General features: G+C 57.2%; 33 protein-coding genes, 5 pseudogenes and 1 other annotated feature. Of the genes and pseudogenes, 13 read left to right on the top strand and 25 right to left on the bottom strand.

Annotation, left to right across the window (positions count from 1 at the left end):
- A partial coding sequence (locus KP701_RS13820) for a transposase (protein ID WP_215747541.1) occupies nucleotides 1-343 on the top strand: 343 nt, incomplete at its 5' end.
- Nucleotides 344-798: 455 nt separating this feature from the next.
- On the opposite strand, the gene KP701_RS13815 is transcribed toward KP701_RS13820, so the two are convergent.
- Nucleotides 799-1,692, bottom strand: a complete 894-nt coding sequence (locus KP701_RS13815) for a LysR family transcriptional regulator (RefSeq protein WP_215747540.1) — start codon at nucleotides 1,690-1,692, stop codon at nucleotides 799-801.
- A gap of 129 nt (nucleotides 1,693-1,821) precedes the next feature.
- Here KP701_RS13815 and metF point away from each other — a divergent pair, with 129 nt between their 5' ends.
- Entirely contained in the window at nucleotides 1,822-2,751 is a 930-nt protein-coding gene (gene metF, locus KP701_RS13810) for a methylenetetrahydrofolate reductase [NAD(P)H] (RefSeq protein ID WP_215747539.1), read from the top strand.
- Between the two features lie 236 nt (nucleotides 2,752-2,987).
- On the opposite strand, the gene KP701_RS13805 is transcribed toward metF, so the two are convergent.
- From KP701_RS13805 to KP701_RS16585, 3 genes and pseudogenes are all read right to left on the bottom strand, one after another.
- A complete protein-coding gene (locus tag KP701_RS13805; RefSeq protein WP_215747538.1) occupies nucleotides 2,988-4,016 on the bottom strand; it encodes a methionine synthase in 1,029 nt (342 codons plus the stop codon).
- Nucleotides 4,017-4,043: 27 nt separating this feature from the next.
- A complete protein-coding gene (locus KP701_RS13800) occupies nucleotides 4,044-5,027 on the bottom strand; it encodes a DUF1852 domain-containing protein (protein ID WP_215747537.1) in 984 nt (327 codons plus the stop codon).
- A 275-nt stretch (nucleotides 5,028-5,302) separates the two neighbouring features.
- Nucleotides 5,303-5,437, bottom strand: a pseudogene (locus KP701_RS16585) (TonB-dependent receptor); the annotation flags it as partial.
- Nucleotides 5,438-5,502: 65 nt separating this feature from the next.
- Between KP701_RS16585 and KP701_RS13795 the strand changes: the two are divergent.
- Nucleotides 5,503-6,260 (top strand): annotated as a pseudogene (locus KP701_RS13795) (IS5 family transposase).
- Between the two features lie 39 nt (nucleotides 6,261-6,299).
- Here KP701_RS13795 and KP701_RS13790 read toward each other — a convergent pair.
- The 7 genes from KP701_RS13790 to KP701_RS13760 all read right to left on the bottom strand — a co-directional run bounded on the left by KP701_RS13790 (nucleotide 6,300) and on the right by KP701_RS13760 (nucleotide 12,192).
- Nucleotides 6,300-6,533: an SDR family NAD(P)-dependent oxidoreductase gene (locus tag KP701_RS13790; RefSeq protein WP_215747536.1), complete on the bottom strand. Its 234-nt coding sequence runs from the start codon at nucleotides 6,531-6,533 to the stop codon at nucleotides 6,300-6,302.
- A 50-nt stretch (nucleotides 6,534-6,583) separates the two neighbouring features.
- A complete protein-coding gene (locus KP701_RS13785; RefSeq protein ID WP_215747535.1) occupies nucleotides 6,584-6,814 on the bottom strand; it encodes a hypothetical protein in 231 nt (76 codons plus the stop codon).
- Between the two features lie 261 nt (nucleotides 6,815-7,075).
- Nucleotides 7,076-8,764: a tannase/feruloyl esterase family alpha/beta hydrolase gene (locus KP701_RS13780; RefSeq protein ID WP_371818987.1), complete on the bottom strand. Its 1,689-nt coding sequence runs from the start codon at nucleotides 8,762-8,764 to the stop codon at nucleotides 7,076-7,078.
- Between the two features lie 241 nt (nucleotides 8,765-9,005).
- Entirely contained in the window at nucleotides 9,006-9,434 is a 429-nt protein-coding gene (locus KP701_RS13775) for a pyridoxamine 5'-phosphate oxidase family protein (RefSeq protein WP_215747533.1), read from the bottom strand.
- Nucleotides 9,431-10,045: a DUF554 domain-containing protein gene (locus tag KP701_RS13770; RefSeq protein ID WP_252345632.1), complete on the bottom strand. Its 615-nt coding sequence runs from the start codon at nucleotides 10,043-10,045 to the stop codon at nucleotides 9,431-9,433. The genes KP701_RS13775 and KP701_RS13770 overlap by 4 nt, the downstream gene beginning before the upstream one ends.
- Before the next feature lie 14 nt (nucleotides 10,046-10,059).
- Nucleotides 10,060-10,584, bottom strand: a complete 525-nt coding sequence (locus tag KP701_RS13765) for a UbiX family flavin prenyltransferase (RefSeq protein ID WP_215747532.1) — start codon at nucleotides 10,582-10,584, stop codon at nucleotides 10,060-10,062.
- A 99-nt stretch (nucleotides 10,585-10,683) separates the two neighbouring features.
- Nucleotides 10,684-12,192: a UbiD family decarboxylase gene (locus tag KP701_RS13760; RefSeq protein ID WP_215747531.1), complete on the bottom strand. Its 1,509-nt coding sequence runs from the start codon at nucleotides 12,190-12,192 to the stop codon at nucleotides 10,684-10,686.
- Between the two features lie 92 nt (nucleotides 12,193-12,284).
- Between KP701_RS13760 and KP701_RS13755 the strand changes: the two genes are divergently transcribed.
- Nucleotides 12,285-13,178, top strand: coding sequence for a LysR substrate-binding domain-containing protein (locus tag KP701_RS13755; RefSeq protein WP_215747530.1), 894 nt, complete (start codon nucleotides 12,285-12,287; stop codon nucleotides 13,176-13,178).
- 9 nt (nucleotides 13,179-13,187) lie between these two features.
- On the opposite strand, the pseudogene KP701_RS13750 reads toward KP701_RS13755, so the two are convergent.
- Nucleotides 13,188-13,946: pseudogene (locus KP701_RS13750) on the bottom strand (IS5 family transposase).
- 251 nt (nucleotides 13,947-14,197) lie between these two features.
- On the opposite strand from KP701_RS13750, the gene KP701_RS13745 reads away from it, so the two are divergent.
- Complete coding sequence (locus KP701_RS13745) at nucleotides 14,198-15,199, top strand: LysR family transcriptional regulator (RefSeq protein ID WP_215747529.1); 1,002 nt, start codon at nucleotides 14,198-14,200, stop codon at nucleotides 15,197-15,199.
- A gap of 34 nt (nucleotides 15,200-15,233) precedes the next feature.
- Here KP701_RS13745 and KP701_RS13740 read toward each other — a convergent pair whose 3' ends face one another.
- Entirely contained in the window at nucleotides 15,234-15,656 is a 423-nt protein-coding gene (locus tag KP701_RS13740) for a Rid family hydrolase (protein ID WP_215747528.1), read from the bottom strand.
- Between the two features lie 156 nt (nucleotides 15,657-15,812).
- Between KP701_RS13740 and KP701_RS13735 the strand changes: the two genes are divergently transcribed.
- Nucleotides 15,813-16,631, top strand: a complete 819-nt coding sequence (locus tag KP701_RS13735) for an aldo/keto reductase (RefSeq protein WP_215747527.1) — start codon at nucleotides 15,813-15,815, stop codon at nucleotides 16,629-16,631.
- Between the two features lie 65 nt (nucleotides 16,632-16,696).
- Here KP701_RS13735 and KP701_RS13730 read toward each other — a convergent pair whose 3' ends face one another.
- Nucleotides 16,697-18,757: a hydantoinase/oxoprolinase family protein gene (locus tag KP701_RS13730; protein WP_215747526.1), complete on the bottom strand. Its 2,061-nt coding sequence runs from the start codon at nucleotides 18,755-18,757 to the stop codon at nucleotides 16,697-16,699.
- A gap of 173 nt (nucleotides 18,758-18,930) precedes the next feature.
- Here KP701_RS13730 and KP701_RS13725 point away from each other — a divergent pair, with 173 nt between their 5' ends.
- The 3 genes from KP701_RS13725 to KP701_RS13715 are packed head-to-tail and all read left to right on the top strand — an operon-like array spanning nucleotide 18,931 to nucleotide 22,566.
- A complete protein-coding gene (locus KP701_RS13725) occupies nucleotides 18,931-20,226 on the top strand; it encodes an FAD-binding oxidoreductase (RefSeq protein WP_215747525.1) in 1,296 nt (431 codons plus the stop codon).
- A gap of 51 nt (nucleotides 20,227-20,277) precedes the next feature.
- Nucleotides 20,278-21,831 carry a hydantoinase B/oxoprolinase family protein gene (locus KP701_RS13720; RefSeq protein ID WP_215747524.1) on the top strand — a complete coding sequence of 518 codons (1,554 nt, stop codon included), beginning with the start codon at nucleotides 20,278-20,280 and terminating at the stop codon, nucleotides 21,829-21,831.
- Between the two features lie 21 nt (nucleotides 21,832-21,852).
- On the top strand, nucleotides 21,853-22,566 hold the full coding sequence (locus KP701_RS13715) for an SDR family NAD(P)-dependent oxidoreductase (protein ID WP_215747523.1): 714 nt from the start codon (nucleotides 21,853-21,855) through the stop codon (nucleotides 22,564-22,566).
- Between the two features lie 31 nt (nucleotides 22,567-22,597).
- Here KP701_RS13715 and KP701_RS13710 read toward each other — a convergent pair whose 3' ends face one another.
- Both KP701_RS13710 and KP701_RS13705 read right to left on the bottom strand, forming a co-directional pair.
- Nucleotides 22,598-23,419: an IclR family transcriptional regulator C-terminal domain-containing protein gene (locus KP701_RS13710; protein WP_215747522.1), complete on the bottom strand. Its 822-nt coding sequence runs from the start codon at nucleotides 23,417-23,419 to the stop codon at nucleotides 22,598-22,600.
- Between the two features lies 1 nt (nucleotide 23,420).
- Nucleotides 23,421-24,698, bottom strand: coding sequence for an MFS transporter (locus tag KP701_RS13705; protein ID WP_215747521.1), 1,278 nt, complete (start codon nucleotides 24,696-24,698; stop codon nucleotides 23,421-23,423).
- A 266-nt stretch (nucleotides 24,699-24,964) separates the two neighbouring features.
- Between KP701_RS13705 and KP701_RS13700 the strand changes: the two genes are divergently transcribed.
- Nucleotides 24,965-27,385, top strand: a complete 2,421-nt coding sequence (locus KP701_RS13700) for a TonB-dependent receptor (protein ID WP_371818986.1) — start codon at nucleotides 24,965-24,967, stop codon at nucleotides 27,383-27,385.
- A gap of 227 nt (nucleotides 27,386-27,612) precedes the next feature.
- Here the strand turns inward: KP701_RS13700 and KP701_RS13695 are convergent, their stop codons facing one another.
- From KP701_RS13695 to KP701_RS13660, 8 genes are all read right to left on the bottom strand, one after another.
- Nucleotides 27,613-28,884: an MFS transporter gene (locus KP701_RS13695; protein WP_215747520.1), complete on the bottom strand. Its 1,272-nt coding sequence runs from the start codon at nucleotides 28,882-28,884 to the stop codon at nucleotides 27,613-27,615.
- A gap of 40 nt (nucleotides 28,885-28,924) precedes the next feature.
- Entirely contained in the window at nucleotides 28,925-31,279 is a 2,355-nt protein-coding gene (locus tag KP701_RS13690; RefSeq protein WP_215747519.1) for a TonB-dependent receptor, read from the bottom strand.
- A 182-nt stretch (nucleotides 31,280-31,461) separates the two neighbouring features.
- Nucleotides 31,462-33,177: a hydantoinase B/oxoprolinase family protein gene (locus KP701_RS13685; RefSeq protein ID WP_215747518.1), complete on the bottom strand. Its 1,716-nt coding sequence runs from the start codon at nucleotides 33,175-33,177 to the stop codon at nucleotides 31,462-31,464.
- A gap of 23 nt (nucleotides 33,178-33,200) precedes the next feature.
- Nucleotides 33,201-35,243, bottom strand: coding sequence for a hydantoinase/oxoprolinase family protein (locus KP701_RS13680; RefSeq protein WP_215747517.1), 2,043 nt, complete (start codon nucleotides 35,241-35,243; stop codon nucleotides 33,201-33,203).
- 61 nt (nucleotides 35,244-35,304) lie between these two features.
- Nucleotides 35,305-36,420, bottom strand: coding sequence for an FAD-binding oxidoreductase (locus tag KP701_RS13675; protein WP_215747516.1), 1,116 nt, complete (start codon nucleotides 36,418-36,420; stop codon nucleotides 35,305-35,307).
- Nucleotides 36,417-37,811, bottom strand: coding sequence for an NAD(P)/FAD-dependent oxidoreductase (locus KP701_RS13670; protein ID WP_215747515.1), 1,395 nt, complete (start codon nucleotides 37,809-37,811; stop codon nucleotides 36,417-36,419). Before KP701_RS13670 ends, KP701_RS13675 begins: the two co-directional genes overlap by 4 nt.
- Nucleotides 37,805-38,116 carry a (2Fe-2S)-binding protein gene (locus tag KP701_RS13665; protein WP_215747514.1) on the bottom strand — a complete coding sequence of 104 codons (312 nt, stop codon included), beginning with the start codon at nucleotides 38,114-38,116 and terminating at the stop codon, nucleotides 37,805-37,807. Before KP701_RS13665 ends, KP701_RS13670 begins: the two co-directional genes overlap by 7 nt.
- The gene (locus tag KP701_RS13660) at nucleotides 38,100-39,206 is read right to left on the bottom strand and encodes an FAD-binding oxidoreductase (RefSeq protein ID WP_215747513.1); all 1,107 of its coding nucleotides are present in this window, start codon (nucleotides 39,204-39,206) and stop codon (nucleotides 38,100-38,102) included. The genes KP701_RS13665 and KP701_RS13660 overlap by 17 nt, the downstream gene beginning before the upstream one ends.
- Before the next feature lie 97 nt (nucleotides 39,207-39,303).
- On the opposite strand from KP701_RS13660, the gene KP701_RS13655 reads away from it, so the two are divergent.
- Nucleotides 39,304-40,185, top strand: coding sequence for a LysR family transcriptional regulator (locus KP701_RS13655; RefSeq protein WP_215747512.1), 882 nt, complete (start codon nucleotides 39,304-39,306; stop codon nucleotides 40,183-40,185).
- An 11-nt stretch (nucleotides 40,186-40,196) separates the two neighbouring features.
- Nucleotides 40,197-41,324, top strand: a pseudogene (locus KP701_RS13650) (IS3 family transposase).
- Nucleotides 40,418-40,480 (top strand) — a sequence feature (AL1L pseudoknot). Its footprint overlaps the pseudogene before it by 63 nt.
- A gap of 117 nt (nucleotides 41,325-41,441) precedes the next feature.
- On the opposite strand, the pseudogene KP701_RS13645 reads toward KP701_RS13650, so the two are convergent.
- A pseudogene (locus KP701_RS13645) lies at nucleotides 41,442-41,837 on the bottom strand (LysR substrate-binding domain-containing protein); the annotation flags it as partial.
- A 94-nt stretch (nucleotides 41,838-41,931) separates the two neighbouring features.
- Here KP701_RS13645 and KP701_RS13640 point away from each other — a divergent pair.
- Nucleotides 41,932-42,103: transposase (locus tag KP701_RS13640; RefSeq protein WP_215747542.1), on the top strand; the 172-nt coding region annotated here is incomplete at its 3' end.

Raw genomic sequence — 42,103 nt, 5'->3', positions numbered from 1 at the left:
ACAGGTCTCGGACTACAAGGCCACAGACGCCCTGATGAGCTTGTCCGTTCCAAATCCCAGGGCGATGCTGGCTGATCGGGGCTATGACAGCGACAGTTTCCGCCAGGACCTACTGCTCTACGGGATCCTGCCGATTATTCCATCACGCAAAGGCCGAAGTGCGCCGCAGAAAACAGACTGGCGGCGCTACCAGGACCGTAACCGCATCGAGCGGATGTTCAGCCACCTCAAGCAGATGCGCCGCATCGCSACCCGCTACGACAAGACCGTCCTGTCTTTCATGAGCTTTCTCAACCTCGCCGCCGCGAGGCTCTGGATTGGATCTTTTGTCAACACGGCCTAGCTCTGGCCTGATGGCAGGATGGGATTCAGAGAGACTCAATCGCGTGTAGCGAAAAATCGAATCTGCGGACCCATCCTTAAATACGGAGGAGAGATATAAATGATGTCGGGCCGCCTAAGTCCCAAGATAGAATACACAATATCAATATGTCTTTCGGCGCTCGTTTTCATCATTGCGCGCAACGCGAACTCCGTTTTTTCAATAAAAATATAGAATCGTATTTATCTCTATGAGTTCTGATTTCCATTGGCTTTTTTTTATTATGGTGCTTGCAGCACTATTCGCAGCCTCTCTCCCCGGAATGGCCTTGGATGGGTTTTCTCCACCCGGATTTTGGCGTCGCTATGAAATAATTCTAGCAACAACCTGGCAGGCCTCAATAGCGGCCAGTATAGCTGGAGCAGGGGTATATGAGCTGTTAAAAAGGCTGCCTCCCTCTCCAGAAGAAATACTTTCTAATCTTTCGGATCAGCTGCAAAAGCGATGAAATCGGTGAGATACTGAACATCTGCATCAGTTTCCCGACGCCCCAGAAAGATCTGCTTGGCAATTCCGTTTTCACCCAGTCTGACGGAATGAAGGTCAAAGCGTGAGGCATATTCATCCACCAGCCATCGGGGAAGTGCCGCAACTCCCCGCCCATGCGCCACCATGACCAGCATGATATCCGTCGTCTCGATCTGTTTCTGTTGACGGGGGGCAATACCGGCGGGTTGAAGAAACTGGGTATAGATGTCCAGCCGTTCCGACGGCACGGGATAGGTGATGAGAGTTTCGTCGGCAAGCTGCTCAGGCGTGACGCGATCAACGCCATATAGCCTGTGACCGCTTCCCACGACGAGGACCAGTTCATAATCAAAGACCGGCGTGAAGTTCAGGCCTGGCTTGTAAAGCGGGTCAGGCGTTACGAGAATATCGATCTCATTGCTCAGGATCGCCCCGATGCCGCCGAACTGAAATTTCTGCCGGACATCGACATCCACTTTCGGCCAGCGTTCGAGATAGGGAGAGACAACGTTGAGAAGCCACTGGTAGCAGGGATGACATTCCATCCCGATCCTCAATGTGCCACGCTCACCATTCGCAAACTGCTCCAACCGCTCTTCAGCCAGTGAAAATTGCGGTAACAGCCGGTTTGCGAGAGACAACAGCCATTGACCAGCCTGTGTCAGGATCAGGGACCGGCCTTCGCGTCGCCAGATCTTGACCCCGAGTTGCATCTCGATCTTGCGGACGGCATGGCTGAGAGCAGGCTGGGTCAGATTCAGCCGCGCGCTGGCGGCTGTCAGTGAGCCTTCCCGGGCAACTTCCTGAATAATCATCAGATGATTGCGTTGCAGAACACTCATCTCTTACCGCCTATATGCATTAAATTAATACATTCATGAAAACATATCATTTATATTCATCATTCTAAAGCTCTAGTTGAAATCATCTGAACGTCGGTCATCCCGCCCCATCGATCTGATGCAGTTGATATGAATACGAATTTGCAGCGCCTTCTTTCCGGGAAATTGGCGGACCATCCGTCGCTCTGTCATTCTGACATGCCCGTTCCCGCCCTCTCTTTCGAAGTCCTTCCCCCGCGGACAAACGCGATGGAGCGGCGTTTGTGGCAGTGCATCCGCCGTCTGGCGCCTCTCTCCCCCCGCTTTATCTCGGTAACGTATGGGGCGGGTGGCACGATGCAGGCGCAGACACAGGAGACGGTCCTGCACCTGAAGCAGGAGACGACGCTCATCCCGGCCGCCCATCTGACGTGTGTTGGCGCCACCCGCGAAGAAATCGACGACATCGCCCGCACCTACTGGCAGGCCGGTGTCAGGCATCTCGTGGCTCTGCGCGGCGATGCGCCCGCGGGGACCAACTATACGCCGTATCCAGGTGGTTACGCTTATGCCAGCGATCTGGTCGCAGGCCTGCGTCACATTGCTGACTTTGAAATTTCGGTTGCAGCCTACCCCGAGACGCATCCTACAGCCCTCAGCCCCCAGGCCGACCTCGACAATCTCAAACGCAAGCTCGACGCTGGTGCGACCCGGGTCATCACTCAATACTTCTTTGATGCTTCGACCTATCTGCGCTTTCTTGACCGCTGCCTGGCGGCCGGTATTACGGCCCCGATCGTTCCCGGCATCATGCCCGTGTCGAATTATGATCAGATTGCACGTTTTTCGGCACTCTGTGAGATTACGGTACCATCCTGGCTGACGCACCTGTTTGAAGGAACGGCAAAGAACCCGGAGCTCTGCCGTATCGCGGCGTGTATCGTAGCTGCAGAGCAGGTTCGTACTCTGCAGTCCCACGGAATCAACGAGTTCCATTTCTCTACGCTGAACCGTCCAGATCTGACCTGCGCGATTGCACATCTTCTGGGTGTGCGTCCAGCCAATGAGGCGGATTCATGAAGAAGCAAAATCGGAAATCACGGAAGGGCAATGATGTTTGATGAAACGCAGGACGGATGGTCCCCTGCCAGTACCGGGGCAGATGCCCTGTCCTCGACAGACAAAGCCAGGAATGAACAGGGAATGTCATCCCTGACATGCTCTGCCCCGGAGAGCACTGATCCTGACGTGAAGAGCGAACCTGAATGCCCATGCTGCGTGATCCCCTGGTTCCGCTGAACCAGGGGATCGGCCGATCAGGCTGAGAGTTCTTTGCGCACGATTTCTGCGCCTGCACCCAGAGCATTCAGCTTTCCACGTGCGACACGACGCGACAGAGGCGCCATACCGCAGTTGGTCGATGGATAAAGCTTGTCAGCATCCACGAACTTCAGGGCCTTTCGGAGCGTGCTGGCAACGTCTTCCGGCGTTTCAATAGTATTGGTCGCCACATCGATGGCACCCACCATCACTTTTTTGCCGCGCACAAGCTCAATGAGATCCATCGGAACACGGGAATTCTGGCATTCCAGTGAGATCAGATCGATACTGGATTTCTGCAGCTTCGGGAAGATTTCCTCATACTGCCGCCACTCTGCTCCGAGCGCGTTTTTCCAGTCGATATTGGCTTTGATGCCGTACCCGTAGCAGATATGGACAGCCGTTTCGCATTTCAGACCTTCAACGGCCTTCTCCAGGGTGGCAATGCCCCAGTCATTGACCTCATCAAAAAAGACGTTAAAGGCAGGCTCATCAAACTGGATGATATCGACGCCGGCCGCCTCCAGTTCCCTGGCCTCCTGATTGAGGATCTTCGCAAATTCCCAGGCCAGTTTTTCGCGGCTTTTGTAATGACCGTCGTAAAGCGTATCGATCATCGTCATGGGGCCCGGAAGCGCCCATTTAATCGGTTTTTTCGTCAGCGCCCGCAGATACTTCGCATCTTCGACAAAGACGGGCTTTTCACGGGTTACGGCGCCCACGACTGAGGGCACACTCGCATCGTAACGATTGCGGATCTTGACCGTCTGACGCTTCTCGAAGTCAACGCCACCAAGATGTTCAATGAATGTCGTGACGAAATGCTGACGTGTCTGTTCGCCATCGCTGACGATATCAATGCCAGCACGATCCTGATCGTCCAGCGTCAGACGCAGCGCATCCTGTTTGCCTTCGACCAGTTCCTCCCCCTGCAATTTCCAGGGAGACCAGAGTGTTTCGGGCTTTGCCAGCCAGGACGGTTTGGGCAGGCTGCCGGCCGTTGAGGTGGGGAGCAGTGTTTTCATGGCGGATGACCTTGTGTTCTGGTGTGTTCAGACGGAGTAATGGGCAGACCACTGCTCAAGAACGTCCTGATACGGCTTGATGAAGCTCTCTTCCGTAAACCTGCCCTGCGCGATCGCAAGCTGGCTGCGCTCCTCGCGATCGTAGACAATCCGGGTTACCGAATGATCCTGATGCTTCAGGCTCGGCTGATAGCAGTCAGCCGCAGGAGAATTCGAATTGTAGATTTCGGGACGGTAAATCTTCTGAAAAGATTCCATCGTGCTGATGGTGCTGATGAGCTCCATATTGGAATAATCGGAGAGCAGATCGCCAAAGAAATAAAAGGCCAGAGGCGCGGACGCATTCTCAGGCATGAAATACCTGACCTTCATGCCCATTTTTCCGAAGTACTGATCTGTCAGCGAAAATTCCCGCTGCTCGTACTCAACGCCCAGCACCGGGTGATGATTCCTAGTCCTGTAATAAGTCCTGTTGCTTGAAACGCTCAGGCATATGACAGGCATTTTCCTGAAATGGCTCTTGTAGCACTCTGAATTGATAAAGCACTTGAACAGGTTACCATGAAGATCACCAAAACGATCAGGCGTTCTGAATTCTGACTGATCTTTATTGTGCTTCAACAGCAGGACACTGAAATCATAGTCGCGGACGTAGGATGAAAAATTATTCCCGACAATTCCCGGGATGCGTTTATCGTCTTTCTTGTCAAAGATAGAAGTGTTCAGCACTTCTATCAGGGGAAAAGACTCATTTTTACCTTCGGACCTGATAGTCATTTCAGCAGAAATGATATCAACACCCACAGAATAGCGGTCTCCGTTGGGATTGTCCCAATGCGCCAGGGAATTGAAACGGTTATCAATCATGCACAGAACATTCCGCAGGTTTTCCTGCCGGTGTTCCCCGCGCGCCAGATTGGCAAAATTGGTTGTCAGACGTGTGCTGTCTGAGGGCGTGTAATCTTCATTAAATGGGATTTTCTTGATATTGAATGTAAATTCAACCGACATGATAGATACTGCCTAGATTACTGAAGATCCAAAATTATTCCCTTTTTTTTATTCAGGAATGTTTCTTCAGTTTGCGTTTCAGAGCGATGCAGAATCTTATGCCCGAGAGGTTCGTTGAATAAAAATGATTTTATTTCATTTAAGTATGAATCTCATTCATGTATGACGCGACGCTTTGCCAGCAGACAAGGATATGACCGTGCGCCTCACACATGAACCGCACGGCCTGTTCCAGCAGACAGTCATGGATATTACCAACTGTATCATATGCTGGCCTAAGCATTGCGACGCTCTCCATAGTAACACTGTCCGTCGGCTCCATAGGCGAAGCAGTTTGCAATATAATTTTTGTCAAACAGGTTCCTGACACTGGCAGCGACCTTCCAGCCATGCAGAGAATGGGACATGTTCTTAGGTTCAGGACCCATTGATTTGATTGTGAAAAACTGATTCAGGCTCTGTGAGGAGACTGAAGATGAGCGACCTGTTTTGGCTGACGGATGAACAGATGGAGCGTCTGCGGCCGTTCTTTCCCAAAAGCCACGGCAAACCACGCGTTGATGACCGCCGTGTGCTGAGCGGCATCATTTTTGTGAACCGCAATGGTCTGCGCTGGCGTGATGCGCCCCGGGAATACGGTCCACATAAGACGCTCTACAACTGCTGGAAGCGTTGGGGTGACATGGGCATTTTCATACGAATGATGGATGGCCTGTCTGCTGCGAAAACTGAGCCTCAGACGATTATGATTGATGCGACGTATCTCAAGGCGCACCGCACGGCTTCGAGCCTGCGGCTAAAAAAGGGGATCCAGGCCGCCTGATCGGTCGCACGAAAGGCGGGATGAACACCAGGCTGCATGAGGTCACCGATCAGAACGGACGACCGCTGAGCTTTTTCATGACTGCGGGGGAGATCAGCGATTATACCGGTGCCTCTGCCTTGCTGGACAATCTTCCTGCAGCACAATGGATGCTGGGAGATCGCGGGTATGACGCTGACTGGTTCTAGGACGCCCTGGAGGAGAAAGGGATCAAACCCTGCATTCCGGGACGGAAATCCCGCGGAAAACCGGTCAAATACGATAAGAGAAAATATAAACGCCGCAACCGCATCGAGATCATGTTCGGAAGGCTCAAGGACTGGCGGCGGGTCGCAACACGCTACGACAGATGCCCGACCGTCTTCTTCTCAGTCATCTGCAGCGCCGCAACCGGCATCTTCTGGCTATGAGTCCTGAGCCTGGCGTAGCCCGCGTTATTCACAACGATATCAACCGCCCGAAATGCGTGAGGCAGCGTCGATCGCCTCGCGCGCAGCAGCGGCATCCGTTATATCGAGGGCGACCGGAAGCACGCAGGCGCCATATTTTTCGACCAGTTCCGCCAGCTGTTCGGGGCGGCGGCCCGTCGCAACGATGGAATCACCTGCCTCAAGCGCAGCCGTAGCCAACGAACGGCCAAAGCCGCGTGAAGACCCTGTTATCAACCAGACATGTCGAATCATGATGTATTTTCCTTTTGAAGTTTGAGAAATTCGTTGGCCCCCCTGCTGGATCAGCGAACTGAACGGATGGGCACGATCAGCAAGGCCGAGCCAATGCAGAGGAAGGCTGCAAGCGCGAACATTGAGGGATAACCACCGAGCCTGACGGCCATTGCGGTAAGCATTGGTGCAAAGATTCCGCCCAGCGTATTGGCGACTGTGAAGCCGAGGTCCTTACCGCGTGTCTTGGGGTTCGGCAGAACTTCCGTCGCCAGGGCGCCATGAACGGCGAGATTGACCAAGGCCCAGCTCAGCCCAGCAGCAGAAGGATTGAGGCTCCGATCAGGAAGGAAGACAGGCAGGTAAGTGGCTTGCGACGACGGCTACTGCCGGGACCGGTAGAAGTCATGACGCGCGGGCGTGACCGCTGGACCCTGTTCTATTAGCCCACAGGTGATGACCTGCTGATCGAGGTCAGTGCGCAGGAACGGGTGTGACTATCGTGCCTGTCGCCTGCCTCACGCCGCCCGGTATCAGATGCCGGGCGGCACAGGCCGTTCCGGTTACTTCGCATTTTCCACGACAAGCTTTCCGTCCCGGACGCCATACTGCTTCTGATTATCCGGTCCGATCAGCGACGAGGCATCGCTTGCAAACGTTACGGGCAGGGAGACGGGTAACTTTACGGGACGGTAATTCCCTGCATCATTCACATCCCCTACCCCGACATACTGCGCAATGTAGGGGTAGGGATAAACCGGCCGACTGGCGATCGCTGCCGCATCCGGCCGGGCGTAAGGCTGGCTGGGCATGGGGGCCATGTGGATCTGGCCACCAGCCGGCGGCTTGCCGTGCCCTTCGGGCGGCGGTCCCATCGGTCCATCACCGTGGGCTGTCTTTTCCGTACGAATAGCGTTGGGCGCAATGCCAGATTCCGTCCAGGCCATGAGCGGGGACAGAAAATCGACCTGTGGGAAGCCCTCACCGTTTCCACAATGTCCCACACCGGGCAGCAGATAGAATTTCAGGAAACTGTCAGTCTGCTCCACACCCATTTCCCGCTGCACGCCCTGATAATACGCGATGGTGTTCAGGGGCGAGATCGACTGGTCCGCCAACCCGTGCCACAGGATCAAGCGGCCACCGTGCTTGTGGAACGTACGGAGGTTTGTGTTATCGGCATTATACAGTGGTGCCAGCTTGGTCATGGTGGCGAAGGACGCGTCATCAAAATGAAAGCGGGTCAGGTCAGCCGCTTTTTCATCCACCTGCAGCGGAATGACATAGGCAATGGCGGAAGCGGCAATACCCTGGCTCATGGACTCTCCGCGCGCTGTGGCAGGCAGCGCCCATTGCAGTTCTGAACCCGGCAGTGGACCACCGATGATGTATGGGCGCCCCGCCGCATCTGTGGCCCCCTTGTAAAGCCGTAGCGCCGCCTGCGTTTCTTCCGCTGTCAGGCAGTGCGATGTGTCACTCTGGCCTGCCGCGCACTGTACCCACACGGGATCGAAATGGCAGGCGCGAGGTTCTTCCAGAATGCCGTCCTTTACACCCGAAAGCGTATCGCAGTGACGGATAACGGCGTCATGCAGCACCCCCACACGGTTTTGCAGCAGGATATTGGTGCCATCGGCACGCTGGTTCCCGCGCACGTTCCACGCATGGTAAAAGGAGTTCTGCACGGTAAACAGTGCGGCCGGAGCCCCTGCGGAAATCCCGTCAAAATCCTCGGGGTAGCGCTGCGCCTCCATCAGGGCTTCACGCCCGCCATCGGAACATCCTACAAAGTACGAATATTTCGGGGCCTGGCCGTAGAAGGCCGCCGTCAGGGCCTTAGCCGCCAGAGCGGTAACATGGTTGGCGCGATAGGCGAAATCGATGCGTTTTTGCGGGTCTTTACCGAATTCGCCCTGCGCCAGCCCCATCATGGAGCCAGTATGGCCCATATCATCTCCCGCCATGACGAATTCGCCATTTAGGGCCGGAACACATGCTCCCGCGTTGCTGACGCCCACTTGCGTCATTCCGCACAGGCCACCGCAACCGCCGAGCAGAAAGCGCTGGGTCCAGTGCTCCATGGGCAGATCGACTTCAAAGGAAATCGTTGGCGCAATCTGCCCCGTGACTTTGCAGAATTTACCCTTTGGGGTCTGGAGCAGGGCCGCCTTCTGACCGTGAACTTCGGCCCCGAGGGCATGTGTCAGATCGACATTGTCCAGCGCTTCACATGACAGGATAGGTCTTACCACCGGCAGACTGACAATATCTGCGGCTCGTGCCAGGTTCGAGAGCACAGAGAGGAGGCAGATGCCCGGTCCCACAATCCACAAAAAGGCGGTCAGCTTTAGAAGTATTCTTTTCATCGCAGGTAAAATGCCCCGTTCAGTCAATCGTTCGATGCGGTTCATTAGCCAAATTTACGCGATGGCGCGTCAAGCAGAATGTATGGATTTGTAATAAAGGCAACTATTCAGAGCACCCGGCAACCCGTTACTCAACCTTCCATGCTTCCTTGTAGCCAAACCCGTTCCTGTTATCGGTCGCCTTGATGTAAAGCGGCGTAAACGCCCAGTAGACAGGCTGAAGATGGGCTGGAATAGAAAACCGGGACATATAAAGATTTGCCGCCAGTTCCCGGTCCTCAATGCCCAACCTCCGCACAGACCCCTCCATCTGCAATCCCCGCAGGAGAGGAATGGAGTTGTCCTGACCACTGACTGTTGCTACCCCTCGCCCTGCCTGCCCCAGCAGAATGCCGTGGCGGGTCGAAGGGTCTGTCACAAACAGCAGGCGTGCACGTAGTGGGTCAAAAACATAGAATATAGGCGCTGCCCAGTGCTGATGCCCGGCGCAAACCGCCAGGGACATGACATGGAATTCTTCTACCAGGGCATCAATCCGGGGGGTAAATATGGTCATGGTCCGACAAACCTTAGCCATATGGTGGTCATGGGCATGGCCAGCACCAGTGCGGGCAGCATATTACCAACCGGGAATTTGACAATGCCGCATATCCGGAAGCCGGTTGCCAGCATCAGCACACCCCCTACGGCTGCAAAATTGTCGTTCATAAGCGGGGTTGTCAGCGGGGCAAGGTAAGTCGCACCTGTCGCAAGGGCCAGCAGAACTGCCAGTTGAGGAATGCATATGGCTGCAACGGCAAAGCCGAGCGTTGTTGCAAAAATGGCGGCGGTCAGGAAGTCCAGAACAGATTTGGCCAGCAGGATGGAGGGATCTCCCGTCATACCTTCATGAATGGCACCGAATATGCCAGTTCCGCTTGCGCAGAAGAGAATGGTAAGGGCAACGAAGCGTTCGAGAAATACTTCTGGCATCAGATCTGCAGGCATAGGCACAAAGCGTCCCAGTAACCGGTTTCCCCATGTGGAAACCGCGCCCAGATGAGTCTCCAAAGCGCAACTTTCCCCTATGATGACACCAAGCAGCAGGGATAAGACCATCACGGCAACGGCATGGCCGTGGACAATCAGCGAAACACCCATTCCCATGGATGCCAGACCGAACATCATAGGCAGACCATCTTTCAGGCGTTGTGGAATATGGGGGCACTATGGCGGATGATATCGGCACTTGTGCGCGGCGCCGCGTAAATGGSGGRAACAGGGGGRAAAATGATACCGCCATATTCGGTCACGGCCAGCATGTTACGCAGATGACCCAGATGAAGTGGCGCCTCCCGCGTCATCATCACCAGACGCCGCCTTTCCTTGAGCGCGACATCGGCCGCGCGCGTGACAAGATTATCCGTCACTCCCGATGCAATTGCACCAAGCGTATGCATGGAGCACGGGGCGATAATCATGCCTTCGGTACGAAATGACCCACTTGAAATGGGTGCGCCTAGCGCACCTGGTGAGTGGATATGGGTGGCAAGGGCATACACGTCCTCAGCAGACAGACCTGTTTCATGCTCCCGCGTCAGTTGCGCACCACGGGACATGACGAGATGCGTCTCGATCTCCGCTTCCCGTAATAGACGCAAGACATCAACTCCATACTGGAAGCCCGATGCTCCCGTAATACCGACGACAATCCGTTTTCGGGTCATTGAAAGCTCCCGTTCTGAAGGTGTTTCCTGATGACGGCAGAAGTACAGAACCTGTCTGCCTGCGCGGGATGACGGACCGGCAAACAGGTTCCTGCAACATTACATGCCCGCTTTGGGAAAGATCGAAGGTGCGAACGGATGCGGATCGACTTCGCGGAACTGCGCACGCACAAAATGCTCTTTCAGTTTCCACGGATAGGTGCAGTCAAAGATCGTCTTACACGACACGCCTTTTCCAGGGATTGAGGGATCGTACTCCGGCACCTGCGAGGGATCGAGCACATGACCCGTTACCCCAGGCAGAAACATGGTATCCACATTGCCCTGATACCGGGTCTGCATGGCCCAGAGCACATCGTTACTGTCGAACAGATCGACATCATCATCCACGATGATGACGTTCTTGAGTTCGCGATAAACTGCTAGCGCAATCAGCGCGGCCTGACGCGCCTTACCCGCATCGCCCGCACTACGCTGGCAGACCTGAAGGATCGCCAGCAGCTTTCCTCCACCCGCGCTATGCGCATAAACATTTTTCACAAACCCCGGCAGCGCCTTGTCACAGGCGTTGAAAATACTGGCTTCTGTTGGAATGCCTGCCAGATTCACATGCTCTTCACCCGGCCCGACCAATGTCTGCAAAATAGCGTTCTTCCGCATGGTCACGGCCTTGACCTTGATCACCGGCAGGGCTGGATTGGCAGGACCGTTATAACCGGGGAATTCGGGCATCGCATGGCCAGTATTGGTGTTGACATCCTCCCGTATCCGCCGTCCTGGCAGGATCTCGCCTTCAATCACGATTTCGGCCCTGGCGATGGAGCGCTCTTTCACCGTCACAGCATCTACGAGTTCAACCGCTCTACCACGCAGCCCGCCAGCTACGGTCAGTTCATCAAAGCCCAGAGGTGTGGTGGGGGCCTCGAAACACGCCCCGATCGGGATGGCAGGATCCAGACCCATATTGATGGTAATGGGCAATGCCTCGCCCCGCTCTTCCGCCTTGGCACGGAAAGCATCGATATGGCGGCCAGGCGCGAAAAAGACCGAGAGTTCATCGCGCCCCTGCACGCACAGACGATGAATAGTCACGTCTGTATGGCCGTTATCCGGATCGCTACCCAGTAGCAGGCCGAGGCAGAAATACGGACCAGCATCCTCTTCCGTATTAGTTGGGGCCGGGAGAAGATTACGCAGGTCAAAGTGCGGGTCATCAGCCCGAAAGACCTGTTCCTGACACGGAGCGGACTGCCCCTTGAGGACGACCGGAGCAATCCCGTTAAGGACCGCCTCGCCCATCCGCCGCCCAAGCTCTTCGGGTCTGCTGTCAAGCAGTAAGGCCACGCGCTCACGTTTTGCCATAAGGCCAACCAGTACGCGTGCACCGGGGTAGCCTTTCACATTCTCGAACATCATCGCCGGACCGGTTCTGGTCGGACGCATGACGGTACCCCCAGCCCCGACACGTTTATAAACACCCGCCAGTTCGGAGCGGGGGTCGATCTCATGGTCTGTTGAAATCAGTTCATCTGGAGACTGCTCAAGCCTAACCAAAGCGGAGCGTAGATCGATGACCGGTGAGTTGGCTGCGTGATCTGTTCTGTTCATGACATTGTCCTTCCTGTCGCAAAAGGAAGGCTATCCGGCCACCATAATATGTTCCATATTCACTATGTGGTATTATTGATAAGTCAAATGTTATGGATGAACATCTAACGTCTGTTTCTCTACGCCGGCTGGCTGTCTTTCTCACTGTGTGCGAAACCCTCCATGTCGCTCGTGCGGCTGAAAAGCTCGACATCGCACAGCCCGCGCTCAGCCAGCAGATCAAGGCTCTGGAAGAGGCTCTTGGTGCCCAGCTGTTCCATCGTCGCAAGCGAGGCATTGATCTGACCAGTGCTGGTCATGCCTGCCGGGAGGCGGCACAGCACCTCCTAAAGAGCCATCACAACCTGATCGACGGGGTGCGAAGCATTGCCCGTGGTGAGATGGGCCAGCTTGTTCTGGGGCATGTCGGATCGGCCTTGGCGGGGCGGATTTTCCCCAACCATCTACAGAGAATGAAACAGCACTTCCCTGAAGTGCAGATCACGTTGGCTGAAAAATCCATCTCGGATCTTGTCAGTGCTGTCACAAAAAAGGACATCGATGTTGCTCTGGTACGAGATCTTGAAGCTGTTCCTTCCATCTGCAGCACACGACGATACATAACGGAAAAGTTATTTGTTCTACTTCCGGAAAACCATCCCCTTGCATCCCGAACCGACCTTTCCATACGGGCAATCCATGCCACTCCGCTGATTGGTTTTCAGGATCCGGACGAAGTCGGCATCGCACGTATTGCGCAACAAATAGCCGAAAAAAACGGCCTCTCTCTTGAGCCATCATGGAAAGTGACCAATATCGGCAGCATTTTCGGAATGGTTCACGCAGGTTTTGGCCTGTCCATCGTTGCCGAGAGTGTGACAGCACTTCTGCCTGCCGGTCTGAGCGCCCTCCCCCTGACTGAACCTGATGCAGAATCAACCCTGTTTCTATTGTGGAACAGAGAGCATATCTCGCCAGCATTACAGAAATTCATTGAGCTTTCCTAGATTCAGGACTCATAGCCATAACATGACAGTGGCGGCGAGGCAGATGGCCGAGAAGAAGACGGTGGGGCCCCTGTCGTAGCGCGTGGCGACGCGCCGCCAGTCCTTGAACCTGTCGAACATGATTTCGATACGATTGCGGCGCCGGTATTTGCGCTTGTCGCAACGGACTGGCGCCGTGCGGGATTTTCGGCCTGGAATGCAGGGTCTGATCCCTTTTTCTTCCAGTCCCTCCCTGAACCAGTCGGCGTCATAGCCGCGATCGGCCAGGAGACACTTTTGCCGCGGGAAAACTGTCCAGAAGGGCCGCAGCGCCCGTATAATCGCTGATCTGACCAGCCGTCATGAAAAAGCTGAGCAGCCGCCCATTCCTGTCTGTCACTGCATACAGTTTCGTGTTCATGCCACCCTTGGTGCGCCTGATCAGGCGGCCTGTATCCCCTTTTTTACCCGCAGGCTCGATGCCGTACGGTGCGCCTTGAGATACGTTGCATCAATCATGATGGTCTGGTGATCCGACCTGCCAGCCGCCAAGCCGTCCAGCATGCGGATGAAGATCCCCATGGCGCTCCAACGTTTCCAGCGGTTGTAGAGCGTCTTGTGCGGCCCATACTCCTGCGGAGCATCCCGCCAACGTAGCCCGTTGCGGTTCACGAAGATGATCCCGCTTAACACGCGCCGCTCATCGATACGTGACCTGCCATGCCTCTTTGGAAAGAACGGCTCCAGCCGGGTCATCTCTTCGCCCGTCAGCCAATACAGGTCGCTCATCTTCAGTCTCCTTGCAGAGCCTGAATCAGATCTCCTCATTCAAATCAATGAGGCCTGACCCTAAGCACTTAAATTGCTATAATTGGAATATATTTTTTTTCTGTTGTGGAAAACAGAATATAATTTGACATTGATATCATATATTTGCCTCAATGTCGGCGCGGGGCTTCGGGCTCACCGCTTCCGATTGCGGTCGGTTCAGCATTTCCAAGTCGTCATCCGGCGTAAGGCCGTACGAGAAAGGTTGAGCGATGAATGTCAGGGATCTGGAATATTTCATTTCTGTAGCGGAATGTGGTTCATTCTCCCGCGCCTCTGTCCAGCTGGGTCGCCCTCAACCCGTGCTCAGCCGCCATATCCGTGAACTTGAGACAGAACTGCGGGTTCCGCTCCTTTATCGAAATGGTCGCGGCGTCGTCATGACACAGGCAGGTGAACGCCTGAAGCAGCTTGGTGCTACGATCATCCGCCAGATCCAGGAAGCACAGAACCAGATTCGCCTCCTTTCCCCGGACCATCTGGACTCTGCGGCCATCGGAATGCCTGCCAGCGTCAGCGCCATTCTGCTGCCACCGCTCGCCCGTGCCCTGCGCGACGCCCATGCAAATGCCGAACTCCGTTTCCTCGATGGCTGCAACGGCGATCTGCTGAACAGCCTGAATGCCGGTTCGCTGAATGTTGCACTGCTTTATGATGCACCCGGTATTGCTCATCCCAATCTGGAAGCCGTACTCTCGCAGCCCCTCTATCTCATCGAAGCCTGTATGGGCGGGCTGGAAACACCAGAGACTGAGGCGACAATTGAAGCTGCAGAACTTACCAGCATCCCGCTGGTTCTTCCTGGGAAACGCCATGGCCTGCGGCAGATCGTCGCCGCATGGGCCAACCGGAACGCGCTTGATCTGACGGTGCAGTGCGAATGTGATTCCTATTCTTCCATGCTTCAGGTGGTCTCTTCCGGCATGGCAGCGACCCTTCTGCCGGCAGCATCCCTGAAACGCGAAATTCTCTCCGGCTATTTTCGCTGCCGACTGATCACGAAACCCGCACTCTACCGCACCATCGCACTCGCAGCATCCCAAAGCCGTCCGGTTAACGCCGGACTTGTCACCCAGATCAAGAAAATGATCGAAACTGTTCAGGACGATTTTCTCTGGCCCCAACTTCCGGGAAACACACAGCCAGACATACGGGCAATCCAGACATCTTCTCTGAGTGGCGCCTTACAGGCAGCGGAAGAGATTATTCTCTGAGGCCATTCAGGACGAATGGCCTCCCGCGCTGCTGTCAGACCGAAATCCTGAGATATTCCTGCGACTGTTTCGAGACACCACGGATTGCCGTGACCTCAAATTCCACCTTCAGATCATCGCGCGCCAGAGGTGTGCAGGCCATTGTCGCTGCCGGATCAATTCCTTTGAAAACTTCCCCCAGCACCAGAGCCACGGGAGCCATATTCGCTCGATCCGGAACATGCGTGATGATTCGCACCACATGGGCAAGAGACGATCCCACCGCATTGAGCGCCCCCTCGATCGTCTGAAGCGCGCGTCGGGCCTGGATCGCAACGTCAGGCGAGATTTCCCGCGTTCTGTAATCGATACCTGCCGTATTGGCGACAAAAAGCATGTCACCCACTGCCACCAGTCGCGAATAGCTGTTGCGCTCTTCGTACATGCTTCCTGCTTTGACCTTGATGATATCCGGCATCTGTCTTTCTCCGAAAAAAGAAAGGGTCTCATCAAAAAGTATTGCTCACCGCAGCATTTTTTTCTTTCCATAACAGCTATACATAAAACTGCCTTGGTCCCCTTCCGGCGTCATGGAAAAACACGGACCGGACCTTGCAGCACAGGAATCCGCATCATGACTGAACAACCCATTATTTCCCTGTACCGGGACATCGCTATGCCTCAGTTGGGGCTGGGTGTCTGGCAAACTCCCGTCGATCAGACGGCAGATGTCGTCAAATGTGCAATTGCTGCCGGCTATCGCGCTGTCGATACCGCCGCGATCTACGGCAATGAGGAAGGGGTTGGAACGGGACTTGAAGGACACCCCGAAATTTTCCTCACAACCAAGCTCTGGAATACGGATCAGGGCTTCGACAAGACCCTGCGCGCTTTCGACGTAAGCAGCCGCAGGCTTGGCCGGACGTCAATCGATCTCTACCTTATCCACTGGCCGGCACCCCGCCTCGATCTCTATGTCGAAAGCTGGAAGGCCATGATCCACCTGCGGGACGAAGGCCGTGTTCGCGCGATTGGCGTCTCGAATTTCACGCAAACCCATCTTGAACGGATTATCGGGGAAACAGGTGTCACCCCGGCGCTCAACCAGATCGAGCTCCATCCCGAATTCCAGCAGCACAGCCTGCGGGACTTTCACGCATCAAACGGCATCCATACACAATCCTGGAGCCCGCTTGGACAGGGGCGCACGCTGAACAGTCCGATCATCGGCAAAATCGCGGAGAAGCATGGTAAATCTCCAGCGCAGATCATCATCCGCTGGCATCTTCAGAGCGGCCTGATCGTGATCCCGAAATCGGTCACGCCCTCCAGAATCGCGGAAAACATCGCCGTCTTCGATTTTTCACTCGACGCGGAGGATATGGCGCAGATCGCGACGATGGACCGTCCCGACGGCCGCATCGGTCCAGACCCTCTGACGGCAGATTTTTGAGGCCTTCAGGTCCTATCTAGGAGGAACCCCGGATAGGACCTTTCAAAGGCGAGTTGAAACAGGGCTTAACGCCCTGTTTCAACAATGAGATTGAGATGTGGCTCAACGACGGCGCATGTCCCCGGCGGCAATACCGTCGTGGCATCCATCTGTTCGATGATCGCCGGCCCGGCGATTTCATTCCCACTCCTGAGCAGACTGCGTTCATAGATCGGGCACGACACAAAGCCTTCCGTCTCAGGGAACCATACGTCGCGCGCGCCTGTAATGGCGGACTGCGCATCAGGTCCGGCATCCGGATGAGACGTGAATGCGGCTTTTTCCACCTTGCCGGTCGCCTCGATACGGAAGGTCACGAACTGAACCGGATCCGTCTGTGAGGCAAAACCGTATTGCGCTTCATGCGTCGCAATGAAGCTGCGGACCATGTCGGTCACACTCTCATCACTCATGGCATCGATCGAAACCGGCATGTCCACCGCCAGTTCGTAATTCTGCCCGACATAGCGCATATCGGCGCTCATCTTGAGCCCGCGATCTTCCTCACGGACATTTTCCTGAGAGAACCAATGGTTGGCCTGTTTCAGCAGGGCACGGAAGATCGATACGATTCCCGTAGACATTCCCGGATGCGCAACCATGATCTGCGTGCTTGAGAAATCTGCCCGGAGGTCCGTCAGCAACAGACCGAGTGCACACATCACACCGGGTGTCAGCGGGATAATAACACGCTTCATGTCCAGTTCCTGCGCCAGACGCACTGCATGCAGCGGCCCCGCCCCGCCCAGCGCCATCAAGGCATAGTCACGCGGATCATGCCCCTTCTGCACACTGATGACACGCACGGCGCGCGCCATATTGGCGGTCACAACCGAAATGATTCCCTGCGCTGTCGCCATCACATCCATGCCGAGCTCTTTGGCCAGAAGACCAATGCGCTCCATGGTCAGATCCCGCCGGATCGCCATACGGCCACCAAGCAGGAATTCCGGATTGAGCGTCTGTAACGCAACGTTGGCATCGGTTGTGGAGGGTGTGAGGCTGCCCTGATCATAGCAGACAGGGCCAGGGAAAGCGCCGCAGCTCTGGGGACCAACCTTCAGCAGTCCACCATTATCGCGATAGGCCAGCGAACCGCCCCCTGCACCGACCGTGTGGATATCCAGCATAGGCGCCTTAACGGGATAGCCATGCACTTCCGCTTCCCCGGTCAGCCGGCAGGTGCCGTCCTTCAGCAGCGCGACGTCCGTGCTGGTTCCCCCCATGTCAAAGGTGATGATGTTGGGGATTCCGATGACGCGACCGATGGCCTGTGCGGCGACAACACCGGTGGACGGCCCTGAAAGAACCGTTCGTACCGGCAGAGCCCGTGCCAGATCAAAGCTGATGACACCACCATTGGACTGGGTGATCCGCGGCGCAACCGAGAGACCAAGCTCCAGAAGACGCGTACCCAGACGGGCAATATAGGCTTCCATGACAGGGCCGAGATAAGCGTTCACCGTCGTCGTCGAGAAGCGCTCATATTCACGGAACTCAGGGGCGACCTGATAGCTTGCGCAGGTAAAGGCCTCGGGAAACTCCTCCCGGACGATCTCATAGGCACGGCGCTCATGCTCCGGCTTTATGAATGCATACAGGAAACCGATCGCCACCGCCTTGACGCCTGCTTTTTTAAGGGCGCGTGCCGCATCGCGCACGCTTTCCTCATCAAGCGCAACTTCTACCGTACCATCGTGCCGCACACGTTCCGGCACCTCGAACCGCAGGGCCTGAGCCACCAGGGTTTCCGGCTTGTCTTCCTGCGTATCATAGAGGCTTGGACGCTGCTGGCGGCCAATCTCCAGAAGATCACGAAAGCCATCCGTGGTGATGAACCCGGTCAGCGCGCCCTTGTGTTGGATGAGCGCATTCGTGCCGACAGTCGTCCCATGGCCCAGAAAGCTGATATCCGAAGTTTCGGCCGAAACCGTTTTTAGCCCTTCGGTAATGCCGGTCAGAATTCCGCGTGACGGATCATCCGGCGTCGAAGAGACTTTCCAGATCGCAAACCTTTTCGATTCCGCATCATAAAGACAGATGTCACAGAACGTTCCACCAGAATCGACACCAAGTCTCCACGCCATTTTCCGCTCCGCTCATTGATTGCGTCGTGATCTGTTCACGATACCCACCTCTTTCGGCACGGAATAAGACCCGTTTTGAAATAACAGCTATGCCAAGACACGCCGCAAAGAGTCATGGCACGTCTTGTCATCGATAAAAAACGACCCTGTTTTCAGTTCGAGGACGAAAAAAGATGGTGCCGAAGGTCATTCCCGTAAAGTCGGATGAAAACCTGCCCGAAGCTGTCGATATCGTCGTGATCGGCGGCGGCATTATCGGTGTAACGACCGCCTTTTTCCTGGCCCGTGCAGGCGTTTCCGTCGCACTCTGCGAAAAAGGCGTAATCGGGGGTGAACAGTCGAGCCGTAACTGGGGCTGGACCCGCGTCATGGGGCGCGACGAGCGTGAACTCCCCCTTGGAATGAGCAGCCTGAATCTCTGGCGCGAGATGAACAGACTGACCGGACGCGAAACCGGCTTCCGTCAGTGCGGCATCCTCTATGCCTGTGACAACGAAAAACAGCTCGACGAATTCCGGAACTGGAAAGATATCGCCGACCGGTACCAGATCCAGACGACACTCATGGATGGTGCCCGGACGGCCGAAATGGCCGCGGGATCACAGCGCCCCTTCCAGGGTGGTCTCTTCTGTGGAACGGACGGCCGGGCAGAACCGACAATGGCTGCATCAGCCGTAGCCGAAGCCGCGCGGGAGCACGGTGCGGCCATCCTGACGCACTGTGCCGTCCGTGCCCTGGATCGTCAGGGCGGTCGGATCTCAGGCGTCGTGACCGAACGCGGACGCATCAGGTGCAGCACTGTTGTCCTCGCTGGCGGGGCATGGTCGCGGCTTTTTGGAGGGAATGAAGGTCTCAACCTTCCCTCTCTCAATGTACTTGGCAGCGTCATGCGCGTGGACAATGTGGAAGGCGCTCCGGAAGAAACGGTGGGCGGCAGCGACTTTGCCTTCCGGCGCAACATCCAGGGCGGCTACAACATCAGTCGCCGGAACGCGAGCGTATCGGAAATCACCCCGGATTCATTCCGTCAGCTGCGCCAGTTTGCCGGCTCCTATTTGAAGAACCACAAGGAACTGCGCCTGCGTCTGAGCCGGGCGTTCCTGGACGAATGGAGAATGGAGCGTCGCTGGACAGCCGACAGTGTCACGCCTTTCGAAAAGATCCGGACACTGGACCCGGAACCGTCACACGGCCTGCTGGAAGAAGCCGCACGGATCATCAAACGCGATTTTCCGCCCTTCAGGACCATGCGTGAAGTGGAACGATGGGGCGGGATGATCGACGTCACACCCGATGCCGTACCCATCATCGACCGTACCGAGAAAATTCCGGGTCTGATTTTGGGAGTGGGTTTCTCCGGTCATGGCTTCGGCATCGGACCAGGAGCCGGAAAGCTGTTGTCCGAGATCGTCCGGAACGTGACGACCTCTGTTGATCCGGCCCCCTTCAGCTTCAGCCGTTTCCGCTAACCCTTTCTGCCTTCTCTCAATATCCTGACGACGCATCGGAGATCCTGAATCATGACCTCTTTCCAGCGCATCGCCCTCGATCCTGTCACCGTCGAAATCATCGGAAGCGCACTGGCTTCCGTCGTGGAAGAGATGGGCGAGGCTCTCGTCCGCACCAGCTATTCAACGAACATCAAGGAGCGCCGGGACTGCTCCACAGCCCTGTTCGACCAGTTCGGCTACACCCTGTGTCAGGCCGAACACATCCCGATGCATCTGGGATCATTCATCGAATTTATCCCCCTCGTCATGGACCGTTATCCCGCAGACCAGATCGAACCGGGCGATGTGTTCATCGGCAATGATGCCTTCGTAGGCGGCGGCACGCATCTGCCCGACATCGTGCTGGCCGAACCGATTTTCACGGAAGGTGCGCTCGTGGCCTGGGCCATCAACACTGCCCATCATTCGGATTTCGCCGATCGGGGTGATGCCCACATCTTTCAGGAAGGCATTCGAATCCCGCCGATCAAGCTCTACAAACAGGGTGTTCTGCAACAGGACGTGCAGGACCTGATCCTCCTGAACTGTCAGGTACCGGACGAGCGCATCTCCGACCTTCGCGCCCAGATGGCCGCAAACCGGCTCGGTGTCAGCCGTTTCAAAGGCCTCTGTACGAAATACGGCGTGGATGTCATGATCAGCGCAGGTCTGACCCTTCAGGATTATGCCGAACGCAAGATGCGCGCGGGCATCGCAGCCATTCCGGACGGCACCTACACGGCCTCCGACCTGTTCGAGACCATCGACTATCCCGAGATCATGGAAATCGGCTGCCTGATCACGATTACGGGCGATGAAATGACCCTCGCCTTTCAGAGCCCGCCGCAGGTCCGAGCCAATCTCAACATGACGCGTTCGGCTCTGTTTGCCACCGTTTATTACGCCATAAAATCGATCGTTGATCCCACAATCCCCCCGAATGCCGGTCTGGCCCGCCCGCTCCACGTCGAAGCTGAATCCGGAACCCTGCTCTGCTGCTCACTTCCCGCCGCAGTCATGGGACGGATTTCGACGTGCCAGCGTGTTGTTGATGTCATCATGGCAGCACTGGCCCCTGTCTGCCCCGAAAGCATCACCGCGGCGACCAATGGCTGCGTCGGCTCTGCAACCTTCAGCGGAACACGCAAGGGCAGCAACAAGTTCTGGATCTATCTCGAGACCATCGGCGGTGGTTCCGGTGCGCGCTACAATAAGGATGGTCTGGACGGCGTTCAGGCGCATCTGACCAACACCTCAAACCTGCCTATCGAAGCGTTGGAGACGGAATACCCGCTGACCCTGCTGCGATACGAACTGGTCGAAGGCTCCGGCGGAAACGGCAAATTCACCGGCGGCAGGGGCCTGCGTCGCGTTTATCGGGCAGAAGAGGAGTGTTATGTTTCCACCAGCATGTCCCGCCTCTCGACGGCGCCCTGGGGCCTGAATGGCGGCGGTCCAGGTGGTATGGCACAGGTGAAATGCACGGCGCCGATGGTCCGTGGCAATGCCACGCTCGCCCCTTCGGATATCGTGGAAATCGTAACCCCCGGCGCAGGCGGCTACGGAACACCGGACGTTCTCTGACCCAAACGAGAAGATCACCTCATGTCGGAACAGTACTCTCCCCTGCTCTCCAAGCGCGTTGCCCTGATCTCGGGCGCATCCCGGGGGATCGGCCGCGCCATTGCGGAGCGTCTTGCAGATCAGGGCTGGCGCATCAGCGCCGGCATGCGGGACGTGGATGGAAGCTGGCTGACAGTGCCCCATCTGACCTGTCAGTATGATGCTGCGGACCCGGCTTCGGAAGAGGCCTGGGTGACAGAAACGATACGTGTGTTCGGCCGGATCGATGCCGTGATCCTGTCAGCAGGCATCATGATCCCCGGGTCGATCCTTGAAACCGACGACACCGATCTGGATCGCATGTTCCAGATCAACGTCCGCTCCCCCACACGGCTGGTCCGGGCGGCGTGGGACGCCCTTGCGGCTGGTGGCCGGGGGCGCGTTGTGCTGCTGTCCTCAATGTCGGGAAAACGCGTCAAATCCGCGCGATCGAGCACTTATGCCATCACGAAATTCGCCACGTCCGGCCTTGCCGCTGCAATCCGGCGCACAGGCTGGGACAGCGGAATTCGTTCGATCGTGGTATGTCCAAGCTTCGTCGCCACAGACATGACGCAGAACACCGCAGGCTGGACAGCGCAGGACATGACTCAGCCTGCCGATATCGCTGTCATGGTCGCAACGGCACTCGACCTGCCCAATACGGCCAGCGTTTCCGAACTCTGCTTCACCTGCCAGAATGAAGACATGGCCTGATCGCAGGACAGGGGGCAATCAGAGCCCGCCGTCAGGACAGGAACTCGATATAACTCCTGATTTTCTCGACGATCTGGCCTGTCTCGTGGTCAGACAGTTCATCCGTCGGTTTGGCAACGGTCACCGCCGCCCGGCACGTTCCGTCTCCTTCGAGGATGGGCAGGGAAATACCGGATATGCCCTGGATCACTGCGTTGCGCCGGGAATCGTAGCCAGCCTCACGGACATGATCCAGAAGATCCTGCAATGCTTCAAGGTCAACGTTCAATTCCTGATAGCGCGATGCATTCGCCTGCAGGATCGCCAGCTGATTGTCCGGGTCCTGATTCGCCAGAATGACCGTGCTTCCCATGCCGTAACCGAGCGGCAGACGCCCCCCCAGCCCGTCATGACCCAGAACGGGCAGACGGCTGTCCGTGATGTACATGTCGGTAATGATCGCATCCAGACCCGTCCGTTCAAGCAGGAACGCCGAGGCCTTGAACTCCCGCCCCAGCAAGGCGAGATAAGGCTTCCACTGCCGGATACGCTCCACGGGACTTGTCCTGAACCGTCCCAGCGCCAGAGCTGCGGGGCCGAGACGATAGCGTCCCCGCTGTGCGGCCTGCACGACCAGACCATGTCTTCGCAAGGCCTGCAGGGAGCGGTGGACGGCCGATTTTTCTGCTGAAACAAGCTCGGCCAGTCGGCCCAGCACCAGCCCCTGCGGCCCATGTTCGTTCAGAATCATGAGAAGCTGCGCGGCGCGATCCGAGTTCTGGGAATACTGCGTCTGTTTTGCAGCGGGGGCGTCCTGTACCGGCGTCTTTCGCGTCGATGCTCTCTCCTGGACGAACGACACCGATGTTATCACGCTATGTTCCTTCAATGGGGCGTTCCGGATGCGTGCCTGAACAGCAGACCGCGCCGATTATCCCCGCAATGAATGGCAGAAGAAGAGCCATGGACCAGCTTCCTGTCATCCTGACGATATACACCATGACGATTGGCGCAACACCACTGGCCGCATTTCCCCAGAACGTTGTCCACCCGGCCACGATCCCCGCCTGCCCGGAGGTCAGGTCCTGAACGGAGGTCCAGATGGAAATCTGGCTGAGCCCGGAACATCCCAGAGCAAGTCCGAAGATCACGATCATGCCCGTCACATTCTGTACATGATCGCCAACCAGAACCAGCGTACCGCAACAGAACGTCCCGATCATGCCCATAGGCGTCCGGGCCTTCCACACGGAACCCGTCCGCCTGAGCACAGCATCCGCAATCATGCCGCTCAGGAAAACCGAAACATAAAGGAAGGCCCATGGCAGGGAATACAGCCATCCCATCGACGTGAACTGAAGATGCCGGTGATCCATGAGATAGAACGGCATCAGCGTCAGGAAAAAGGACTGGATGGTCAGCAGACACATGTAATGGATACCGATGTACCAGAACTGCCGTGAGCGCAGAAACCGTCTTATGAGCACACGGTCTGCCGCCGGCTTCCCGTCTTCGACCGTCGGCTTCTCTGTCGCCGGGCGATCACGCATGAAGATGCTCCACAGGCAACTCCAGATCACTCCCCCCACGCCAAAGACGTAAAATCCCAGTTTCCAGGAGTAATGCGCCGTCATCTGCGTCAGCATCGGACCCCCGATCACCGATCCCAGATAGAGAAAGCCCAGCAGAACCGCATTCGCCCGCGCCCGCCGACGGGGCTGGAACCAGTTGTTGATGGTCACAATACTTGAAGACCAGTCAGGAGACTGACCGACTCCCATCGCAAGGCGGATCAGCAGAAAGCTGGCAAATGAACTGCCCATGGGCGTCAGGATCGTTGCAATCGACCATGCGAGACAGCCAACAAACAGGCACTTCCGGGGACCGTAACGGTTCACCAGGGCGCCGGCCGGAATCTGAAGCAACGCATAGGTCCACAATACGCTGGCAATGATGATGGAAATCTGGACAAGGGAGAAGCCGAATTCCGCCTGTATCCGGGGTGCTGACAGCGTCATGGCCTGACGGTCCAGCGACATGAGCAGATTGATCGGCGCCACCAGGGCAAAAAGGATGACCCAGCCAGCGCCCCACGACGCCCGGACAGGCCGCATCCCGAATTCGTCGACAAGACCCGCGTCAATTTCGCTCAAACCGCCCTGCCTTCCCGGTCGTTCCCCTGCCATGTTGGTTCCCTTCCGAAACGTTCATGACAACAGTATGCAATTTCCTGATGTGGGACCAGTATATCAGTTATACACCCGCACCGGCCGTCAGAACGATTTACCTGCAGTTTTTGAATAACAGCTATGTGTTGGATTCCGGCGCCCTTCAGAAGATGCTTTCCAAATCGCAACGATAACAACCCCGCTCCACCGATCGTAACCCGCTGCGAGCCCTGAAAACGGAGATCATGTCAGTGGCATCTTTCACATTCTCCAGACGCCTGTCGGCAACCACGCTCCTGTTTGCGGCCAGTGCGATGTCCCCCATAGGCGCACAGGGTGCCACCCCCTCCGCGAAGAGCGTCCGGACTCACAGCGGACATAGTGCTCCCCCCGCCTCCCATCCCGCACCTCGCAGAACGCCAGGCGCGCTCAAGGTGCAGTCCGATCCTGAACAGATCCATGTCTCCGCCGGACGGCGCATGGCAGGCGGCTTCATGAAACGTCAGGTCGCCCCGGAATCCACAAGCTCCATTACGGCGGCTGCCATTGCACGCAAATCAGCCATCGCCTCGCCATTGCAACTCGTCTCCACCCTGCCGGGCGTCAACTATGGCACGCAGGATGCGTTCGGTCTGAGCATCCGCAACACGATCAGCGTCCGCGGCTTCCAGCAGACCCAGTTGGGTTATACGATTGAAGGCGTGCCGGGCGTCGATCAGGCCTATTACAATCCGTATACCGAGAGCTATGCAGACAATGAAAATCTGTCTGACATAACGCTGATTCCCAGCACCTCGCGGATCAACGACCCAGTTCAGTCTTCCTCGGGTGGTGAACTGATCGAGACAGTACGGGATCCTTCAGAAAAAGCCGGTGGCATGATTTCCTATGCTGCGGGATCCTACCGCTCGCAACGTGTATTCGGACGGCTCGACAGCGGCTATATCGGCCATTCCGGCATCCGCCTGTTCGGTTCCGCATCCTATACCGCCGCCGACATATTCGCGGGTTCCGGGCGCAGCAACAAAACACATGTCGACTTCAAGGCGCTCAAGGAGTGGGGCTCCATCGGACGCAGCAGTCTATTCGTCTCTTACGATGCCTGGAAGAATGCACGTAGCAACCCCTATACGCTCGCAGCCTATGAAACTGGGGCAAAGACGAACAATAATTTTTCCGTAGGAAACTATGCTTCCAGCTATGTTCCGGGAGTGACAACCAACTACTGGAAGAACTATCTTTATCACCGTAACAGTGTTCTGATTTCATTCCAGAACGAATTCTTGCTTGCGCGTCACCTGAACCTGCATATCACGCCCTATTTCCACTGGAACTTCTCCAACAGTCCGGGCCAGACTTCACTTAACCCCGACTCTCTGTATTCGGGAGACCAGCGCGTCACTCTGGATACGTCCAACCTGACGCTCGTCAACGGACGCGTCAACGGTCTGGCAAATACGGCGCAACGCGAATACGAAACAGGCGTCAACACCTATATCCAATATGATCCGATCCACAGCAATCACCTCATTTTCGGTTACTGGTTCGATCACTGGAACATGGACGCGACATCCGGGGTTACGCCTCTGGACATTACCGGAAACGCGTCCAGCTATATGGGCAAGGACCTGCTTTACGCCACGAATGGCAGTCTCATCGCGGGCGCCAAGTATCAGATGTCCACGATGATCAACAACTTCTACGTTTCGGACACGCAAAGCTTCTTTGACGACAAGCTGAAGATTACTGCCGGCGTGAAGGAGATGATGTTTTACGTCTCTGGCACCAACCAGCTCGCCGGACCACAATACCATTTCTCTCAGGCCATCACGCAGCCCATGCCGCGTGTCTCGGTTTCATATAATATCAACAAGGAAATGCAGATCTATATCAACGGAACAACCAACGCACGGCCTCCTGTTCCGCTGTCGACCTATCCCAACATTTACAGCACCGCAACGGGGGCCATCTCCCAGAGCGGCTCGAACAATGCCCGTATGGAATACACGATCAGCGAGGAGCTGGGCTTCCGTTACTACGGCGCTTTCAATTTCGACGCGGCATTTTTCAACGCCAACCTGACGAACCACCAGGTCACGACCCAGGCCTTCATCAACGGGGCCTCAACCAACACCGCCATCGCGGCAGGCGGCCAGACCGTACGCGGCGTGACGGCAGAAGCATCCCTTCATCCCCTCTACGGTTTCGCGCCTTATGTGAACGGGCAATATCTCCATTCCACGATGGACAACAACTTCAACACGGCCTCGGGGACACTGCGCACTGCCGGAAAAATCGCGGTTTTCAGCCCGAAATTTATGGCTAATGTCGGCGTGATGTACACAAAGGGACCATTCTTCGCCAACGTAACGTTCAAATATGTTGATTCCCAGTACTCGACCTTCATGGACGATCAGTCGATGCCTGCCTACAAGACTGTCGATCTGGGGCTGGGTTACCATTTCCCGAAATGGTTTGTCCTGCATGAGCCAGTTCTTCGTCTGAACTTCATGAACCTGACGAACAAGGCCTATCTTGGCGGGATCAGTACTGTCACCACCAATGCACGCCCAACACGCGCCACGAACGGCCAGATCGTCGCAGGCTCGACCCCCGCCTACTTCCTCGCCGCCCCCATGACCTTTGTCATCAACATCTCGTCTTCCTTCTGAGTGAAACCGGGACGCTTCACCCCGGGATCAGAACAACATTTTACGCGGCCCTGCGAGGAACCCTCGCAGGGCCGCGTTTCATTTGATCCGGGCGGCAGATAACCGCGTCCTAAATCGCCGGACGCATCGCTTTACCAATCAATCGGGATCGAACTGTGAGGGCCTTTTGACAATTACATGGCATCACGCCTGCAAGAAGACGTGATGCCATAAGGATCCTGTCACTTTCAGACCGTGTCCGTACCTTTCTGGATGCTTATGTCGTCCAGCCGGCTGACCGCACCGTCCTTCCGATGCGCCAGCTGCCAGACGATGACGCCCATTCCCCCCAGAACACACACAACAAGCGAAACAGTGCACCATCCGCCAGAACGGGCGAATATCATTTCATATCCAACCGGGGCAGCCGAAGAGGCAAGATTTCCTGCCAGAGCAACCGCCCCGGCCGCGATAGCCGCTCCCCATTCAAAACGCTGCACCTGCGTCCAGGTCAAAACCTGACAAAGTCCGATGGACAGCATGCACACGGCAAACAGCCCCAGACACATCACGATATTGCTACACAGGATACCGCCCCCCAGCCCCAGTGCGGCGATAACGATTGCGGTGCATCCCATATATGTCTGCTGTCGCAGTCCGAATGATGGGTAGGCCTTCTTCAGACTTCTGATACCCGCGCCCCACCCGATCGCTGCCACATACAGAACCAGCCAGGGCAGCGAAAAGACATGACCTGCCGTCGTCGCACTCAGCGCGAAACGGTTCATGACGAAATGGGAAAAGGTCACGTGAAAGAAGCTCTGCATACAGCAGACGATGCCGTAAAACAGGGCAACCGGCATGACACCGAGTAACCTGCGAATGTCAGGCCGTTTTCCGGAATTCACGTCTTCCCTGACCTGCCGGGGCTGCTCCAGCGATGCCCCTCCATACAGCACAAACACGAGGACACTCACGGCCATTCCCACCAGTCCGAAGATCTGGAAACTGCCTCGCCAGCCTGCGAACCCCATAAGCCAAGCAGTCAGCCATCCGCTAGCGGAATAACCAATGTACAGAGATCCAAGGAGAACCGAATTTGCGGCTTCACGGTCCTTTTCTGAAAAAAGAAGCTTCAGGGCAAGAATCGACGCCACCCAGTCCGGCGCCTGACCAATCCCAAGGGCAATCCGAGCGGCCGCGAACTGCCATAGGGAATGTGGAAGCCCGGTTGCGAGCGTCGCGATTGACCACAGCAGGCAGGCCCCGAAAAGCGCCCAGCGAACACCGATCTTTTGAACAAACCATCCCGCTGGAAGTTGCAGAAAAGCATAGATTGCCGTTGCGGTAGTAATCAGCGCCGCCATCGCAACGGCACCAATCTGCAGATCTGCACGAACGAGGGGAGAGCATACGGTCAGGGCATTTCTGTCGACACCCAGCAGAAAGTTGAGTGGCGCAATAATCAGCAGGAGAGTGGCCCATCGGTTCACGAGAAGTCCTGACCGTAGCAAACTCATGAAGTCCCTCCAGAAAAATGGTCTATTACACGCTCTGTTTTCAGAAATCCGTGGATAGGTTCATCATGACGCCGAGAGGAGCGGCCATATAATACGCAGGCGTACCGGCTGCGATGGTCGTACCGTAAACGCCCCGCATAGATTTCGCTGTACTAACGACTGTTGCGACGGAGCTGAGATAACGGACATTGGTCAGATTGGTGAAGTTCAGACTCAGCGTCGCATTATGCAGTGGCCCGTAAGACGGAAAATGATAACCAAATCCCAGATCCACCGTCTTGTAAGCCGGCATGCTTTGGTTGTTCATGAAGGTTGAATACTGGGAATCAACCCATTTAAAGGACAGATTGGCGTAATAGGGGCCATGCTGATAATTCAGGCCAATATTGGCCATGAACTTGGGAGATTGCACGGCAATCTTGCCAGCCGTGGGCAGGGCATCATTTCCGACCTTGAAGTTATTGTCCATCGTGGCATGCAGGAACTGTCCGTTCACATAAGGAGCCAGTCCCCAGTATCTATGGCCGGCAATTTCAGCCGTTACACCCCGCGCCGTCTCACCCCCCATGGAAATAGCCTGACTGACCTGCGCCCCATTGATGGAGACAAGCGTCGAAACCTGATGGTTCGTAATGTTCATATTGAACAGGGCCAGCGAGAAATTGAGTACGCCATGATAGCGAAAACCCAGTTCCTCGCTGATCGCATATTCAGGCTGCTGGGAATCATTCCCTACCTGGGACAGCTTACCCGTCGAGACCGAATACAGGTTGGGGTAAGTATTTGCCGGCATCGGCACACGCGTATTGGTCGTCGCGTTCAGGTAGACCTGCATTTCCCGATTGGGCGCATAGGACACACTCAGCCGCGGCATCGGACGACTGAAACTGGCGGCATAATGATACTGTGACCCCGGCGCCTGATTGGTGCCCGAAAGGTTGAACAGCATTTCCTTGAAACCAGCAGCCACCTTCAGCTTGTGGTTCAGAAGATCCTGTGAATCAGTCACATACAGGGAATGAAGGTTGTAGGATTCCTGATAGTGCGACCCGGCGACCATGTCGCCATCAGTCGTCTTCAGAACATATTTTCCAAAGTCGTTTTCTGTCTCGCCATACTGGTTCATGGGCGCCAGTCCACCAAGCGTCGAGATATTCCAGTGTTCAAACCAGTACCCGACAGTCAGACGGTTCGTATCCGAAACATCATAATCACCGTACAGATTCATACCCGTTGTGTAAATATTCTGAAGTGTATTGGTCATGGCCGAAAAACGAGTTTTCCCGGCATCGGTAAAATAAACTCCGTCCGTATTGACCAAAACCTTCTGGTTCCCGTTGTAGATGCTGCTCGTTGACAGCGCTGTCTGCCCCGCAGCATCGCTCTTTTCCCATCGCATGTATGGCGTCAGATGCAGACGGAGCCGGTCCGTGACCTGCCACCAGTTCTGAAAGGATGCCATGACATCCTGATACTTGTAGATATTCGGCTTCCAGTAATCCGTCGTCTGCCCGGGAGTATAGGTTCCCGAATAATTCAGCGCAGAAAAACCGTCAGCACGGTCATTGGCACTTTCCCAACCCGATAGGGTTACAGGCTTGGAGCGTGCGATGTACCAGTCGTCAAAAGAGAAAAATAGTGAACTGCGCGCCTTGTCTTTCCACTCCTTGACAGCCTTGTAATCAATATGGGTGCGATGACTGCGGCCACTTCCCGAAAAATTGTCAGAGCCGACGTAGGAATAGGAACCGAACATCTTCAGCCCCGTATTGCCAATATAGCCGGAATCCGCGCGGACAAAGACGCGCTGCGCCCGATAGGAACCGGCCGCATAACCGATGTGACCGCCCATTTTGTCAGATGGGTCGCGGATGGTTTCGATCAGTTCGCCGCCTGTCGCCGTGGCAACAGGATCGTACAGGCGGGACGTTCCCTGAAGCACCGTCAGATCGGACACGTTCTCATTATCGGCCCAGGTCTCGATATAGGGCTGGTAGTAAACCATATCGATACCGGGCATGCCTTCGACAACCCAGCCGATTTCCGTCTGGTTCAGACCGCGGATATTGAAGTTCTGTCGGTTCGACAGCCCGAAAGTATCGGACGTACCATAATTGACGCCTGGAAGATTCTGGATGATCTGTAACGGACTGGCTGCTGCGGCCTGCTGCGCGATATAGGCGGCCCCCACCGAACTGCGGGATTCCGGCGCAACCTGTTTCTTGAACCGCCCACCGGCAAACCGCGCCACAGCATGAACCTCGACAGCCTCGGCATCTCCCGAAGCGTTGATACCAGCAGAAGACGAAGGTTTTTTCTTCGGCTTCTGTGCCGCAGGTTGCGACGCCGCCTGCCCGGATCTGGAGTGGCTGCTTTTCCCGTGCGCTTTCTGCATCTCCCTTTCGGCAGCCAGAACATCTGACAGCGGACTGAGTATCGAGCAGCCAAGCAACGCAAATGACAGACAAAGACGAGAACGAGACACTTCATTTGGTCGAAACATCGGTCTTTACTCCTGGATCATTTGATATTGTTGTTATTTCGCAACACTAAAGCCACAACAAACCACCGCTCTACTCAGAACTCAGCGCGTTCTGCAGCCTGCAGGATATCTCCATAATCACGGAGAGCCTGCTCCCGCGTCAGCACTCCGTTTTTCAGGTCCAGCATAAGCGCCGAGACAGGCCGAATTTTTGCAGAGCCGAAGCCACCCCCGCCGGGCGTCGTAAAACGCACGGTGGTCCCGGCATCCAGCACCAGTCCATCGACCTTGGACGACATTTCCTGCACAGCCCCATCCCGTTGCAGAACCAGCGCACCGACCTGCCCCGTCCCACCGCCATGCACCCCGTCAGCACCGAATTTATGCGAGTCAGAACGGACCGAAAGCACGGTCTCATCAGCCAGAACCCGCAACTGCCGGACAATCCCCAACCCGCCGCGATAATGCCCGTTCCCGCCGGAATCGATCGCCAGGCCATACTCCTCGACCAGTAGCGGAAATTCGATTTCCAGAACTTCACTCGGCATGTTCAGACTGTTGGTGACGTGCACCTGAACGGCATCCATGCCATCATGACCGGCGGTTGCGCCTGCGCCGCCCCCGATCGCTTCTGCATATACATAATACGCCCCGCTACCGGGATGTCTGCCGGAAAGCGAGATTACGGGAAGCACATCATGACTTGAGGCGATGACCTGCCCGGCCGGAAGCAGACCGCGAAAGGCTCCGAAAACCGCCCGGGCGACTTTCTGGCAGGTAATACTCCGTGCTCCACAGGCCGCAGGGTAATCCGGGGAGACGATGCTGCCAGGCGGCGCCGATATCGTTACGGCGTCAAACAGGCCGCTATTGGGCATCAGCTCCGGATCGAGCAGCGTTTTCACGCAGTAATAGACCGAAGCCTTCAGAGCATTCCTGCTGACATTCATCGCACCGACGACCTGCCTGTCAGTGCCGGTAAAATCGACATGCAGCTTTCCGGCCTCGTGCCAGACAGTTACCACGATCCTTACGGGGCGGCCTTGTCCCGTCCCGTCGTCGTCCAGTCGGCTTTCAAACGAACAGCGCTTTTCAGGCACCGCAGCGACATGCCGGATCAGGCGATGCGACGTATAGGACAGCAGGTCCCGCACCGCAGCACGGACATTCACGATGCCCATCCGCTCGAACAGGGCGCGTGTCTGCTCCGAGCCCAGCCGGTTGACCGTCACCTGAACACGCAGATCGAGCGCCCGCTCATCCGGAAGGCGGGAATTGGCAGCGATCACGGCCAGCAGGTTCCCGTCCACTTCCCAGTCCCGAGCGATCCGAACGACCGGGATGCGAATTCCCTCTTCAAAAATGCTTTTTGCTCCGGCCGCGATCGAGCCGGGAACAATGCCCCCTACATCCGTGTGATGCCCGATATTGGCGACGAATGCGACGACACCCCCCTCAAGGAAGACGGGCGTAACAATGGCGATATCCGGCAGATGCGTCCCGCCAGCCAGATAGGGATCATTACAGATATAACTGTCACCATCGCGCATGTCGGCAATGCTGACACAGGCCAGTGTCGTCTCCAGAGCCCCCAGAAGAGATCCCAGATGCAGCGGGATATGCGTTCCCTGCGCCAGAAGATGCCCCTCCGCATCGAAGATGCCGACTGAAAAGTCGCGCCTTTCCTTGATCTGTGCGGAAAAGGACGACTTCATCATGTGAATCGCCATAACTTCGGTAATGGACAGCAGGCGGTTGCTGAACACTTCCATTTCAACGCTATCAGCGGGTCTCGAAACCTCGTTCATCATGTCTTTCTCCCCTGATGGCTGCATCAGAATTCATCGTCGATGATGATGTTTCCGTAGCGGTCGATGCGCCCGGTCTGACCGGAGAGCAGAACCGTGGTCGAACTCATTTCCTCAAGGATGGCCGGGTCGATGATCATCTCACCAGCCGCCAGAACATCACGCCGGTAGACGTTCAACGCCTGCCATCCAGCCGGCCCCAGATAGACCTCGCGTCGTTCCTTGAACGCCTCGGCCAGCGACTTGCCGCCCGTCAGGAGAGCCGGACTTTCCTTTGCGATCGTCCCGACAGCCTGAACGGCCACGCTCACGATCACGACCTGACGGTTCGGGAAGCATGTTCCATACGCCGCCCTGTGCGCGTGATGGAACGCCTCGCGGAACGCCGTCACTGAAGGGATCGGCGACAGATCCACGCTGACCGGAATTTCATGGTTCTGCCCGACGTAATACGCATTGACCGTCGCATTGAAGACCCGTGCGGAAGCCGCAATTCCTTCGGTCTGCAACCATGCGTCGCCCCTGCGGACGAGAGTTTCGAGGGTCTCGATCGTGACCGACCAGCCATCGTCATCCGCACGTTCCAGAAGCGTCCGGGAGAAATCGAGACTGATGTCCGACATCAACGTGCCACGGGCACACATCGTGCCGGGTTCGCGTGGAATGATGATCCGCCGGATCTCGGCCTCGCGCGCAACCTCCGTCGCATGAAGAGGGCCGCCGCCACCAAAGGCGAAGAGCGCGAGCTTGCGGATATCATGCCCCTGCTCGACCGTAACGGCGCGAATGGCACGCGCCATGTTCGCTGCGGCAATCCGGATGATCCCATAGGCAGCTTCGTCAAGCGAAATACCCAGCCTGTCCGCGAGATTCCGCTCGACAGTCCGGCAGGCGGCGTCCCGATCCACCGGCAGTCGCCCATCCAGAAGAGACACGGGATTGAGGCGGTTGAGCACGATATTGGCGTCAGTGAGCGTCGGATTGTCGCCGCCCTTGCCATAGGCGGCCGGCCCGGGAACGGCACCCGCACTGCGGGGCCCAACCTTGAGTCCCCCGCTGGCATCCACATGGGCGATGCTTCCGCCGCCCGCACCGATCACCGTAATGTCCACCATCGGCAGCCGGACAGGGGGCCCGGCAACGTCGCGGCTTCGCGTAAAGCGTGGCTGACCGCCGGAAACCAGCGAAACATCCGTGCTCGTCCCACCCACATCAAACGTAACAATATCCGGCATCCCCGCCAGCGACGAAACGATCGCCGCACCGATCACACCCGCTGCCGGACCAGAGAGGCATGTCGCAACAGGAAAACGCTGGGCGGCCGCCACTGGCAGCAGACCACCATTGGAGTGGATCGTCATCGGCTCGACACCAATACCCAATTCACGCGTATCGGCGCAGAGATGGTCAAGATAATGCGCCATCTTCGGGCCGACACAGGCATTCAGCACCGCGGTCGATGTGCGTTCGAACTCACGGAACTCAGGTAGCACGGCCGAGGATCGCGTGACGTAGAGGTCGGGCCAGCGCTCGCGGATATAATGCTCCGCTTCCTTTTCATGCTCCGGCGCGCGGTAACTGTGCAAAAACGAGATGGCTATGGCCTGCACCCCATCGGTCAGCAGGCTTTCAACCCCCCGCCCCAGTTCCTCCAGATCCAGCGGCTGCAGCACGTCTCCTGAAGCCGTCACACGCTCGCTCACCTCAAGACGATGACAGCGCTCCACCACCGGCTCGGGCTTTTCCTTATGGAAATCATAAAGATAAGGCCGCGTCTGCCGACCGATCGCCAGGACATCCCGGAAGCCCCGTGTCGTGATCAGACCCGTGGTGACGCCCTTGCCCTTAATGATCATATTGGTGGCAACAGTGGTTCCATGCCCAAGATACGCGACCTTCCCGGCCGCAATCCCCCGTGTCTCAAGGATCGTTCTGATCCCCGTCAGAATGGCTTCGGACGGATCATGCGGAGTGGAGGGTGTCTTGAAATAAGACAGTTCTCCACCATCCGCCTCCGAGACCATAAAATCGGTAAACGTTCCGCCGACATCTATTCCTATCCGGACCATGGGAACCTCCGCTGATAGACTGTTTTCAGTATTCGGCTTCTTTCCAGACATCATGCGAACCTCAGACCAGAAGACGGGCGACATCGAAGGCGCCGATATCGTAATGGGACCGACCGTGCATGATGCAGTCGGCGATGATCTCCCCGACCAAGGGAACAAGCTCGAACCCGTGACCGGAAAATCCGAATGTATGGAAGACACCAGGAGCACGTGCGGACGGCCCGATGACCGGCAGAAGGTCTGGCGTCTTTCCTTCCAATCCCGTCCAGGCCCGCACGATCTGGACATTCCGGATGGCCGGAAACAGCGTCTGCGCCGCTGCCGCCCCCCGGGCCAGGGCACGGAAATCAACCTGCGTTGACCCCTTTTCCAGATCGGCCCACCCTTGGATCCCACCGCCGACAACCAGCGTTCCCTGCGACGACTGCTTGAAGCTCAAGGGCCGGCCGACCGTGCTGAAAACCGGTCCGAATGCCTGCTGTACCCGCTCGGTGACAAACACCATGGACGCCTTGTACCCAAACCGGATGGCCTCACCGACCATCCGGCAGACCTGACCGCCCCAGGCGCCTGCCGCATTGACGACATGGCGCACGGACCAGTTTCCGGCATCCGTCACCACGCGCCACCCGCCAGCATCAGGTTCAAGCGCCATGACGGAGATCCCTTCGCGAATAACGGCCCCATACCCTTCGGCAGCCCCGCGGAATGCGGCAATTGTCCGATGGGGATCAGCCGCCCCATCGCGACGGGCGATGAGCCCCCCGACACAGTGCTCACTGATCATGGGGGCCAGCCGACGCAGTTCCCGGGGATCGATCAGTTCTTCATGATGGAATCCGAGGTCACGCGTCCGGGCAGACCGGGCCGCCAGTGCCTCCATCTCGGCATGACTTTCGGCAACCTTGATCTGACCGCCCGCCCGAAAGCCGCAGTCATCCCCGACAAGCGCATCCATCCGGTACCACCGCTCCAGCGCCTCAAGGGAAAGGGCAATTTCCGCCGGATCACGCCACAGGGTCCGGACACCCGCCGCCGTTGCGCCCGATGCCCGCCGCCCGATCCATGACCGTTCGAACAACACGACGTCCTGCCCCCGCTGCACCAGAGCCAGCGCACAGGCCAGACCATGCAGCCCCCCGCCGATCACGGCCGTCGTGGCCTGCCCAGCCTTCATGACGAAAGACCTTCATCTGCCAGGCCGGCCAGATCGCAGAGCCGGACCGGTTTCAGGGGTGGCCGCACCCGGAAGGGCTGAACATCACTCATCTGACGTCCTTCGGCAGCGGCAATCAGGGCCGCCACGGTCAGGCCGCACTGTCGCCCCTGACAGGGTCCCATTCCCGCCCGGGTAAAGGCCTTGAGCTGGTTCGGGCCCACGCTCCCCGCAAGCGCCGCACGCAGATCGCGAACCCGCAGTTCCTCGCAACGACAGACGATCGTGTCATCATCCGGCGCAAAGATCTCCCCGCGCGGCCGGAAAACCCGATCCAGAAAAGGGCGCAGCGCCAGGGCACGCGCGAGGGCAGTCCGACAGTTCTCCTCGGTCATCCCGGGTTCAGCTGCGACTTTCCCCAACCTTTGCAGAATGCGCAGAGCCGACAGCCTGCCCCGATGGACGGCAGCCTCGGCGCCACCAATACCTGCCGCATCCCCCGCGATCAGGATATCGGGATGGCTGCACTCCCCCCATTCGTTCAGAACGGGCCTGTATGCGGCCTGGCCGGCATCCCATTGGATTTCACATCCGAGACTGCGCACCGTATGCAGTTCGGGCAGCACCCCTTCATGAATCAGCAGAAGAGACGTCCTGATCTCTTCCACCCGTCCGGCTGCCGTCCGGTAGCGTACGCCCTCAAGCCGATCCGTCCCCAGAGCCTGAAGATCAACAACACCCGGAACATAGCGTCCGGCACGATGGCGCAGCTCCGCATACCAGGAGGCGCCCTTGGCAAGCTCGCCGCTGCTCCGCAGGACAGCCCTGCCTGCGAGCCGCAACGACTCACGCAGCGGAGTGGAAGGCCGGGTATCGAGAAAACCCGCCACCGCTCCTCCCATTCTGACCAGCTGATGTGCATAGAGCAGCGCCAGCGGCCCACATCCCGCAATCCAGACAGCCTCCGAAGGAACGCTTCCGGGGTTCTTGAGCAGGATCTGCGCTGCCCCAACCGTCATGACCCCGGCCAACGTCCATCCCCGCAACGGAGCCGGACGCTCCTGCGCTCCTGTAGCGATCAGAACCAGACGCGGGGTGATCACACGTGTCCCCCCGGGGCCGGTGACATACGTCCCCAGAGTGGGCTCGATCTGCCAGACCCGAGTGGACGGCCAGTAAACCGCCCCACATTCACGAAACGCCCGGACTGTCGCCAGACCGGAGCAGTACTGCGCCCCCAGCGCCCTGCCGCGGGATGTCCCCGCATTCGCTTCGACCCCACGCCAGATCTGGCCTCCGGGGGTCGGCTGCTCGTCAACGACGACAACCTTCAGCCCTGCACGCGCCGCAACGATCGCAGCGCTCATTCCAGCCGGGCCGGCTCCCACGATCAGAAGATCCGGCTTCAGCATGACGGCCCCACCTTCCGTGGCCCCATCTGCCGCTCCACCTTCAGACCGTCCCGGACAGGCGTCTGGCACGCGCGGACCAGCCCTTCTCCCTCGACCAGCATCAGACATTCGAAACACACACCCATCATACAGTACGGAGCCCGCCGGGCACCGGAGACCGGTGTCGTCCGGCTCCAGGAAGCGCCCTCACGCAACAGCGCGGACGCCACCGTTTCTCCGATCCGCGCGATGACCGGATATCCGTCAATCTCGATCGTCACCGTGCTCTCCATCCTGCCCCGGTCATCTTCAAGCAGCCTGAACATCGAACCTCCTGGCACTGAACTTCTGGACGTCATCCCAACTCCCATATCCGGCGATGCGCTTCGCGAGACCGCGTGCGTGATAGGCCGCCAGCGTCACCCCCGAATGGCAGATGCAGGCATACGCTCCCGGAAACCTGGAACTGCGCTCGTAAATGGGTGCGATATCCGGCGTGATTACGCGTCGGCCGCTCCACTGACGGACGGCTGAAACGCGCGCCAGATCAGGAAATACCCTGATGGCGCGGGCCGCCAGACTGGCTGCCGCATTGGCCGTCGTTCCTGTGTCGCGGCCGACATTCTCCTTGGTGCCACCAATCATGATCGTGCCCCCGGCAGTCTGCCGGATGCGGTCGGACGGATAGGGCAACACAGGCCCCACACGCTCTGTCACGAGGATCTGCCCGCGCTGCAAGGTGAACGGCAGCGTCATGCCAAGCGGCTCGGCAAGAACCCGGCTCGCTTCCCCCGCCGCGATCACCACCCGGGCCGCGTGCACGACACTCCTTTTCAGATGCAGCCTGAACTGCCCACCGCAGACCTCGATCCCATCGACACGTCTTCCGCGATGAACCGTCCCTCCAGCATTCACAAATCCCTGTTGAAGCGCCATCAGAAGACGCAGCGGATTGACATGACCGTCCAGAGCGGAAAATGCCCCCCCGGTAACGTCTTTTCCAAGGCGTATGCCGGGATACAGACGTTCCAGTTCGTGGCGGGAGAGCATCCCGATTTCGGTCCTCTCCATCTGGCCTGCAAGTCTGGACAGGATCGTCTGCCGGGCTTCGAGTTCCTGATCGCCCAGACAGAACGTCAGTCCACCCGGCCCTGCGAACTCGATCGGGATTCCGCCTGTTTCTTCGATTTCCTCGGAAAAACTGCGCCATTCTTCGACCGCCAGCCGGGACAGACGCTGATAGGCGGGCATGCCCACACCCTTGCTCTGATACCAGACCAGCCCGAAATTCGCTTGGGCAGCGCGCGGTTCGCTGTCTCTTCCGTCAATCATCAAAACAGAATCCAGATGTGAAGCCAGACCATAGGCAATGGCCGAACCGACAACCCCACCCCCGATGACCACACAATCGAACATCACATCCAATCCTTTCGACACAAGAACGTTGCAGATTCGATTATTAATTGTCTAAGACCGTTTTTGACCCATCCCATTCCGGAAGGTTATGGCCGCGATGAAGCCCCTGAATTTCCGGCAGATCGAACTCTTCACCACCCTGATGGAACAGAAAACCGTCAGCGCGGCAGCCGTAGAACTGAACATCTCCCAGCCAGCAGCCAGCAAACTGCTCCGGCACTTGGAAATCGATACCGGTTTGGAACTGTTCGAGCGCGCAAAAGGCCGCCTGTGGCCCACTGTCGAGGCCAGAACACTGTATGAAGAAGTGTCCTGCCTTTATCACAGCCTCAACAAGATCGAAGATGTCGTCCATGCCATCCGGCGCCGCAAGAACAGGGAGCTGGTTATTGGCGTCCTGCCCGCTCTCTCAACAGGTTTTATTTCCCGGGCAGCCGCGCTTTATCTTGAAAAGAACGAGAACGTCTTTCTCAATATCGTTTCCCTGCCCTCAATCGACATCCTGCGTGGCCTTACCAGCAAGACGATTGATGTCGGGGTGATCGGCAGCCAGCAACTGACGGACGGCATCACCTGCGTTTCGCTCATGGAGCGCCCGATGGTCTGTATCATGCCTCGGGGCCACCCGCTTGTGACACAAACCATTATCACGCCGCATCACCTGACGAACGTCCCATTCATCTCATTCAGCGTGGAATCGCTGACAGCCCGGCTGGTCCGTGACATTTTCCAGCAGGAAAACGCAACGCTGTACATCGCCCATATCGTCAACACGGCACCGCTCCTGCTGTCCCTCGTCTCGGCGGGGCTGGGTGTCTCGATCGTGCATCCCTTCTATATCCCATCGGATGACACGAACATCATCGTCCGGGAATTCTCACCCGCCGTGAAATTCAAATTTCGCGTGTGTTACCCGGTTGAGAAGAAATCGGACAGTCTCACCCGCCGCTTCTCGGATATTGTGCGGCGGCTGGATTAAGCCTGAACCTGATGGCCGAACCGCTCCGGGATTGGCGGAGACCTAGTTCTCCTGAGAAGAAGGTTTCCCCTGAGGTCCGCGCCCGTGCGATGCGGCTGGTTCTGGAGCATGAGGGCGAGGTTGATACAGGCTAGCGGGCTGGCGTTCCGTCTGAGACTGCTCACCGGCTCAAGGCACTGGAGCGCGAGAACCAAGAACTGCACCAGATGAATGAGATCCTGCCCAAGGCGTCAGCGTATTTTGCCCAGGCGGAGCTCGACCGCCCATTCAGGAAATGACAGCGTTTCAGGATGCTGCAGATCGCCCCGTCGGCTTACTATGAGCGGCTCCGAAAACGGCCGAGCCAGAACGGCGATCGGCTCAAAGCAAGCGTGACGAGGTCCTTAAGCCCGAGATTTTTCGGGTTTTCTCGGAGTACTCTGGTGTCTGCGGCGTACGGAAGGTTTGGCGTAAGCTGTGCGGGGAAAACGTCCCGGCTGCCCGCTGCACTGTGGCCATATTGATGCGCGACCGCGGCCTGCAAGGCGTGATACGGGGCAAAGCGAAGCGTACAACAATCAGTGACAAGAGCGCTCCCTGTCCGCTCGATCGCGTCAACAGGTAGTTCAAGGCATCGGCGCCGAACCGGCTACGGATGTCGGACTTCACCTACGTCACGACCTGGGCCGGTTTCGTTTATGTGGCGTTCGTCATCGACGTGTTCGCCCGATACATCGTCGGCTGGCGCGTCAGCCGGACAGCGCATGCGAGCTTCGTGCTCGATGCGCTGGAGCAGGCGATCCATGCGCGCTGCCCGTCAGGAGCTAGGAACCTTGTTCACCACTCGGATCGTGACTCCCAATATGTCGCCATCCGCTACGCCGAGCGTCTGGCGGAGGCGGAGATCGGAACCGTCCGTCGGCAGCGTCGGAGAGAGTTACGACAATGCGCTAGCCGAGACCATCAATGGCATGTTCAAGGCCGGGGTGATCCACAGGCGCGGACCATGACGATCGTTTGATGCCGTGGAGTATCCCACCCACGAATGGATCGACTGGTTCAACAACCGCCGCATTCTCGAACCGATCGGCAACATCACGCCGGCCAAGGCCGAGCAGCAGCTCTTTGCTGCTATGGACCACGTCCCCATGGCAGCCTAATTTATGCAAACCGGTCTCCGCCAATCCCGGAGCGGTTCACTGTCCCATAATGCTTCCTCCCACTCACGTGAAAATATCACACCATCAAAACACGGGACTAAACACCTACAGCGGACATCACGATGCAGATTTCATGTCCCCGCAAATTTGACTGTCGGATTGAAGATTGGCAGCCAGATAGTCGACAAAGACACGCACTCTTTGCGGTATATAACGATTTGGCCCCATAAAGACGGCATGCACAGTCTGTGGCTCCCACGCGGCAAATCTTTCGAGAACAGGGACAAGCTTTCCCACAGTGAGATTTTCCTGAACCTGAAACAGTGAGAGTTGGGCGATCCCGGCACCCGCAAGCGTCAGGCGACGCATGCTTTCGCCATCGCCCAACAGGAGATTACCTTTCGGGTTGAAAATTTGTGGTTGCCCGTTTTTGTCGCGGAACTTCCATTCTGGCGAGTGCCATCGGAACGCGAATACCAGGCAGTTATGTGCTTCCAGCGCGTTTACTGTTTCAGGCGTGCCTTGGTTCGCCTAGGCTCAGGACCTATTAATTTATTGAACTGAGTGGGGCATTGTGATTCACAGTCTTATCGATGGAGATGAGGCTGTGAGTGACGTGTTTTTGCTGTCTGAGAGGCAGATGGAGCGGATTGAGCCGTTTTTCCCTCTGGCGCACGGAGTGCCACGCGTGGATGACCGGCGTGTTCTGAGCGGGATCGTTTATGTGATCCGCAACGGCCTTCAGTGGAAGGATGCTCCGAAAGCGTATGGTCCGCACA

It is taken from the genome of Gluconobacter sp. P1C6_b, assembly GCF_018811945.1.
Classification (GTDB): domain Bacteria; phylum Pseudomonadota; class Alphaproteobacteria; order Acetobacterales; family Acetobacteraceae; genus Gluconobacter.
The sequence above is the reverse complement of the archived record's forward strand: the minus strand, read 5'-3'. Positions and strand labels throughout refer to the sequence as shown.

Excerpts from the sequence above, each read along its gene's own strand:
- KP701_RS13815 (WP_215747540.1), bottom strand. The coding sequence starts at position 1,692 with ATGAGTGTTCTGCAACGCAATCATCTGATGATTATTCAGGAAGTTGCC.
- metF (WP_215747539.1), top strand. The coding sequence starts at position 1,822 with ATGAATACGAATTTGCAGCGCCTTCTTTCCGGGAAATTGGCGGACCAT.
- KP701_RS13805 (WP_215747538.1), bottom strand. The coding sequence starts at position 4,016 with ATGAAAACACTGCTCCCCACCTCAACGGCCGGCAGCCTGCCCAAACCG.
- KP701_RS13800 (WP_215747537.1), bottom strand. The coding sequence starts at position 5,027 with ATGTCGGTTGAATTTACATTCAATATCAAGAAAATCCCATTTAATGAA.
- KP701_RS13790 (WP_215747536.1), bottom strand. The coding sequence starts at position 6,533 with ATGATTCGACATGTCTGGTTGATAACAGGGTCTTCACGCGGCTTTGGC.
- KP701_RS13775 (WP_215747533.1), bottom strand. The coding sequence starts at position 9,434 with ATGACCATATTTACCCCCCGGATTGATGCCCTGGTAGAAGAATTCCAT.
- KP701_RS13770 (WP_252345632.1), bottom strand. The coding sequence starts at position 10,045 with ATGATGTTCGGTCTGGCATCCATGGGAATGGGTGTTTCGCTGATTGTC.
- KP701_RS13760 (WP_215747531.1), bottom strand. The coding sequence starts at position 12,192 with ATGAACAGAACAGATCACGCAGCCAACTCACCGGTCATCGATCTACGC.
- KP701_RS13755 (WP_215747530.1), top strand. The coding sequence starts at position 12,285 with ATGGATGAACATCTAACGTCTGTTTCTCTACGCCGGCTGGCTGTCTTT.
- KP701_RS13745 (WP_215747529.1), top strand. The coding sequence starts at position 14,198 with ATGAATGTCAGGGATCTGGAATATTTCATTTCTGTAGCGGAATGTGGT.
- KP701_RS13740 (WP_215747528.1), bottom strand. The coding sequence starts at position 15,656 with ATGCCGGATATCATCAAGGTCAAAGCAGGAAGCATGTACGAAGAGCGC.
- KP701_RS13735 (WP_215747527.1), top strand. The coding sequence starts at position 15,813 with ATGACTGAACAACCCATTATTTCCCTGTACCGGGACATCGCTATGCCT.
- KP701_RS13730 (WP_215747526.1), bottom strand. The coding sequence starts at position 18,757 with ATGGCGTGGAGACTTGGTGTCGATTCTGGTGGAACGTTCTGTGACATC.
- KP701_RS13725 (WP_215747525.1), top strand. The coding sequence starts at position 18,931 with ATGGTGCCGAAGGTCATTCCCGTAAAGTCGGATGAAAACCTGCCCGAA.
- KP701_RS13720 (WP_215747524.1), top strand. The coding sequence starts at position 20,278 with ATGACCTCTTTCCAGCGCATCGCCCTCGATCCTGTCACCGTCGAAATC.
- KP701_RS13715 (WP_215747523.1), top strand. The coding sequence starts at position 21,853 with ATGTCGGAACAGTACTCTCCCCTGCTCTCCAAGCGCGTTGCCCTGATC.
- KP701_RS13695 (WP_215747520.1), bottom strand. The coding sequence starts at position 28,884 with ATGAGTTTGCTACGGTCAGGACTTCTCGTGAACCGATGGGCCACTCTC.
- KP701_RS13690 (WP_215747519.1), bottom strand. The coding sequence starts at position 31,279 with ATGCAGAAAGCGCACGGGAAAAGCAGCCACTCCAGATCCGGGCAGGCG.
- KP701_RS13685 (WP_215747518.1), bottom strand. The coding sequence starts at position 33,177 with ATGATGAACGAGGTTTCGAGACCCGCTGATAGCGTTGAAATGGAAGTG.
- KP701_RS13680 (WP_215747517.1), bottom strand. The coding sequence starts at position 35,243 with ATGGTCCGGATAGGAATAGATGTCGGCGGAACGTTTACCGATTTTATG.
- KP701_RS13675 (WP_215747516.1), bottom strand. The coding sequence starts at position 36,420 with ATGAAGGCTGGGCAGGCCACGACGGCCGTGATCGGCGGGGGGCTGCAT.
- KP701_RS13670 (WP_215747515.1), bottom strand. The coding sequence starts at position 37,811 with ATGCTGAAGCCGGATCTTCTGATCGTGGGAGCCGGCCCGGCTGGAATG.
- KP701_RS13665 (WP_215747514.1), bottom strand. The coding sequence starts at position 38,116 with ATGTTCAGGCTGCTTGAAGATGACCGGGGCAGGATGGAGAGCACGGTG.
- KP701_RS13660 (WP_215747513.1), bottom strand. The coding sequence starts at position 39,206 with ATGTTCGATTGTGTGGTCATCGGGGGTGGGGTTGTCGGTTCGGCCATT.
- KP701_RS13655 (WP_215747512.1), top strand. The coding sequence starts at position 39,304 with ATGAAGCCCCTGAATTTCCGGCAGATCGAACTCTTCACCACCCTGATG.